General features: G+C 70.7%; 48 protein-coding genes and 1 pseudogene. 35 read left to right on the forward strand and 14 right to left on the reverse strand.

Annotation, left to right across the window (positions count from 1 at the left end; genetic code table 11):
• The first annotated feature begins 309 nt into the window (after positions 1–309).
• Positions 310–888 (forward strand): hypothetical protein, encoded by a 579-nt coding sequence (locus ADK57_RS38105; RefSeq protein WP_053754276.1) that lies wholly within the window; start codon positions 310–312, stop codon positions 886–888.
• 58 nt (positions 889–946) lie between these two features.
• Here the strand turns inward: ADK57_RS38105 and ADK57_RS38110 are convergent, their stop codons facing one another.
• On the reverse strand, positions 947–1,252 hold the full coding sequence (locus tag ADK57_RS38110; protein WP_053754277.1) for a ferredoxin: 306 nt from the start codon (positions 1,250–1,252) through the stop codon (positions 947–949).
• 244 nt (positions 1,253–1,496) lie between these two features.
• Between ADK57_RS38110 and arc the strand changes: the two genes are divergently transcribed.
• The 5 genes from arc to prcA all read left to right on the forward strand — a co-directional run bounded on the left by arc (position 1,497) and on the right by prcA (position 7,193).
• On the forward strand, positions 1,497–3,263 hold the full coding sequence (arc, locus tag ADK57_RS38115; protein ID WP_053754278.1) for a proteasome ATPase: 1,767 nt from the start codon (positions 1,497–1,499) through the stop codon (positions 3,261–3,263).
• Between the two features lie 232 nt (positions 3,264–3,495).
• Complete coding sequence (dop, locus tag ADK57_RS38120) at positions 3,496–5,007, forward strand: depupylase/deamidase Dop (RefSeq protein WP_420711957.1); 1,512 nt, start codon at positions 3,496–3,498, stop codon at positions 5,005–5,007.
• 155 nt (positions 5,008–5,162) lie between these two features.
• Positions 5,163–5,378 carry a ubiquitin-like protein Pup gene (locus ADK57_RS38125; protein ID WP_030038375.1) on the forward strand — a complete coding sequence of 72 codons (216 nt, stop codon included), beginning with the start codon at positions 5,163–5,165 and terminating at the stop codon, positions 5,376–5,378.
• Positions 5,379–5,527: 149 nt separating this feature from the next.
• Entirely contained in the window at positions 5,528–6,373 is an 846-nt protein-coding gene (gene prcB, locus ADK57_RS38130; RefSeq protein ID WP_053754280.1) for a proteasome subunit beta, read from the forward strand.
• A gap of 73 nt (positions 6,374–6,446) precedes the next feature.
• Entirely contained in the window at positions 6,447–7,193 is a 747-nt protein-coding gene (prcA, locus tag ADK57_RS38135; protein WP_053754281.1) for a proteasome subunit alpha, read from the forward strand.
• Positions 7,194–7,247: 54 nt separating this feature from the next.
• Here the strand turns inward: prcA and ADK57_RS38140 are convergent, their stop codons facing one another.
• Positions 7,248–8,264, reverse strand: a complete 1,017-nt coding sequence (locus ADK57_RS38140; RefSeq protein ID WP_053754282.1) for a LacI family DNA-binding transcriptional regulator — start codon at positions 8,262–8,264, stop codon at positions 7,248–7,250.
• A 165-nt stretch (positions 8,265–8,429) separates the two neighbouring features.
• Between ADK57_RS38140 and ADK57_RS38145 the strand changes: the two genes are divergently transcribed.
• The 13 genes from ADK57_RS38145 to ADK57_RS49460 all read left to right on the forward strand — a co-directional run bounded on the left by ADK57_RS38145 (position 8,430) and on the right by ADK57_RS49460 (position 21,420).
• Complete coding sequence (locus ADK57_RS38145; protein WP_053754283.1) at positions 8,430–9,689, forward strand: MFS transporter; 1,260 nt, start codon at positions 8,430–8,432, stop codon at positions 9,687–9,689.
• A gap of 9 nt (positions 9,690–9,698) precedes the next feature.
• Positions 9,699–11,060, forward strand: a complete 1,362-nt coding sequence (gene pafA / locus ADK57_RS38150) for a Pup--protein ligase (RefSeq protein ID WP_028801611.1) — start codon at positions 9,699–9,701, stop codon at positions 11,058–11,060.
• Between the two features lie 128 nt (positions 11,061–11,188).
• A complete protein-coding gene (locus tag ADK57_RS38155) occupies positions 11,189–12,193 on the forward strand; it encodes an FKBP-type peptidyl-prolyl cis-trans isomerase (RefSeq protein WP_053754284.1) in 1,005 nt (334 codons plus the stop codon).
• A gap of 60 nt (positions 12,194–12,253) precedes the next feature.
• The gene (locus ADK57_RS38160) at positions 12,254–12,625 is read left to right on the forward strand and encodes an FKBP-type peptidyl-prolyl cis-trans isomerase (protein ID WP_053754285.1); all 372 of its coding nucleotides are present in this window, start codon (positions 12,254–12,256) and stop codon (positions 12,623–12,625) included.
• A 129-nt stretch (positions 12,626–12,754) separates the two neighbouring features.
• Positions 12,755–13,708 (forward strand): helix-turn-helix transcriptional regulator, encoded by a 954-nt coding sequence (locus tag ADK57_RS38165; protein ID WP_053754286.1) that lies wholly within the window; start codon positions 12,755–12,757, stop codon positions 13,706–13,708.
• A 15-nt stretch (positions 13,709–13,723) separates the two neighbouring features.
• Entirely contained in the window at positions 13,724–14,755 is a 1,032-nt protein-coding gene (locus tag ADK57_RS38170) for a helix-turn-helix transcriptional regulator (RefSeq protein ID WP_053754287.1), read from the forward strand.
• The gene (locus ADK57_RS38175) at positions 14,752–15,060 is read left to right on the forward strand and encodes a hypothetical protein (RefSeq protein ID WP_420711958.1); all 309 of its coding nucleotides are present in this window, start codon (positions 14,752–14,754) and stop codon (positions 15,058–15,060) included. The genes ADK57_RS38170 and ADK57_RS38175 overlap by 4 nt, the downstream gene beginning before the upstream one ends.
• 10 nt (positions 15,061–15,070) lie before the next feature.
• Positions 15,071–15,265, forward strand: coding sequence for a hypothetical protein (locus tag ADK57_RS38180; protein WP_030038388.1), 195 nt, complete (start codon positions 15,071–15,073; stop codon positions 15,263–15,265).
• A 261-nt stretch (positions 15,266–15,526) separates the two neighbouring features.
• The gene (gene tatA, locus ADK57_RS38185) at positions 15,527–15,817 is read left to right on the forward strand and encodes a Sec-independent protein translocase subunit TatA (protein WP_053754289.1); all 291 of its coding nucleotides are present in this window, start codon (positions 15,527–15,529) and stop codon (positions 15,815–15,817) included.
• A 47-nt stretch (positions 15,818–15,864) separates the two neighbouring features.
• Entirely contained in the window at positions 15,865–16,812 is a 948-nt protein-coding gene (gene tatC / locus ADK57_RS38190; protein ID WP_199830772.1) for a twin-arginine translocase subunit TatC, read from the forward strand.
• A gap of 32 nt (positions 16,813–16,844) precedes the next feature.
• Entirely contained in the window at positions 16,845–17,735 is an 891-nt protein-coding gene (locus tag ADK57_RS38195; protein ID WP_053754291.1) for a diacylglycerol kinase, read from the forward strand.
• 40 nt (positions 17,736–17,775) lie between these two features.
• Entirely contained in the window at positions 17,776–20,637 is a 2,862-nt protein-coding gene (locus ADK57_RS38200) for a DEAD/DEAH box helicase (protein ID WP_053754292.1), read from the forward strand.
• Positions 20,638–21,162: 525 nt separating this feature from the next.
• Positions 21,163–21,420 carry a hypothetical protein gene (locus ADK57_RS49460; protein WP_053754293.1) on the forward strand — a complete coding sequence of 86 codons (258 nt, stop codon included), beginning with the start codon at positions 21,163–21,165 and terminating at the stop codon, positions 21,418–21,420.
• Positions 21,421–21,612: 192 nt separating this feature from the next.
• Here the strand turns inward: ADK57_RS49460 and atzF are convergent, their stop codons facing one another.
• The 4 genes from atzF to ADK57_RS38225 are packed head-to-tail and all read right to left on the reverse strand — an operon-like array spanning position 21,613 to position 28,221.
• A complete protein-coding gene (atzF, locus tag ADK57_RS38210) occupies positions 21,613–23,268 on the reverse strand; it encodes an allophanate hydrolase (RefSeq protein WP_053754294.1) in 1,656 nt (551 codons plus the stop codon).
• Between the two features lie 14 nt (positions 23,269–23,282).
• Positions 23,283–26,795 (reverse strand): 5-oxoprolinase/urea amidolyase family protein, encoded by a 3,513-nt coding sequence (locus tag ADK57_RS38215; RefSeq protein WP_053754295.1) that lies wholly within the window; start codon positions 26,793–26,795, stop codon positions 23,283–23,285.
• Positions 26,792–27,400 carry an urea amidolyase associated protein UAAP2 gene (locus tag ADK57_RS38220; RefSeq protein WP_053754296.1) on the reverse strand — a complete coding sequence of 203 codons (609 nt, stop codon included), beginning with the start codon at positions 27,398–27,400 and terminating at the stop codon, positions 26,792–26,794. The genes ADK57_RS38215 and ADK57_RS38220 overlap by 4 nt, the downstream gene beginning before the upstream one ends.
• A complete protein-coding gene (locus ADK57_RS38225; protein ID WP_053754297.1) occupies positions 27,397–28,221 on the reverse strand; it encodes an urea amidolyase associated protein UAAP1 in 825 nt (274 codons plus the stop codon). The genes ADK57_RS38220 and ADK57_RS38225 overlap by 4 nt, the downstream gene beginning before the upstream one ends.
• A 166-nt stretch (positions 28,222–28,387) precedes the next feature.
• On the opposite strand from ADK57_RS38225, the gene ADK57_RS38230 reads away from it, so the two are divergent.
• From ADK57_RS38230 to ADK57_RS38255, 6 genes are all read left to right on the forward strand, one after another.
• The gene (locus ADK57_RS38230) at positions 28,388–29,023 is read left to right on the forward strand and encodes a TetR/AcrR family transcriptional regulator (RefSeq protein WP_053754298.1); all 636 of its coding nucleotides are present in this window, start codon (positions 28,388–28,390) and stop codon (positions 29,021–29,023) included.
• 322 nt (positions 29,024–29,345) lie between these two features.
• Entirely contained in the window at positions 29,346–30,938 is a 1,593-nt protein-coding gene (locus ADK57_RS38235; protein ID WP_199830773.1) for a sensor histidine kinase, read from the forward strand.
• A complete protein-coding gene (locus ADK57_RS38240; RefSeq protein ID WP_053754300.1) occupies positions 30,935–31,342 on the forward strand; it encodes a roadblock/LC7 domain-containing protein in 408 nt (135 codons plus the stop codon). The genes ADK57_RS38235 and ADK57_RS38240 overlap by 4 nt, the downstream gene beginning before the upstream one ends.
• Positions 31,339–31,755, forward strand: a complete 417-nt coding sequence (locus tag ADK57_RS38245) for a DUF742 domain-containing protein (protein WP_053754301.1) — start codon at positions 31,339–31,341, stop codon at positions 31,753–31,755. The genes ADK57_RS38240 and ADK57_RS38245 overlap by 4 nt, the downstream gene beginning before the upstream one ends.
• Complete coding sequence (locus ADK57_RS38250; RefSeq protein ID WP_053754302.1) at positions 31,736–32,359, forward strand: GTP-binding protein; 624 nt, start codon at positions 31,736–31,738, stop codon at positions 32,357–32,359. Before ADK57_RS38245 ends, ADK57_RS38250 begins: the two co-directional genes overlap by 20 nt.
• A gap of 102 nt (positions 32,360–32,461) precedes the next feature.
• Positions 32,462–33,952, forward strand: coding sequence for a cytochrome P450 (locus ADK57_RS38255; RefSeq protein WP_053754303.1), 1,491 nt, complete (start codon positions 32,462–32,464; stop codon positions 33,950–33,952).
• Here the strand turns inward: ADK57_RS38255 and ADK57_RS38260 are convergent.
• The 4 genes from ADK57_RS38260 to ADK57_RS38275 all read right to left on the reverse strand — a co-directional run bounded on the left by ADK57_RS38260 (position 33,946) and on the right by ADK57_RS38275 (position 38,600).
• Positions 33,946–34,896, reverse strand: coding sequence for an RluA family pseudouridine synthase (locus ADK57_RS38260; RefSeq protein ID WP_053754304.1), 951 nt, complete (start codon positions 34,894–34,896; stop codon positions 33,946–33,948). The two genes, ADK57_RS38255 and ADK57_RS38260, sit on opposite strands and share 7 nt — an antisense overlap.
• Positions 34,897–34,935: 39 nt before the next feature.
• On the reverse strand, positions 34,936–36,480 hold the full coding sequence (locus ADK57_RS38265; RefSeq protein WP_053754305.1) for an amino acid permease: 1,545 nt from the start codon (positions 36,478–36,480) through the stop codon (positions 34,936–34,938).
• Between the two features lie 224 nt (positions 36,481–36,704).
• Positions 36,705–37,550, reverse strand: coding sequence for a siderophore-interacting protein (locus ADK57_RS38270; protein WP_053754306.1), 846 nt, complete (start codon positions 37,548–37,550; stop codon positions 36,705–36,707).
• A gap of 120 nt (positions 37,551–37,670) precedes the next feature.
• Complete coding sequence (locus ADK57_RS38275; RefSeq protein WP_234390533.1) at positions 37,671–38,600, reverse strand: 5'-3' exonuclease; 930 nt, start codon at positions 38,598–38,600, stop codon at positions 37,671–37,673.
• A gap of 195 nt (positions 38,601–38,795) precedes the next feature.
• Here ADK57_RS38275 and ADK57_RS38280 point away from each other — a divergent pair, with 195 nt between their 5' ends.
• The 4 genes from ADK57_RS38280 (at position 38,796) to ADK57_RS38295 (ending at position 44,175) form a co-directional block, all read left to right on the forward strand.
• On the forward strand, positions 38,796–39,884 hold the full coding sequence (locus ADK57_RS38280; protein ID WP_053754307.1) for a quaternary amine ABC transporter ATP-binding protein: 1,089 nt from the start codon (positions 38,796–38,798) through the stop codon (positions 39,882–39,884).
• The gene (locus tag ADK57_RS38285) at positions 39,877–42,492 is read left to right on the forward strand and encodes an ABC transporter permease/substrate binding protein (RefSeq protein ID WP_053754308.1); all 2,616 of its coding nucleotides are present in this window, start codon (positions 39,877–39,879) and stop codon (positions 42,490–42,492) included. Before ADK57_RS38280 ends, ADK57_RS38285 begins: the two co-directional genes overlap by 8 nt.
• A gap of 403 nt (positions 42,493–42,895) precedes the next feature.
• Entirely contained in the window at positions 42,896–43,465 is a 570-nt protein-coding gene (locus tag ADK57_RS38290) for a helix-turn-helix domain-containing protein (RefSeq protein WP_053754309.1), read from the forward strand.
• Positions 43,462–44,175: a helical backbone metal receptor gene (locus tag ADK57_RS38295; protein WP_053754310.1), complete on the forward strand. Its 714-nt coding sequence runs from the start codon at positions 43,462–43,464 to the stop codon at positions 44,173–44,175. Before ADK57_RS38290 ends, ADK57_RS38295 begins: the two co-directional genes overlap by 4 nt.
• On the opposite strand, the gene ADK57_RS38300 is transcribed toward ADK57_RS38295, so the two are convergent.
• Positions 44,087–45,259 (reverse strand): TDT family transporter, encoded by a 1,173-nt coding sequence (locus ADK57_RS38300; RefSeq protein ID WP_053754311.1) that lies wholly within the window; start codon positions 45,257–45,259, stop codon positions 44,087–44,089. The two genes, ADK57_RS38295 and ADK57_RS38300, sit on opposite strands and share 89 nt — an antisense overlap.
• A 70-nt stretch (positions 45,260–45,329) precedes the next feature.
• Between ADK57_RS38300 and ADK57_RS38305 the strand changes: the two genes are divergently transcribed.
• Positions 45,330–46,265: a LysR family transcriptional regulator gene (locus tag ADK57_RS38305; protein WP_053754312.1), complete on the forward strand. Its 936-nt coding sequence runs from the start codon at positions 45,330–45,332 to the stop codon at positions 46,263–46,265.
• 247 nt (positions 46,266–46,512) lie between these two features.
• Here the strand turns inward: ADK57_RS38305 and ADK57_RS38310 are convergent, their stop codons facing one another.
• Complete coding sequence (locus tag ADK57_RS38310) at positions 46,513–47,277, reverse strand: gamma-glutamyl-gamma-aminobutyrate hydrolase family protein (protein ID WP_078973561.1); 765 nt, start codon at positions 47,275–47,277, stop codon at positions 46,513–46,515.
• A gap of 61 nt (positions 47,278–47,338) precedes the next feature.
• Complete coding sequence (locus tag ADK57_RS52115; RefSeq protein ID WP_053754313.1) at positions 47,339–48,073, reverse strand: FadR/GntR family transcriptional regulator; 735 nt, start codon at positions 48,071–48,073, stop codon at positions 47,339–47,341.
• An 85-nt stretch (positions 48,074–48,158) separates the two neighbouring features.
• Here ADK57_RS52115 and ADK57_RS38320 point away from each other — a divergent pair, with 85 nt between their 5' ends.
• From ADK57_RS38320 to ADK57_RS38335, 4 genes are read left to right on the forward strand one after another with little or no spacing between them, the layout of a single operon-like run.
• Positions 48,159–49,529 (forward strand): glutamine synthetase family protein, encoded by a 1,371-nt coding sequence (locus ADK57_RS38320; RefSeq protein ID WP_053754314.1) that lies wholly within the window; start codon positions 48,159–48,161, stop codon positions 49,527–49,529.
• 8 nt (positions 49,530–49,537) lie between these two features.
• The gene (locus ADK57_RS38325) at positions 49,538–50,908 is read left to right on the forward strand and encodes an aldehyde dehydrogenase family protein (RefSeq protein ID WP_053754315.1); all 1,371 of its coding nucleotides are present in this window, start codon (positions 49,538–49,540) and stop codon (positions 50,906–50,908) included.
• Positions 50,909–50,915: 7 nt separating this feature from the next.
• Positions 50,916–51,716, forward strand: a complete 801-nt coding sequence (locus tag ADK57_RS38330; protein ID WP_053754316.1) for a 3-oxoacyl-ACP reductase — start codon at positions 50,916–50,918, stop codon at positions 51,714–51,716.
• Between the two features lie 27 nt (positions 51,717–51,743).
• The gene (locus tag ADK57_RS38335; protein WP_053754317.1) at positions 51,744–52,643 is read left to right on the forward strand and encodes a DUF2510 domain-containing protein; all 900 of its coding nucleotides are present in this window, start codon (positions 51,744–51,746) and stop codon (positions 52,641–52,643) included.
• Between the two features lie 60 nt (positions 52,644–52,703).
• Here ADK57_RS38335 and ADK57_RS38340 read toward each other — a convergent pair whose 3' ends face one another.
• Entirely contained in the window at positions 52,704–53,906 is a 1,203-nt protein-coding gene (locus tag ADK57_RS38340) for an amino acid deaminase/aldolase (RefSeq protein ID WP_053754318.1), read from the reverse strand.
• 281 nt (positions 53,907–54,187) lie between these two features.
• Here ADK57_RS38340 and ADK57_RS50240 point away from each other — a divergent pair.
• Positions 54,188–54,529, forward strand: a pseudogene (locus ADK57_RS50240) (hypothetical protein); the annotation flags it as partial.

The following is a 54,529-nucleotide window of genomic DNA, read 5'->3' on the forward strand; positions in this document are numbered from 1 at the left end:
GCACCTGGCACCTCGCACCCGCCGGTGCATGACCGGAGGGGCTGTCCGGCCTGACGGCCGGACAGCCCCTCACCAAGATCTTCATCGACCTTCTAGGGCCTGTCCCGCAGTCAACGTGCAGGCGCCGTGGCCGAGTTCCCGCAGATCCCGGGAACTCGGCCACGGCGCCTCTCTGTTGACGCGGCACGGCACCAGAATCCGCTGTACCGAAACCCGAACGAGTACGCACCCCGCCGTTCCGTCGCCCTGTGACGTGTGGCACCATGCAGGCCACCCCCACCGGCACAGCCCTCACGGGAGACACTCCTAGTGCAGCAATCCGCCGTCCCGGAACTGGCACACACCCACACCCGTCCGATCCACTGGGTCGCCACCGCGACGGCGGTCGCCGGAGTCGTGGCCCTCTCCTCGATCCTGCAGCCCAACCCGGCCACGGCGGCCCAGGCGGCCGGCCCGGAGACCAAGGGTGCCCCGGCCGTCACCGCGCCCCCCGATCCCGCGGGCGTCGACTTCCCGATCGAGTGCGGTCCGGTCAAGGAGCTCGTGCAGAAGCAGGCTTCCGGGGACCTCGACGGCGACGGCAGGCCGGAGACGGTGGTCGTGGTGCACTGCGACGCGGCGATGGGAACCCCGCCCGACGGCGTGTACGTGCTCACCCGGACCGCGGAGACCGGCAAGCCGCGGGTGGTGGCCACCCTGGTCGCCCCCAAGGACCGCCTCACCGTGACCGACTTCGCCCTCCGGGGCCAAGCCGTGCTCGCGACACTCCTCGGCTACTCGTCCGCCGACGTGCCCAGTTGCTGCCCCGACGTGAAGGACAGCGCGAAGTGGCAGTGGAAAAATGGCGCGTTCATCCGCTCGACACCCGGCGGAACGCGGACCGTGTGAACCGCGCAACCGGCGCGTGTGAGAAATCAGACAGTAGTAACGGCGGGTAGCGGCAAGATCACTCGGCGTCCGGGCCGTAGATCTCGACCTTGTCCGAAACGCGACGGACGTGGATGCAGTCGCCCGGACACTCCTTCGCCGAGTCGACCACATCCGTGAGAAGCGGCAGCGGTACGGGCGTTGTGGCGCCCTTGTCCTGAAGCAACTCGTCGCCGGGGCTCTTGACATAGGCCAGACCGTCGATGTCCAGCTCGAACACCTCGGGCGCGTACTGGGCGCAGATGCCGTCGCCGGTACAGAGATCCTGGTCGATCCAGACCTCCAGATCCTCGCTGCCGGCCCCTGCCTCCTGCTGCACGCTCATGTCTCCTGCCGTTTCTGCGTCGAGCCGAACGGGAATCCGGCCAGCTCTGACGGGTGTTGAACGCTTCGACCCTACCTCCGGCAGCTTTCCAATCATGTTCGGTGGGTATTCCCCTGGCGTGAGGGAGAGCGCAAGGGTGAAGATCGGACACACCCCGACAGTCTTTGTGATCTAGGGGTTTCAATCGACACCCACCCAGGTAGGGTCTGGAAGCGTCCAGCTCCCCTTGGAGGAGGTGAGGACCGTGGCAGCCCACGACGACGACATGAACCGCGGCATCCGCCCGGGACGAGGGTCCGAGGACCCTGCCGGGCAGGTTGCCTACCTTGAGCAGGAGATCGCCGTCCTGCGACGTAAGCTCGCCGACTCTCCGCGACACACGAGGATTCTCGAAGAGCGGATCGTCGAGCTGCAGACCAACCTGGCCGGCGTGTCCGCCCAGAACGAGAGACTCGCCAACACGCTCCGTGAGGCCCGCGACCAGATCGTGGCCCTCAAGGAGGAAGTCGACCGGCTCGCGCAGCCGCCGGCTGGCTTCGGTGTCTTCCTCACGGCGAATGAGGACGGCACGGCGGACATCTTCACCGGCGGCCGCAAGCTGCGGGTGAACGTCAGCCCGAGCGTGGAACTCGAAGAGCTCCGGCGCGGCCAGGAAGTGATGCTCAACGAGGCTCTCAACGTGGTCGAGGCCATGGAGTACGAGAGCGTCGGCGACATCGTCACCCTCAAGGAGATCCTGGAGGACGGCGAGCGTGCCCTCGTGGTGGGGCACACCGACGAGGAGCGGGTGGTACGGCTCGCCGAGCCGCTGCTGGACATCACCATCCGCCCCGGCGACGCCCTGCTGCTCGAGCCCCGCTCCGGCTACGTCTACGAGGTCGTACCGAAGAGCGAGGTCGAGGAGCTCGTCCTCGAAGAGGTCCCGGACATCGGCTACGAGCAGATCGGCGGTCTGGGCGGCCAGATCGAGATGATCCGCGACGCGGTCGAGCTCCCGTACCTCTACCCCGACCTGTTCAAGGAGCACGAACTGCGGCCGCCCAAGGGCGTCCTGCTGTACGGGCCCCCCGGATGCGGCAAGACGCTCATCGCCAAGGCCGTCGCCAACTCGCTGGCCAAGAAGGTCGCCGAGGTCACCGGCCAGGCCCAGGGCAAGAGCTTCTTCCTCAACATCAAGGGTCCCGAGCTCCTGAACAAGTACGTCGGTGAGACCGAGCGGCAGATCCGCCTCGTCTTCCAGCGCGCTCGTGAGAAGGCCAGCGAGGGCACCCCCGTCATCGTCTTCTTCGACGAGATGGAATCGCTCTTCCGCACTCGTGGATCGGGCGTCAGCTCGGACGTGGAGAACACCATCGTCCCGCAGCTGCTCGCCGAGATCGACGGCGTGGAGGGCCTGCAGAACGTGGTCGTGATCGGCGCCTCCAACCGCGAGGACATGATCGACCCCGCCATCCTGCGGCCCGGCCGGCTGGACGTGAAGATCAAGATCGAGCGTCCGGACGCCGAGGCGGCCAAGGACATCTTCGGCAAGTACCTCACCGAGCGCCTCCCGCTGCACTCCGACGACGTCGGCGAGCACGGCGGCAGCAAGGCCACCACCGTCGGAAGCATGATCCAGACGGCCGTGGAACACATGTACGCGGAATCCGAGGAAAACCGCTTCCTGGAAGTCACCTATGCCAATGGCGACAAGGAAGTCCTCTATTTCAAGGACTTCAATTCCGGCGCCATGATCGAGAACATCGTGGGCCGCGCCAAGAAGATGGCGATCAAGGACTTCCTGGAGCACAACCAGAAGGGCCTCAGGGTCTCCCACCTCCTCCAGGCATGCGTGGACGAGTTCAAGGAGAACGAGGACCTGCCCAACACCACCAACCCGGACGACTGGGCCCGCATCTCCGGCAAGAAGGGCGAGCGGATCGTTTACATCCGCACCCTCATCACCGGAAAGCAGGGTGCGGACACCGGGCGCTCTATCGACACGGTGGCGAACACCGGTCAGTACCTGTAAAACACAGGGCGGCTGCGGGTGCCCTCACCGGGTACCCGCAGCCGACTGTTTTTCGGGACGGCTGGAGCAAGGCAATGACGCAAATGATCTCCCCACCAGCGCAGAGGCGTTCTAGGCTCTTCGGTACCGCCGAGTCGCGCAGTGCGGGGACGGGCACCGCACACGCATCGGAGCGCCAGCGGTACTTGAGCGGCGTCCCCGACCGAGGACGCCGCCGGGCAAGGAGGGCCGCATGACCGTACGGCGAGTAATGGGCATCGAGACGGAGTACGGGATCTCCGTCCCCGGTCACCCCAACGCCAATGCCATGCTCACCTCGTCCCAGATCGTCAACGCCTACGCGGCGGCGATGCACCGGGCCAGGCGAGCCCGCTGGGACTTCGAGGAGGAGAACCCGCTGCGGGACGCGCGAGGCTTCGACCTCGCCCGCGAGGCCGCCGACTCCAGCCAGCTCACCGACGAGGACATCGGCCTGGCCAACGTGATCCTCACCAACGGCGCGCGGCTCTACGTCGACCACGCACACCCCGAGTACAGCGCCCCCGAGGTCACCAACCCGCGCGACGCCGTCCTCTGGGACAAGGCCGGCGAGCGCATCATGGCGGAGGCGGCGGAGCGGGCGGCCCAGCTCCCCGGCGCCCAGCCGATCCACCTCTACAAGAACAACACCGACAACAAGGGCGCGTCCTACGGCACGCACGAGAACTACCTGATGAAGCGGGAAACCGCCTTCTCGGACATCGTGCGCCACCTGACGCCGTTCTTCGTCTCCCGCCAGGTCGTCACCGGTGCGGGCCGCGTCGGCATCGGCCAGGACGGCCACGAGCACGGCTTCCAGCTCAGCCAGCGGGCCGACTACTTCGAGGTCGAGGTGGGCCTGGAGACCACCCTCAAGCGCCCCATCATCAACACCCGCGACGAGCCGCACGCCGACGCCGAGAAGTACCGCCGCCTGCACGTGATCATCGGCGACGCGAATCTCTCGGAGATCTCGACCTATCTGAAGCTGGGCACGACGGCGCTCGTCCTGTCCATGATCGAGGACGGCTTCATCGCCGTCGACCTGGCGGTGGACCAGCCCGTCCGCACCCTCCACCAGGTCTCCCACGACCCGACACTCAAGCGACTGGTCACACTCCGCAGCGGCCGGACACTCACCGCGGTGCAGTTGCAGATGGAGTACTTCGAGCTGTCGCGCAAGTACGTGGAAGAGCGGTACGGCGCGGACGCCGACGAGCAGACCAAGGACGTCCTGGCCCGCTGGGAGGACACCCTCAACCGGCTGGAGAACGACCCGATGAGCCTGGCCGGCGAGCTGGACTGGGTCGCCAAGCGGGAGCTCATGGAGGGCTACCGGCGCCGCGACGACCTCGACTGGGACGCCGCCCGGCTGCACCTGGTCGACCTCCAGTACGCCGACGTGCGCCCCGAGAAGGGCCTCTACAACCGTCTGGCGGCCCGCGGCCGGATGAAGCGCCTGCTGGACGAGAACGAGGTCGAGCGGGCCCGTACGAAGCCGCCGGAGGACACACGCGCGTACTTCCGCGGACGGTGCCTGGAGCAGTACGCCGACGACGTCGCCGCGGCTTCCTGGGACTCCGTGATCTTCGATCTGCCGGGCAGGGACTCGCTCCAGCGCGTTCCAACCCTCGAACCGCTTCGCGGAACGCGAAATCACGTCAAGGAGCTCCTGGACCGTTGCCGGACGGCCGAAGACCTGGTCAGGGTGCTGTCGGGCAGCTGAGGGGTACTCGGGGCCGACTCGGTCCCACAGGGTGGAATCCCCGGCGTTCGGGAATCATCGAGGTGGTCCCCGGACGTTGAGGGAACTGCGGGGCCGATGTCGGACCCTGCTTGTAGGGTCTGATCAAGAACGTCGAACCGAGCGGGGTGAGGGTTATGGCGACCAAGGACACCGGCGGCGGACAGCAGAAGGCGACGCGCAACACCGAGGAGGTCGAGGAGGCGCCCGAGGCGCAGGCATCCGAAGACCTCAAGGAGCGCCAGGAGAAGCTGAGCGACGACGTCGACTCGGTACTGGACGAGATCGACGACGTGCTCGAGGAGAACGCAGAGGACTTCGTGCGTTCCTTCGTGCAAAAGGGCGGTCAGTAAAGCCAGTTGTCCGTCCCGGAGTCGGCCCGCGCACAGCAGGTCGTCGCCGGGACGGATGACCGGCGTCGGCACGGGTATGGTCCGTGCACAGATTTGATGATCGGCTCGGCCGTCCCGGGCGGGCCGCCGCCTTACGTGGAAGGAATCGCGTGGAAGCCAACCCTCGTAGCACCGGGCGTCTGCCGGCTGCCTTCCTGACGCCCGGCTCGTCCTCCTTCATGGACTTCCTGTCCGAACACCAGCCGGAGATCCTCCCGGGCAACCGGCAGCTCCCGCCCACCCAGGGCGTGATCGAGGCGCCGCACGGCACCACGATCGTGGCCGTGACGTTCCCCGGCGGTGTCGTGCTCGCCGGTGACCGACGCGCCACCATGGGCAACGTCATCGCACAGCGCGACATCGAGAAGGTCTTCCCGGCCGACGAGTACTCGGCCGTCGGCATCGCCGGCACCGCCGGTCTCGCGGTCGAGATGGTCAAGCTCTTCCAGCTGGAGCTGGAGCACTTCGAGAAGGTCGAGGGCGCGCAGCTCTCCCTGGAGGGCAAGGCGAACCGCCTGTCGACCATGATCCGTTCCAACCTCGGCATGGCCATGCAGGGCCTGGCCGTGGTCCCGCTCTTCGCCGGGTACGACGTGGACCGTGGCAGGGGCCGCATCTTCTCCTACGACGTCACCGGCGGCCGCTCCGAGGAGCACAACTTCGCGGCGACGGGCTCCGGCTCGATCTTCGCCCGCGGCGCCATGAAGAAGTTCTTCCATGACGGCCTGACCGAGGCCGAGGCCACGATGCTCGTGGTGCAGGCCCTCTACGACGCGGCAGACGACGACTCGGCGACCGGCGGTCCCGATGTCGCCCGCCGGATCTACCCGATCGTCACCGTGATCACCGAGGACGGCTTCCGCCGTCTCGGCGAGGACGAGTCCTCCGAGATCGCCCGCTCGATCCTGGAGCGGCGCCTGGAGCAGCCCGACGGCCCGCGCGCCGCGCTGCTCTAGCCGGCGGGCCCGGTTTCTTACCAAGGTGATCCAGGGAATTCGACGGAACCCAGAAGAGAGGGACGGATAACCGGTGTCGACGCCGTTCTATGTCTCACCCCAGCAGGCCATGGCCGACCGGGCGGAGTACGCCCGCAAGGGCATCGCCCGTGGCCGCAGCCTGGTCGTGCTGCAGTACGCCGACGGCATCGTCTTCGTCGGCGAGAACCCGTCCCGCGCGCTGCACAAGTTCAGCGAGATCTACGACCGGATCGGCTTCGCGGCCGCCGGCAAGTACAACGAGTACGAGAACCTCCGCATCGGCGGCGTCCGCTACGCCGACCTGCGGGGCTACACCTACGACCGTGACGACGTGACCGCCCGCGGCCTGGCCAACGTCTACGCACAGACCCTGGGCACGATCTTCTCGTCCGCGGCCGAGAAGCCGTACGAGGTGGAGCTGGTCGTCGCCGAGGTCGGGGAGACGCCCGAGGGCGACCAGATCTACCGCCTGCCGCACGACGGATCGATCGTGGACGAGCACGGCTCGGTCGCGGTCGGCGGCAACGCCGAGACGATCAGCAGCTATCTGGACCAGCGTCACCAGGACGGCATGAGCCTCGCCGAGGCTCTCAAGCTGGCCGTCCAGGCCCTGTCCCGCGACACCAACGGCAGCGAGCGGGAGATCCCCGCCGAGCGCCTGGAGGTCGCGGTGCTGGACCGTACGCGGCCGCAGAAGCGCAAGTTCAAGCGCATCGTCGGCCGCCAGCTCGCCCGGCTGCTGGAGGCCGGCGGAGCGACCACCGAGGCGGAGAGCGCCGAGGAACCCGACGAGAAGTAGCCAACCTCGCTCCTGAAGTGCCCCGGCCGACCCATCGGCCGGGGCACAGGCGCTTCAGGAGGCGCTCGGAGGTGCCGTGGAGCCCCGCACGATCAGCTCGACGGGAATGTCCCCCGCCTCGGGCGTACGGCCCTCCAGGACCGCCAGCAGGGCCAGCATGCCGCGCTCCCCGAACAGCTCGGCGTCCAGCCGTACGGTCGTCAGCTCGGGATCGATGGCCGTGGCCAGGGCGAGGTCGTCCAGCCCGGTGACGGACACGTCGTCGGGAACGCGCAGGCCGAGGCGGCGCAGCGCCTTGTAGGCGCCGGCGGCGAGCTTGTCGTCGTCGCAGACCAGCGCGGTCGGTCGCGGGCCGGGGGCCGACAGCGCGGCCTCGGCGGCGGCCACGGCACCCTCGATGGAGATCGGCGCATGGGCCGTGCGGACCGAGGTGCCGGGCACTGCGCCGACCCGTGCGGCCAGCTCGCGGGCGCGTACCTCGAAGGTCCAGGACGGCACGTTGGCCGCCAGGTGCAGGAAGCGGCGGTGCCCCAGGCCGAGCAGGTGTTCGGCGACCTGCCGTACGCCGTCGGTGATGTCCAGGTTGACCGTGGCCACGCCGAGGCTTCCCGAAGGGTCGCTGTCCAGCATCACCAGCGGCAGCTGGTCGCCGCGGATCGCGGAGAGGGCGTCGGCGGCCATGGAGGAGGCGATGACGCCGTCCAGGGCGGCCTGCGCCGAGGCGAAGGGGTCCCGGGCGGGCCCGATGCCCTCGGGGGAGGGGTACAGGACCACGCCGAAGCCGTGGTCGGCGGCGACCCGGGCCGCGCCCGTGTAGACGCCCGCGAAGAACTCGGTCGTCAGCGCGGGGACCACCAGGAGCACGGTGCGGGTGTGGCCCAGGCGCAGGTTGCGGGCGGCCAGATTGGGCCGGTAGCCCAGCTCGCGCGCGGCCTCCCGGACGCGCTCGGCCGTCGTCTCCGACACCCGCCCGCGCCACTTGTCGCCGAGGACCAGGGAGACCGCGGCCTGGGAGACGCCGGCGGCCTGGGCGACGTCACGGCTGGTGGGGCGGGTGCTGCCTCGTGCCACCGGCTGCCTGCTCCTTTCGTCTGGTCGTGCGCCTCCGGGCGCGCGCCCGGAGGCGCACTCCCTGTCGTCTGGACGCGTGAACAGCGCACATGGTACGTATGACAGAGGACGTTATACGTAAAACCTCACGCGTCACCGACGCACCGGGCGAGCAAAGGGTGGGACATGGCCGCGGGATACCTGGAGATCCTCAGGGCGAGGCACGCCGTCCGGCTGCTCGCCGGCACGCTGGTGGGACGGTTGCCGAACGCCACCGCCGCGATCGCGATCGTGCTGTTCGTGCGCGCCGAGGGCGGCACCTACACCCTGGCCGGCGGACTCGCGGCCGCGTACGGCGTGGCCAACGCCGTGGGCCAGCCGGTGCTCGGCCGCCTCGTCGACCTCCACGGCCAGCCGCGCGTCCAGCTGCCCGCCGCGCTGCTGTCGGCCCTCGCGATGGCAGCCTTCGCCTTCGCGGGCACCGATCCGCTCCCGCTCGCCTACGCCACCGTGGCGGCCGCCGGGCTCTTCACGCCGCCCCTGGAGGGCGGCCTGCGGGCACTGTGGCCGAGTGTCCTCCGCAAGGAGGACCAGGTGCACACGGCGTACGCCATGGACGCGGTCGCGCAGGAAATCATGTTCGCCGTCGGACCGTTGCTGGTGACCCTGTGCGTGTCGCTGTGGTCGGAGCAGGCCGCGCTGCTCGTCCTGAACGTCGTCGGTGTGCTGGGTGCCCTCTCCGTGGTCGCGTCGCCGCCCTCGCGCGCGTGGCGCTCGGCGCCGCGCGAGGCGCACTGGCTCGGCGCGCTCAGGTCGCCCGGACTCCGCGCGCTCCTCGGCGCGTTCCTCTTCGTCGGCATCGCGCTCGGCTCCATCACCGTCGCCTCCGTGCCGTACGCGGACGACAACGGCGGTGACGCGGTGTACGGCTGGCTGATGGCGGGCGTGGGGCTGGGTGCGCTCATCGGCGGCCTCTTCTACGGGGCGCGGCGGTGGACCGGCGAACCGGCCCGGCGACTGCAGGCCCTGGTGGCGCTTCTGGCGGTCTGTTACCTGCCGCTGACGCTGATGCCGGGCCCGGTCGCCATGACGTTGCTGACGGTCCTCGCCGGCGTCTTCCTGGCGCCCGCCATCGCCTGTGCGTTCGTGCTCGTCGACCGGCACGCCCCGCGTGGGACGGTCACCGAGGCGTTCTCCTGGCTCGTGACGACGTTCACCGTGGGCGCGTCCGTCGGAACGGGCCTCGCGGGCCCGGTGGTCGAGGCGGGCGGGGCCCTGTGGGGCTTCGCCGTACCGGGCGCCGCGGGGGGCGTGTCGCTGCTCGTTCTGCTGGCCACCGGGCGGGTCCTCGCAGCTTCCGCCGGGAGTGCGGTGGTTGCGTCTTCATCGGAAAATGATCCAAACCGTGCTGTCGAACCCCGTTTCAGCTCGGGGGATCGGGCGTAATGTTCACTCATGGACCGCCGCATTTTCGGGCTGGAGAACGAGTACGGCGTCACGTGTACGTTCAGGGGACAGCGCCGCCTGTCTCCCGACGAGGTGGCGCGGTACCTCTTCCGCCGTGTCGTGTCATGGGGCCGCAGCAGCAATGTCTTTCTGCGGAACGGTGCCCGCCTCTATCTCGACGTCGGGTCACATCCGGAATACGCGACACCCGAATGTGACAACGTGACCGAACTGGTCACCCACGACAAAGCAGGCGAGCGCATTCTCGAAGGACTCCTGGTGGACGCCGAACGACGCCTGCACGAGGAAGGAATCGCGGGCGACGTCTACCTCTTCAAGAACAACACCGACTCGGCCGGTAACTCCTACGGCTGCCACGAGAACTATCTGGTGGCCCGGCACGGCGAGTTCTCCCGGCTCGCGGACATTCTCATTCCGTTCCTCGTCACGAGGCAGCTTCTCTGCGGCGCCGGCAAGGTGCTGCAGACCCCGCGTGGCGCGGTGTACTGCGTCAGCCAGCGGGCCGAGCACATCTGGGAGGGCGTCTCCTCGGCGACGACCCGCTCCCGGCCGATCATCAACACCCGCGACGAACCGCACGCCGACGCCGAGCGCTACCGTCGCCTGCACGTCATCGTGGGTGACTCCAACATGTCCGAGACGACCATGCTGCTCAAGGTCGGTGCCACCGACCTGGTGCTGCGCATGATCGAGGCGGGCACCGTGATGCGCGACCTCACCCTGGAGAACCCGATCCGGGCGATCCGCGAGGTCAGCCACGACATCACCGGCCGCCGCAAGGTCCGCCTGGCCAGCGGCCGCGAGGCCTCCGCCCTGGAGGTGCAGCGCGAGTACTACGAGAAGGCCGTGGACTTCTGCGAGCGCCGCGGCATCCGCACCGGCACCGTGGAGCAGGTCCTGGAGCTGTGGGGCCGTACGCTCGACGCGATCGAGGCCGAGGACCTCGACCGGATCGGCACCGAGATCGACTGGGTCATGAAGTACAAGCTCATCGAGCGGTACCGGGCCAAGCACAACATGACCATGTCCCACCCGCGGGTCGCGCAGATAGACCTCGCCTACCACGACATCCACCGCCGTCGTGGCCTGTACTACCTGCTGGAGAAGAAGGGCCAAGCCGCCCGGATCTGCAACGACTTGAAGATCTTCGAGGGCAAGTCGGTTCCGCCGCAGACCACTCGCGCGCGACTGCGCGGCGACTTCATCCGGCGGGCGCAGGAACAGCGCCGTGACTTCACGGTCGACTGGGTCCACCTCAAGCTCAACGACCAGGCGCAGCGCACGGTGTTGTGCAAGGACCCGTTCCGTTCCGTGGACGACCGGGTGGAGAAGCTGATCGCGGGAATGTGAGCAACCCGTTCCGGAGGAACTTCCGGAACGCAACACGGGCGCCGTACGTTTCACGTACGGCGCCCTTCTCACGCCGTAGAGTTGCGCGCACGCCATCAACAAGATCGACCGATTACGAGGCCCCCACCGTGCGCCGACGCTCACTCCTCATCGCCGTCCCGACAGGACTGGTCACGCTCGCCGGATGCGGCGACGACGACTCAGGCTCCAGCGACGAGGCGAGCGGCAGCGCGTCGCCCTCGGCGTCGGCCTCGGCGTCCGTCCCGGCGCCGAAGATCGTCGACGGGCCCCTTCCGGCGATCACCGCGGGCACGAAGTTCGGTGAGAAGCCGACGGTCGCCAAGGGCAGCGGCGACCCCTCCAAGAACCTCGCGGTGAAGACCATCACCGCGGGCAACGGCACCACGGTCGCCGAGAACGACTACATCCAGGCGAACTACCTCGGTCAGATCTGGGACACGGCGAAGGTCTTCGACAACTCGTACGACCGCAAGACACCGCTGCTCATCCAGCTCGCCACGAGCAGCATCATCGACGGCTGGCGGTATGCCCTGACCGGCAAGAAGACCGGCAGCCGCGTGCAGTTCTCGGTGCCGCCCACCTGGGGGTACGGCAAGGAGGGCTACGCGGAGGGCGGCATCAAGGGCACCGACACGCTGGTCTTCGTCGTCGACCTGCTCGAGACGTTCAACGCGAAGAGCTCCGCCAAGGGCACCCAGGTCGCCCAGGACAACGTGGACCTGCCCAAGGTCGGCACCAACACCGACGGCAAGGCCCCCTCCATCGAGGTCCCCAAGTCCGACGCGCCGAAGAAGCTGGTCGCGAACTACGTCATCGAGGGCGACGGCGACGAGGTCGCCGCCGAGAACACCGTGCTCGTGCAGTACAAGGGTGTCCTGTGGGATTCCGGCAAGGAGTTCGACTCGACGTACAGCCGAAAGGCCCTGACGTCGTTCTCGCTCCAGCAGGTCGTCAAGGGCTGGTCGCAGGGGCTCACCGGCAAGAAGGTGGGCAGCCGGGTCCTCATCGTCGTCCCGCCGGACCTGGGCTACGGCGACAGCCCGCCGGCCGGCAGCGACATCAAGAAGGACTCCACGCTGGTGTTCTCGGTCGACATCCTCGCGAAGATGTGACCCCCTTGAGATGCAAGACTGTGTCCGTTGCCTTTCCGTACACAAGCAGGAGCTAGAGACGTGAGCATCGACAAGCCCGAGATCGACTTCCCGGGCGGCGAGCCCCCGGCGGACCTGGAGATCAAGGACATCTGGGAGGGCGACGGCGAGGTGGCGCAGGCGGGCCACACCGTCACCGTCCACTACGTCGGCGTTGCCTTCAGCACCGGCGAGGAGTTCGACGCCAGCTGGAACCGCGGTACTCCGTTCCGCTTCCCGCTGGGCGGCGGCCGGGTCATCAAGGGCTGGGACCAGGGCGTGCAGGGCATGAAGGTCGGCGGCCGCCGCCAGCTGACCATCCCCGCCCACCTCGCCTACGGCAACCAGAGCCCGACCCCGGCGATCAAGCCCGGCGAGACCCTGATCTTCGTGGTCGACCTCCTCGGGGTCTGATCGTCGTACGACCGGTCTCGATCACCTGGGGCCCATGCCTGTCCGGGCATGGGCCCTCGGCTTTTGCCGCGCCACTGCGGGGCGGTACGGTCATCGTCCGTAAGCACCATAGGGAGGCGAAGGGCGTCGATGGCCATTGCCAAGGCCGAGCGACTGATGAACCTGGCGCTGTGTCTGCTCGGGACGCGGCGGCCGCTCAGCAAGCGCGAACTGCGTGAGTCCATCGAGGCCTACCTGGAAGCCGGGTCGGACGACTCCTTCAACCGCATGTTCGAGCGGGACAAGGACGATCTGCGCGAACTCGGCCTGGTCATCGAGACCGTCGAGAACCTGGACGGTGAGATCGGCTACCTGGCCCGCCGCGACAGCAACCGCCTCCCGCCCGTCACCCTGGACGCCGAGGAGGCCGCCGCCCTGGGGCTGGCCGCCAAGGTGTGGCAGCAGGCCCGGCTCGCCGGCGCGGCCAGCGGTGCCCTGCAGAAACTGCGCGCCGCGGGACTCCCCGAGGACTTCGACCCGTACGAGGCCCATGGCGCCCTCGAGCCGCGCATCCCGGTGCACGAGGCCGCGTTCGAGCCGCTGATGCTGGCCTGCCGCGACCGCCGCCCCGTCGTCTTCGACTACCGCAAGGCCACCGCCGCCCACCCCGAGCCCCGGCACGTCGAGCCATGGGCGCTGGAGTGCTGGCGCGGCCACTGGTACCTGGCGGGCTGGGACCGCGACCGGAGTGCCGAGCGGGTGTTCCGGCTGTCCCGGATCACCGGCAAGGTGCGCACCCGCGGCGCCCGGTTCACCGCCCCGGTGCCCGACGTCGTGACCGTTCGGGAGACCGTCGCGAGCTGGGCCGGCGAGACCGCCGACCGGTCCGCGCTGATCCGGCTGCGCTCCGGGGCGGGCTACCCCCTGCGGGCGAAGGCCGTGTCGGTGCGGGAACTGGGAGACGGCTGGGACGAGTTGGAGATTCCGTACGGCCACGGGCTGGACGCCTGGCTGGTGGAGTTCGGGCCGGACGTGGTGGTCCTGGAGCCCGCAGAGCTGCGGGCCGACGTGGTGGACCGGCTGCGTGCCGTGGCCAAGGGCTGAGGGGGACGTAAGAAAGTGGTGGGAAAACCGGCCAGGCCCACGAACGCCATCGACCAGACCCGGCGGATGCTCTCCCTGGTGACCTATCTGAGGGAGCGCCCCGGCGCCCGGGTCGAGGACGTCGCCCGGGCCTTCGGGATCACCGAGGACGAGCTGGTCTCCGACCTCGACGTGCTGCCCATGTGCGGCACCAGCTTCCGCGGCGGCGATCTGCTCGACATCGACACCGACGGCGAGCGCATCTGGTGGCACAACCCCGATGACGTCGCCGAGCCGCTGAGGCTCGCCGCCGACGAGGCCACCGCGCTGCTGGTCGCCGCCCGCGCCGTGTCCACGCTGCCCGGCCTGCGCGAGAGTGACCGGCAGGCGCTGCTGCGGGCCACCGCCAAGGTGGAGACCGCGGCCGGCGAGCAGGCGGGGGCCAGCTCCCGGCTGTCCGTGACCTTCGAGTCGGAGGGCGGCGTCTTCGCGGACGTCGACCGGGCCATCTCCGAGCGGCGCCGACTGTGGATCCGCTACTACTCGCCCGCCCGCGACGAGGTCACCGAGCGTGAGATCGACCCGATCCGCCTGGTCAGCGTCGGCCACACCTACGTCGAGGCCTGGTGCCGCCGCTCCGAGGCGCGCCGCACCTTCCGGCTCGACCGGGTCGCCGAGATCAAGATCCTCGACGAACCGTCCGCGCCGCCCGAGGTCGAGCTGCGCGACCTGTCCGAGGGGCTGGTGCAGCCCGCCGCCGAGGACCCGGAGGTCGTCGTCGAGGTCGGTCCCGGTGGGCGCTGGGTCGCCGAGTACTACCCGCACGACAGTGCGGATGAGCTTCCGGACGGCGGGCTGCGTATCACTCTGCGCACCCCGGAGCCCGCGTCCCTGAGGCGGCTGGCGCTGCGGCTCGGACGCGACGGCCGGATCGTCTCGCCGCGCGACCTCGCCGACAGCGCCCGCGAGGCGGCCCGCGAGGCGCTGGCGGCGTACGACGGGGTCGAGGCACCCGGCGCGCACGCGGTTCACGACGATCAGTACGACAGGCGGGAGCAGGAGCTTTGAGCGAGTCGTCGACGTCTGGCGCGGAAATGACGGTTGGCTCGGGCGTGACGGTGGCCGCCGCGTTCGCCGGAATGAGGAGTGTGACCCCGGTGACGTTCAGGGCCGGCTGCCCGGACTGCCGGGGGCGCTTCGAGCTCGCCGCGAGCGCTCTGCGCCTGGCCATCGGCGCCAGCAGCCGCACCACCTTCTACTCCTTCACCTGCCCCGACTGCGGATCGGCCGTCCGCAAGCCGGCGGGCGAGCGGATCGTCGAGCTGCTGACCGGCGGTGGGGTCAGGACCTTGCGACTCCACTCCACCCTCTAGGCTCGGCCGCATGTTCTGGCCGATGTTCGCGGTAGCTGTGGGTTTCCTGGGTCTCGCCGTTCTCGGTGTGCTCGCCGTACGCGTCTTCCTGGAGGCGCAGCGTCTGGGCAGGCAGGTCACGGACTCGGCGCGGCGCATCAACCGCGCCGCGGAGGAACTGGAGCGTGCCTCCATGAGCGCGGCCCGCTCTGTCGACTCGCTGTGAGTCGTCCAGAGCGTCTCCTGTGAGTTCCGGGTGTGATGCGCTTTGGACCACTTCGCCCTGTCAACTTGGTGGTTCCGGCAGGTACGCTGCATGTCGCGGTCCGGAGAACGAGGCCCGAACCGCGGACCGGGAGTACGCACAGGGATTGCCAGGCGTTTACCCCTGAGCGTTACGATCGCTGTCAGCACGATCGGTCGGACACATGTCCGACCGGTCGAACAGCACCCCACTCCAGCCGCCTCGGTGAGAAGGTAAAGACTTATGTTCGGAAGGCTCGGCGCCCCCGAGATCATTCTCATCCTCGTCGTCATCATCCTGCTGTTCGGCGCCAAGAAGCTTCCGGACATGGCGCGCTCGCTCGGCAAGTCCGCGCGGATCCTCAAGAGCGAGGCCAAGGCGATGAAGTCCGAGGGTCAGGACAACGCGTCCGCTGCCGCGGCCCCGCCGCACGACGACCAGCAGCCCCCCGTCCAGCGCACCATCCAGGCCGCTCCCGGCGACGTGACGAGCTCGCGCCCGGTGACCGAGCCGACGGACACGACCAAGCGCTGACGCAGGGCCGGTGACCTCCGGCCCGCCGCACGAGATGGGAACGTGGGTTGCTGAAGTCTGCCCGCCAAGAGGAGAAGGATCCCGAGGGGCGGATGCCCCTCGCGGAGCACCTTCGTGAGCTTCGCAACCGGCTCGCGAAGGCGATGCTGGCCATCGTCGCGGTCACGGTCGTCGCCGCCTTCTTCTACAACGACATCATCAATCTGATCACCAGGCCGATCCTGGACTCGGTCGGCTGTGAGCAGAGCTTCGAACAACTGGCGAAGTCGAAGTCCAGTGAGCCGTGTGCGCAGATCACCATCAACGGTCTGCTCACCCCCTTCACCCTTGCGTTGAAGGTGTCGCTGATGGCCGGTGTGGTCCTGGCCTCGCCGGTGTGGCTCTACCAGCTGTGGGCGTTCGTCGCGCCCGGCCTGCACCGGCACGAGAAGAAGTACGCCTACGCGTTCGTCGGCACGGGTGTCCCGCTGTTCCTCGGCGGCGCCTACTTCGCCTACACGGTGCTGCCCACCACGGCGAAGGTGCTGCTCGAGTTCACGCCGGCCGACGCTTCCAACCTGCTGCCGCTGGACGACCTGCTCGATCTCGTCATCCGCATGGTGCTCGTCTTCGGTCTCTCCTTCGAGCTGCCCCTGCTGCTGGTCTTCCTCAACCTCACCGGGGCGATCACCGGCAAGCGGATGCTCGGCTGGTGGCGCGGCATGATCATGGGCATCACGGTGTTCGCGGCCGTCGCCACGCCCAGCACCGACCCGCTGACGATGCTGGCGCTCGCCGGACCGATCTGGGTGCTGTACTTCGGCGCGGTCGCCTTCTCCCTGGTCAACGACCGGCGCAGGCGCCGCCGCGACGAGCTGGGCCCCGCCGACGACGAGGCATCCGAGCTCGACCTCACGCCCGAGGACGTCGGCGAGGTGGAGACCGTCTCGGCCAGCCGGGCGCTGCCCGAGCAGGCGAGCACCGACCGGGTCAACGGTTATGACGACGTGACCTGATCGTGCGGGCCGCCCTTGTAACGTCCGGGGGCGTGACCAGCGAGATCACCCTCTTCGTCAACCCCACCGCGGGGCGCGGCCGGGGCGCCCACGCGGCGCAGCCGGCCGCTTCCGCTTTGCGGGCGGCCGGTTTCTCCGTGCGTACGGTCCTGGGTGCGAACGCCGAGGACGCCCTCACGCGCGCGCGTGCCGCCGTCGCCGAGGGCACCGCCGCCCTGATCGCCGTCGGCGGCGACGGCATGGCGAACCTGGCCCTCCAGGCTGTCGCCGGCACCCGCACCCCCTTGGGCCTGGTCGCCGTCGGTACCGGCAACGACTTCGCCCGCGCCCTCGGCCTGCCCGTGCGCGACCCCGCCGCCGCGGGCCGCCTGATCGCCGACGCCCTCAAGGGCGCCCGGATGCACGAGGTCGACCTCGGTCAGGTGGACGGCCGCTGGTTCGGCACGGTCCTCGCCTCCGGCTTCGACTCCCGGGTCAACGACCGCGGCAACCGCATGCGATGGCCCGCGGGGCGTCTCAAGTACGACCTGGCGATGCTCGCCGAACTCGCCGCGTTCAAGCCCTTCCGGTACCGGATCACACTCGACGACGGTGACGTACGGGAGGTCGAGGCGACCCTCGTGGCCGTCGGCAACGGGTCGTCGTACGGCGGCGGCATGCGGATCTGTCCGGGCGCCGACCTCACCGACGGGCTGTTCGACATCACGGTGGTCGGGGACTGCAGTCGTGCGACGCTGCTCAGGGTGTTTCCGACGGTGTACCGGGGCCGGCACGTCGAGCATTCCAAGGTCACGGTGTTGCGGGCGGCCAAGGTCGAGATCGCCGCCGAAGGGATCACGGGGTACGCGGACGGGGAGGCGCTCGGGCCGCTGCCGCTGACCGCGCGCTGTGTACCGGCTGCCGTACGGATCGTAGGGCCGTGAGCTGCGGGGATTCGATGTTTATCGTCATCGGATCCGGATAATGATCGTCCTGTTGTCAGTGGGGCCCGGTAGTCTCGAAAGCACGATGACAGAGGACCTCTCACCGGCCGAGCGGTATGCGGCAGCACGTAGGCGCGCTGTCGAGCAGGCCACCGCGCTCGCCGGCTTCCGCGAGATGTACGACTTCGGCCTCGACCCCTTCCAGATCGAGTCCTGTCAGGCGCTCGAAGCGGGAAAGGGCGTCCTGGTGGCCGCGCCCACCGGCTCGGGCAAGACGATCGTCGGCGAGTTCGCCGTCCACCTCGCCCTCCAGCAGGGCAAGAAGTGCTTCTACACGACACCCATCAAGGCGCTGTCGAACCAGAAGTACGCCGACCTGTGCCGCCGTTACGGCGCGGACAAGGTCGGTCTGCTCACCGGCGACAACAGCGTCAACTCGGACGCCCCGGTGGTCGTGATGACCACCGAGGTGCTGCGGAACATGCTGTACGCGGGCTCGCAGACCCTCCTCGGTCTCGGATACGTGGTCATGGACGAGGTGCACTACCTCTCCGACCGCTTCCGCGGGGCCGTATGGGAGGAAGTGATCATTCACCTCCCGGAGTCGGTCACCCTCGTCTCGCTGTCGGCCACCGTGTCGAACGCCGAGGAGTTCGGCGACTGGCTCGACACCGTCCGCGGCGACACCGAGGTGATCGTCTCCGAGCACCGTCCCGTCCCGCTGTTCCAGCACGTGCTCGCCGGGCGGCGGATGTACGACCTGTTCGAGGAGGGCGAAGGGCACAAGAAGGCCGTCAACCCCGACCTCACGCGGCTGGCCCGCATGGAGGCCAGCCGGCCCTCGTACCAGGACCGCAGGCGCGGCCGTGCGATGCGGGAGGCCGACCGTGAGCGGGAGCGCCGGCAGCGCTCCCGCGTCTGGACGCCGAGCCGGCCCGAGGTCATCGAACGCCTCGACGCCGAGGGCCTGCTGCCCGCCATCACCTTCATCTTCAGCCGCGCTGCCTGCGAGGCCGCCGTCCAGCAGTGCCTGCACGCGGGCCTTCGGCTGAACGACGACGAGGCGCGGGGGAGGGTGCGCGCCCTGGTCGAGGAGCGCACGGCCTCCATCCCGACCGAGGACCTGCACGTCCTCGGTTACTACGAGTGGCTGGAGGGCCTGGAGCGCGGCATCGCGGCCCATCACGCGGGCATGCTGCCGACGTTCAAGGAGGTCGTCGAGGAGCTCTTCGTACGCGGCCTGGTCAAGGCGGTGTTCGCGACCGAGACGCTCGCGCTGGGCATCAACATGCCCGCGCGGTCGGTGGTGTTGGAGAAGCTCGTCAAGTGGAACGGCGAGCAGCACGCCGACATCACCCCCGGCGAGTACACCCAGCTGACCGGTCGTGCCGGTCGGCGCGGCATCGACGTGGAGGGGCACGCGGTCGTGCTGTGGCAGCGCGGCACGAGCCCCGACCACCTGGCGGGGCTGGCCGGCACGCGCACGTATCCGCTGCGCTCCAGCTTCAAGCCGTCGTACAACATGGCGGTCAACCTGGTCGAGCAGTTCGGCCGGCACCGCTCGCGCGAGCTGCTGGAGACGTCCTTCGCGCAGTTCCAGGCCGACAAGTCGGTCGTCGGGATCTCGCGGCAGGTACAGCGCAACGAGGAGGGGCTGGACGGCTACAAGGAGTCCATGACCTGTCACCTCGGGGACTTCGAGGAGTACGCGCAGCTGCGCCGCGAACTCAAGGACCGTGAGACCGAGCTGGCCCGGCAGGGTGTCAACCAGCGGCGCGCCGAGGCGGCCGTCGCGCTGGAGAAGCTCAAGCCCGGGGATGTCATTCACGTCCCGACGGGCAAGTACGCGGGCCTGGCCCTGGTGCTGGACCCGGGGCTGCCGGCCGGGCGGTCGAACGGCCACCGAGGCTTCGAGCAGCACGACGGTCCGCGCCCACTGGTGCTGACCGCCGAGCGGCAGGTCAAGCGGCTCGCGTCGATGGACTTCCCGGTGCCCGTCGAGGCGTTGGAGCGGATGCGGATCCCGAAGTCCTTCAACCCGCGCTCCCCGCAGTCCCGTCGGGACCTCGCCTCCGCGCTGCGCACCAAGGCCGGGCACATTCCGCCGGAGCGGGCCCGCAAGAAGCGGTCCCAGGCCGCCGACGACCGGGAGATCGCCCGGCTGCGCACGGCCCTTCGCGCGCACCCCTGCCACGGCTGCAACGACCGTGAGGACCACGCCCGTTGGGCCGAGCGCTACCACCGGCTGCTGCGCGACACCTCGCAGCTGGAGCGCCGTATCGAGGGGCGTACGAACACGATCGCCCGTACCTTCGACCGGATCGTCGCGCTGTTGACCGAGCTGGACTACCTGCGCGGCGACGAGGTCACCGAGCACGGCAAGCGGCTGGCCCGGCTGTACGGCGAACTCGACCTGCTGGCCAGTGAATGTCTGCGGGCCGGCGTGTGGGAGGGCCTCGCCCCGGCCGAACTGGCCGCCTGCGTCTCGGCGTTGGTGTACGAGTCCCGGATGGCCGACGACGCCATGGCGCCCAAGGTGCCCTCGGGCAAGGCGAAGGCCGCGCTCGGCGAGATGGTGCGGATCTGGGGCCGCCTGGACGCCCTGGAGGAGGACTTCCGGATCACCCAGACCGAGGGCGTGGGCCAGCGCGAGCCGGACCTCGGCTTCGCCTGGGCCGCGTACATGTGGGCGTCCGGCAAGGGCCTCGACGAGGTGCTGCGCGAGGCGGAGATGCCGGCGGGCGACTTCGTTCGGTGGTGCAAGCAGGTCATCGACGTGCTCGGCCAGATCTCGGCGGCGGCGCCCGTCTCCGGCGGGCAGGGCTCGACGGTGGCGAAGAACGCGCGCAAGGCGGTCGACGAGCTGCTGCGCGGGGTGGTCGCCTACTCGTCGGTGGGCTGAGCTCCGGACAGCAGGGCCGTGGCCAGGTCCCGGACCGCCTCATGGAGACGGTCCGGGACCTGGCCACGGCCCTGCTGTCCGGGCAGAGGAGACGGACGAGGTCCGCGTCGAAGGCGCCCGGCAGGACGTGGGCACCGGCCTCGGCGTCCCGGACCCGGGCCGTGGCGAGCAGGCCCGAGTCGTGCCGGTGCCGGGGCAGGTACAGCGGATCGGTGAACCGATCGGCCGCGCAGGCCTGTTCATGGGGCGAGAAGAGCGCGACATTGCGCGTGGCCGGATCGGCCGGCGCATCGAGGAAGGCGCCCAGGCCCAGGCCCGGGAGCGGTTCTGTTCCCATGCCCGGTGGCGGGGCCCGGTCTCGATGCCCTCGCCGATCGCCTGCGCCCGCTCGTGCTGGTCACCGGGGCGTCCGGCGGGGTGGGCCGGCACGCGGCGCAACTCGCCGCACCTGCCGGGGCGTTGGTGTTCGCTTCGGTCGGCACGCCCGAGCGCGGCTAGGGGCTGCGCGAACCGGGTGCCGGCCAGGTGGTCGCCGGGCTCGACGGGGTGTCCGGGCCGGTCGACCTCGTACTCGACACCGTCGGCGGGCCCGGGCTCCTCGCCGCCTACGGGCCGCCGGCGCCGGGTGGGAACCTCCAGAGCGTCGGCTGGGCGTCCGGCGAGCCCGCGGTCTTGCCGCCCGGTTCGCTCTTCGCGCCGGGCCCGGCACGCACCATCGGCTCCTTCGGGGATGCGGAGCGGTCCGGCACCGAACATCGCCGTTCTGCTCCGACTGCTCGTTGAGGTGCGGCTTGTCGGCCGAGGTGGGGTGGCGCGGGCCGTGGCAGCGGGTCGGGGAGGCGTACGAGGCCCCTCCTCGGGCCGAGGGTGCCGAGGGTGCCGAGGGTGCCGAGGAAGGCCGTACTCGACGTCGACTGACTTCGGCCGCCGAGGGGCCGAAGGGGAGACTGCCCCCTCGCTCGGAGTCGACCGGCTTCAGCGGCTCAGATACGCCCGCCAGCCGCCGTACGAGGTGATGTCCTCGGCATCCGCGACGAGAGCGCCCGGCTCGCACAGGAAGCCCGGGACCCGGCTGCCGTCCGCGAGTTCCACGCTGCCCAGTGTCATCGGACGGGGGAGGGCCGCCAGGAGTCCGCCGAGGCCCTCCGCGGGGAGGCGCCACACCTCCGTCTCGATCGCGGCGCCGCCCTCGCCGACGTGGACGAGGCCGGGCTTCGGCGGTTCGGTCGCGAGCGCGTGCAGGCGGTACACGGGTGCGGTCGTGGTCGTACGGTCGAGACGGGCGCCCAGGGACAGGAGTTGCGGGTTGAGCGGCTGGCCCGAAAGGTGTGCGCCGGCCACCGCGAGGCGCGTCTGCGGCCGGAGCAGGCCGGCGATGCGGGCGAGGCGTTCGTCCGTGAAGGCCGGGCCGATCAGCATCACGCCGAAGGGCAGGCCGTTCACCTCACCGGCGGGGGCGGCGACCGCCGCCAGGTCGAAGAGGTTCGTGGAGTTGGTGAACCGGCCCAGGCGCGCGTTGGCGCCCAGCGGGTCGGCGGCCACCTCGGCGAGGGTGGGATGGCCGGGGGTGGTGGGCAGCAGCAGGGCGTCCGCGTCGGCGAGTTCGGCGAGGGCACGGGTGCGCAGGGCGGCCAGGCGGTCGGTGTCGGCGTAGAGCTGGTGGGCAGGGATGTCGCGGGCGCGGGTGATGATGCCGGCGACGGTGGGGTCGAGGGACGGGTCACCCTCGGACATCGCCTTGTCGACAAAGCCCCCTACGGCCGTGTATCGCTCGGCGACGAACGCGCCCTGGTAGAGCATCGCGGCGGCCTCGGTGAACGGGCCGAGGTCGATCTCCCGCGTCGACACGCCCGCCTCGACGAGCTGTGCCACCGAGGCCTCGTACGCCTCGGCCCAGCCTTCGTCCAGTTCGCCGAGCTGGTCCCGCGCCGGAACCGCGATCCGCCACGGGCCCGGCGTGCGCTGGGGGAGCGGGGGAAGGTCGCGGTCGGGCGGGGACGCCATGTGCGCCAGCGCCTGCTCGGCCTCCGGGAGCGTGCGGGCGAAGACCGTCACGCAGTCGAGCGACGCGCAGGCCGGGACGACGCCCGCCGTCGGGACCAGGCCCCGGGTGGGCTTGAGGCCGACGATGCCGTTGAAGGCGGCCGGGACCCGGCCCGAGCCCGCGGTGTCGGTGCCGAGCGCGAAGTCGACGATGCCCAGGGCCACGGCGACAGCGGAACCCGAGCTGGAGCCGCCGCTGATCCGGGCCGGATCGTGGGCGTTGCGGACGGCGCCGTGCGGGGAGCGGGTGCCGACCAGGCCCGTCGCGAACTGGTCCAGGTTCGTGGTGCCCAGCACGATCGCCCCCGCCGCGCGCAGGCGGGCGACGACCGGAGCGTCTGCGTGGGGGGCGTAGGCATACGACGGGCAGCCTGCCGTCGTGGGCAGTCCGGCCACGTCGATGTTGCCCTTGGCGGCGAACAGGCGCCCGGCGAGCGGGAGTCGCTCACCGCCGGACACCCGCTCGTCGACCGCGCGGGCCTCCCGCTCGACCTCCTCCCGCGGGCGCAGGTCGATCCAGATCTCGGGGCGGTCCACGGCCTCGATGCGGGCGTAGGCGGCGCGGACGCGGGAGAGGGTGGTGGACATTTCTCGTTCCTCTTTCACTGTGCGGCAGGGGCCAGGACGACCAGCGCCGTCCCCGCCTCCACCTGGTCACCGGGCCTGGCCAGGATCTGCGCGACCACGCCGTCCATCGGTGCCTGCACCCTGGACTCCATCTTCATCGCCTCCAGGGCGAGCAGCGGCTGTCCGGCCGTCACCTCGTCGCCGGGTTCGACGTTCAACTGCCATACCGACGCGGCGAATTCGGCCTCGATCAGACGGCCTCCCGCCGGGACGGTCACCTCCGCCGGGGGAGCGGCCGGCGCGGCTGCCGCCTCCGCCCGCGTGAACTCGCCCGCCGCCTCCCACGCGTCCCGCTCCGCAGAGAACGCCGTCTGCTGGCGGGACCTGAACTCGGCGATCGACTCGGCGTTCGCGGCCAGGAAGGCCTGATACTCGGCCAGCGAGAAGGTGCCCTCCTCGATGCGCGGCACGAAGCGGCCGGAGGCGATGTCGGCGCGCAGGTCGAGGAGTTCGCCGGCGTCCACCGGATACCACTTGATGCGGTCGAAGAAGCGCAGCAGCCAGGGCGAGCCCGGCTCGAACGCACCGCGCTGCTGCCAGCCCGACCACACCTGGGTCGTACGCCCCACGAACTGGTAGCCGCCGGGGCCCTCCATGCCGTAGATGCACAGGTACGCGCCGCCGATGCCGACCGAGTTCTCGGCCGTCCAGGTGCGTGCCGGGTTGTACTTGGTCGTCACCAGGCGGTGGCGGGGGTCGAGGGGCGTGGCCACGGGGGCGCCCAGGTACACGTCGCCGAGGCCGAGGACGAGGTACTCCGCGTCGAAGACGGTGTCGTACACGTCCGCCACCGAATCCAGGCCGTTGACCCGGCGGATGAACTCGATGTTCCACGGGCACCAGGGCGCGTCGTCGCGGACGCCCGCCATGTAGCGGGCGATCGCCTCGCGGGTCGCCGGGTCGTCCCAGGAGAGGGGGAGGTGGACCGTGCGGGAGGGGACCACCAGTTGGTCGCTCGGTGGGAGGGAGGTGGTGATCTCCCTTACGGTGGCGAGGAGTTCGTGGTGCGGCAGGCGGCGCGGGTCGGTCTGGATCTGGAGGGAGCGGATGCCCGGCGTGAGGTCGGTGATCCCCTCCGGGCCCTGCTCGGCCACCGCCTCCATCAGCGCGTGGACACGCATGCGCAGGGCGAGGTCCAGCTGCATCGGGCCGAACTCGACCAGCAGGTTGTCGTCACCGCTGCGGCGGTACGTCACATCGCCGTCCCGGGCGAGGATGCCGCCGTCCACGATGGCTTCGCGGGGCGAGCCGTCCACGTCCACCGGCATGAACCGCACCGTGTCGCCCGGGCGCAGCTGGCCCAGTTTCCAGCGCTCGGCGCTGATCACCGTCGCCGGGCACACGAACCCGCCCAGCGACGGGCCGTCCGGGCCGAGCAGCACCGGCATGTCGCCCGTGTAGTCGACGGCACCCACGGAGTACGGAGTGTCGTGGATGTTGGACGGGTGCAGACCCGCCTCACCGCCGTCCGTGCGCGCCCAGCGGGGCTTCGGGCCGACCAGGCGGACGCCCGTGCGGGCCGAGTTGAAGTGGACCTTCCAGTCGGCGGCGTAGAAGTCGTGGATGTCGTCCTCGGTGAAGAACTCCGGTGCGGCGTGCGGGCCTTCGACGGCCTGGACGTGCCACACGGCAGCGAAGTCGGGGCGGTCTTCGTGACACACCGGCATGCCTGTGACGACCGTCCCGCCGTGCAGGACGTCCCCCGTGCGCAGCGTCCGCCCGCCGTGCCCGCCGAACCGGCCCAGGGTGAAGGTGCTCGCGCTGCCGAGGAAGGCGGGGACATCGAGGCCCCCGGCGAACAGCACGTACGTCCGCAGGCCGTGCTCGGTGGGCGCGCCGATCTCCAGTACGGCCCCTGCGGGCACCGTCACCGGCTCCCACTGCGCGACCGGGGCGCCGTCCACGGTGACGGCGGCGGGCGCGCCCGTCACACACACGGTCGTGGGGTGCGTGAACCTCAGCGACGGTCCCTGGAGGGTGCATTCGAGCCCGGGAGCACTCTCTTCATTGCCCAGGGACCGGTTGCCGAGCCGGAAGGACAGATCGTCCATCGGCCCGCACGGGGGTACGCCGACCTGCCAGTAGCCGGTGCGGCCCGGCCAGTCCTGCACGGTGGTGAGGGTGCCGCCGGAGACGACCTCGATGCGCGGAGTCGGATCGCTCACGGAGGCGAGCGTCGCGGTGGAGTGCGCGGCCTTCGAGAAGTCCCGGTCGGCGAGCGCCGCCCGCACCAGGCCCAGGTTCGTCTCGATGCCGTCGACTCGGGTGCGGGACAGCGCCTCGTCCAGTCGCTGCAGCGCGTGCGCCCGGTCGGGGCCGTACGCGATGACCTTCGCGAGCATCGGGTCGTAGGACGTCGTGACCTCGGTGCCGGTCTCGACCCAGCCGTCGACGCGTACGCCCGGCGGGAACTCGACCCGCGTCAACAGGCCCGCGCTGGGCCGGTGTTCGCGCGAGGGGTCCTCGGCGTAGACGCGGGCCTCGACGGCGTGGCCGCGCGGTGTGCCCGGGTCGCGGACGACGTCCTGCTCGCCGCGCGCCAGACGGAGCATCCAGGCGATCAGGTCGACGCCGTAGATCTCCTCGGTGACCGGGTGCTCCACCTGGAGGCGCGTGTTGACCTCCAGGAAATACGCCTCCTCGCGGGCGGCGTCGTAGACGAACTCGACGGTTCCGGCGGAGCGGTAGCCGACGGAGGCGCACAAGTCGCGTGCGTTTGAGGCAAGTCGGTCCCGCACCTGGTCCGGCAGTCCCGGTGCCGGGGCCTCCTCCACCACCTTCTGGTTGCGGCGCTGCAACGAGCAGTCGCGGTCGCCGAAGGTGACGACCCTGCCGGCGCCGTCGCCGAAGACCTGCACCTCGACATGGCGGGCGCGCTCGACCAGGCGCTCCAGGAAGACGCCGGCCAAGGAGAAGGAGGCGGCGGCGACGCGCTGCACGCGCTCCCAGGCGTCGGTGAGTTCCTCGGCGCGGCGACATGCCGACATACCGATACCGCCGCCACCGCCGGTGGCCTTGAGCATGACGGGATAGCCGATCAGAGATGCCTGGGCGAGCGCTTCGTCGAGCGACGCCAGCAGCCCCGTGCCCGGCGCCAGCGGCACCCCGGCCGCCTCCGCCGCCGCCCGGGCGGTGTGCTTCGCGCCGAACAGCTCCAGTTGCTCGGGCGTCGGGCCCACGAACACGATCCCGGCGTCCTCGCAGCGGCGTGCGAAGGCCGCGTCCTCGGACAGGAAGCCGTAGCCGGGGTGGATCGCGCCCGCGCCGGTGTCCTTGGCAGCCTTCAGCACCAGGTCGGCGTCGAGGTACGACTGCTTCGCGGGCGCCGGGCCGAGCCGCACCGCCTCGTCGGCGAGCCGGACGTGCGGGGCGGAGCGGTCCGGGTCGGAGTACACCGCGACCGTGCGCAGGCCGAGTTCGCGGGCCGTACGGATGATCCGGACCGCTATCTCGCCCCGGTTGGCGACGAGGAGGGTGTCGAAGGTCATGCGGTGGCCGCCTCGGTGATGGTCATCTCCACCGCCGTCGGCTCGAAGCCGTTGCACGGGTTGTTGATCTGGGGGCAGTTGGAGACGAGGACGAGAACGTCACGCTCGGCGCGCAGGGTCAGCTTCAGGCCCGGAGAGGACAGGCCGTCGACGATGCCGAGGGTGCCGTCCTTCTCGACGGGCACGTTCATGTACCAGTTGATGTTGGAGACCAGGTCCCGCTTGCCGAGTCCGTGCCGCGCGCCCTCGGCGAGGAAGTTGTCCACGCAGGCGTGCTGCGACCAGGTGTGGTGGCCGTACCTCAGGGTGTTCGACTCCTTGGAGCAGGCGCCGCCGACCGTGTCGTGGCGGCCCACGTCGTCCGCGACCACCGTCATGAGGGGGGTGTACTCGTTCGACATCAGCACACTGCCCGTGGTGAGGAAGATGTTCCCCTGCGCGTGGATCGTGTCGGGCGCGCTGTAGCGGACCGACGTGTCCTGGGCGTCGTAGACGAGGAAGTCGACGGCCTGGTTGCCGTGCAGGTCGGTGATGGTGAGTGTCTCTCCGGCGCGGATCACGGACGACCAGGCCGCCCGGGCCGGAACCACGGTCTTCGTGCTCATGCGATCCCCCTCGCGGCAAGGAACTCGGCGGTGTTGAGGAAGGCGCGGCGGCCCTCGGGCGTGGCGTTCCACAGCGGGTCCGCGGGCCCGGTGGCCTCGGCGCGCCAGGCGAGCACCTCCAGCGGGGTGCTGACGTACTCGGCGCGCGGGTCGGCCGGGTGCGGGACGTTGGCGATCAGGACCGTCACGTCCTGCTCGGCGCGCAGCGTCACGCTGCTGCCGGGACCGGCCGCGCCGGTGAAGTCCAGGACGCCGTCCTCGCGGACCTCCACGCCCTGGAAGAAGGAGAGCGACGGCGGCAGGTCGCGGGGCTCCAGGCCGTTCTTGGCGGCGGCCAGCTTGAACAGCTCGCGCCCTGCCGGGGAGGGGCTCTGCGGGGCGCCGTCGCCGTACCGCCCGGTGTTGCGGGCGAGGGTGGAGGTGCCGCACAGGGCGTCGTGCCGGCCGGAGGTGTCGGCGACGACCGTGGCGAGCACCCGGCCCTGGTCGGACAGAAGCAGTTGGCCCTCGCCCAGGTAGGCGTTCCACTGGACCTTCACCGTGTCGGCCACGTTGAGCCGCTCCCAGGGCCGGTCGGCCACGAACAGCAGCAGGTGTGCGCAGGCGTCGCCGTGCGCATCGGTCAGGCGCAGTTCGGTGCCGCGGGCCAGTACCCGGTGCGTGTAGTTGCCGCCCGCCACCGTCTCGGCCCACACCAGGTGGCCCGCCTCGCAGGGCGGGTTCGGCCAGGTGCCGGCCGGTACGACGGGCATGGCCTCGGTGCGCGTGCCCTCCTGGGCGCGGGCATGGGCGCGGGCTCCGTACGTGGTCGCTGTCGCCATCGCGGGTCCTCCGGCTCCGGTGTGTCGTCGTCCTGCTGGTGGCTATTTCTGTCGCTCGACAGAAATTAGGCGTGGGGCGGGTCGCAGGCGTTGCCCCGGCGTTGCCGCTCGGTTACCGGGCCCTCACGAAGATCGCCGCGGGTGGGGGTGTGCGAGGATCGAACGCATGGGGACAGCAGGTGCAGACCGGAGTCGACGGGTCGGCAGGCCGCGGGCCGCACAGCGGCCGGACAGCGGTCTCGAACCGCGCGAGGAACTGCTCGCGGCCGCCGCGGAGCTGTTCACGACCCTCGGCTACGCGGCCACCTCCACCCGGGTCGTCGCCGAGCGCGCGGGTATGCGGCAGGCGTCCATGTACCACTACGTCTCCGGCAAGGAGGAGCTGCTCGCCGAGCTCCTGGAGTCCACGGTCACACCCTCGCTGGCGTATGCCCGGGAACTCCTTGCCGACGACGCCACCCCGGCCGGGGACCGGCTGTGGGAGCTGTGCCGTGCGGACGTGGAGGTGCTGTGCGGCGGACCGCACAACCTCGGTGTCCTCTACCTGCTGCCCGAGGTGCGCGCCGAGCGGTTCGCCGGCTTCCATGCCGTGCGTGCCGAACTCAAAGACGCCTATCGGCAGTTGCTCGCCGCCACCGAGGCGGGCGGAGCGCTCGTCAAGAGTGAGCTCGACCTGCGGACGGACCTCGTCTTCGGGCTGATCGAGGGTGTCATCCTCGTCCACCGCTCCGATCCCGAGCGGCCCGTGTCGGCGTTCGCGGAGGCGACGGCGGACGCCGTTCTGCGCATCGCGGGCGTCTGAAGCTTTTCGCGCCGCTCCCTGGAGGGGCACTTCACTCGTCACGGTGAGTGTTTTCGTATGCCCGAGCGCCGCTACGCACCGTGTGCGAGTGAAGCCGCTGCGTGCAAATGGGGCCGAGGGTACTCCCCTCCGCGACCCCGTTTCAGGTGCTTGCTGAATATGACATGGCGATGATCCGGTCGGACTAAGCTCGCCCGCAGCCCACCGAGTTGAGATGTATTCGTGCGCTTGTTCCCGAAAATGCCGAAGATCCCGACAGATCCATGACATACCCCCCTGCAAGCTCCCCCGAACCCCAGCCGATTTGTTTCAGAGGGCCCACATGGTGAGTGTTCAATCTCCTCCAGGTCGCCGTGAACTTCCCTACGCGCGCGTGCTGTTGCTGCCCGCCATACTGATGGCCGCGGTGACCGGGGCCGCCGTCGCCGTGGTGACGGAGCCGGCCCGGGCGGCCGTCGGCTGGTGCGGAGCCGTCGCCACGCTGCTGGTGATCGCGACGGCGGCCGAATCGGTGCGGCGCCGCCGCGAACTACGAGACCTGCGCACGGACCACGTCCGTCACACCGCGTATCTGGAACGGCGGATCGCCGCCCACGACCAGGAGATGACCCGCCTCGCCAAGGAGATCGCGCCGGCCGCGCTGGACCGACTCCGCCGCGGAAGTACGCCCGGAGAGGTGATTCGCCACCTCGGCGACATCGACCCCGCCTGGCGTGAACTCCCCGAAGCGCAGGTGTCGTTGATCATGACGGTGCTCAAGATCGTCGACCAGGAAGAAGTCCTGCGCGACTCCACGCAGCGCTCCTTCGTGAACATCGCCCGCCGCGTCCAGGCGATCGTCCACCAGCAGGCCAGTGAACTGCGCGAGATGGAGGAGGACCACGGCCGCAACCCCGAGGTCTTCGACGACCTGCTGCGCATCGACCACGGCACCGCGCTGATCGGGCGGCTCGCCGACTCCATCTCCGTCCTCGGCGGCGGCCGCCCCGGCCGTCAGTGGCCCGAGCCGGTCGCGCTGTACAGCGTGCTGCGCGGCGCCATGTCCCGGATCCTGGAGTACGGGCGCATCGACCTGTCCTCGATCGCCAAGGTCAACGTCAAGGGCACCGCCGTGGAGCCCGTCATCCACGCCGCGGCCGAACTCCTCGACAACGCCACCCGGTACTCCCCACCGCAGACCAAGGTCCACGTCACCGCCACCGAGGTGCAGACCGGCGTCGCCATCGAGATTGAGGACTCCGGCGTCAGCCTCAGCGAGGAGAGCCGCGCCCGGGCCGAGGGCATGCTGGAGCGTGCCAAGGCGGGCGTCGACTTCCAGGACCTCGGCGAGTCGCCGCGCCTGGGCCTCGCCGTCGTCGGCCGGCTCTGCAAGACGTACGACATGCAGGTCTCGCTGCGCGCCTCCGCCTACGGCGGGGTCCGCGCGATCCTCGTCGTGCCGAGCGACATGCTCACCTCCGAGCCCGGCGTCGGACTCGCCCACGGCATCGGCGCCACCGCCGTGCCCCAGCTGGACCTCGGCGCCCTCCCGGGACCCAAGCGCACGATCAAGAAGCGCCGCCCGACCAGCCCCAAGGTCACGGCCGCGCTCTCCCGCGAGGACGACGTCCCCGAGGTCACCGAGTGGACCGCCAACGGACTGCCGCAGCGCCGCAGCCGGGTCAAGACCTCGCTCACCCAGCGCTACGCCGAACAGGCTGCCATCGAACAGGCGGAACGGGAGGGCCGGCCGACCATCTGGTCCACGTCCCGGCCCGAACCCGAGCCCGAGCCCGAGAAGGCGCCCGAACCCCCACCGGGCCTGTGGGTCCAGGCGTTCTTCGACGGACTCAAGCGCCCGGACCCCACCGCATTCACCCAGCCGACCAACGAACCGGCCCGCGTCGAGGCCGACGACGAGGGGAACCTCAAGTGATCCAGCAGCGAGGCAACTTCGACTGGATGCTCCAGGACCTCGCCAAAGGCGTTCCGGGCATTCAGATGATCGTGGTGCTCTCCGCCGACGGCCTGCGCATCGCCCGGCACGGGGGAGACCCGGACACCGCCGACCGCGTCGCCGCGGCCTGCGCGGGCCTGCAGAGCCTGGCGACCGCCGTCGCCCAGGAGATCCCGGGCAGCGAGGGCGAGATGAAGATGGTCCTCATCGAGATCAAGGGCGGGTACTTCTACCTGATGGCCGCGGGCCCCAACGCCTATCTCGCGGTGCTCTCCGACGTGCGCGCCGAACCCGGCTTCATGAGCTCCCGCATGAGCGACCTTGTCATCCGCATCGGCGCGCACCTCACCAGTCCGCCCAGGCGCAACGGCCAGACCGTATGACGCCTCCGCAACGCCAGCGGCGATTCCTCGAGCCAGAACCGGATCCGCACCTCCCGCAGGAGGCGCAGGAACCGCCGGAGGGGCAGAAGAAGAACCCCGAGCGGCTGTACGTGATCACAGGACCGGACGGCGTCGAGCGCATCGAGCTCGACCTGGTCACGTTGATCGTGGCGCGCGCCGACCCACCGCGCTCCGCCACGCCCGAGCAGGCGGCGCTGCTCCGGCTGTGCACGGCACCCCTGTCCGTGGCCGAGCTGTCGGCCTACCTCAGTCTGCCGTTCAGCGTGGTGACCGTCCTGCTCACCGAGCTGCTGACGGCCGAACTGGTGACGGCACGCGCCCCGGTCATCCGTCAGGCGCTGGCCGACCGTTCCCTCCTCGAAGCGGTGATGCATGGACTTCAAAAACTCTGACACCATCACGGGTCCACGAACAGAGGACCAACTCCCGCACAGCGCCCAGGCCGCCGTGAAGATCGTCATCGTCGGCGGCTTCGGGGTCGGCAAGACCACCATGGTCGGATCGGTCAGCGAGATCAAACCGCTGACCACCGAGGAGACCATGACGCAGGCCGGCGTCGGCGTCGACGACAACTACGGCTCCGACACCAAGACGGCCACCACCGTGGCGATGGACTTCGGCCGCATCAGCATCACCGACCAGCTGGTGCTGTACCTCTTCGGCACCCCCGGCCAGGAACGCTTCTGGTTCCTCTGGAACGGCCTGTTCGAGGGCGCGCTCGGCGCGGTCGTGCTGATCGACACCCGTCGCCTCGAGGTCAGCTTCGACGTCATGGGACGCCTGGAGGAGCGCGGCGTGCCCTTCGTGGTGGCCGTCAACTCCTTTCCCGACGCGCCCCGTTACGCCGTCGAGGAGCTGCGCACGGCGCTCGACCTGAGCGAGGACATCCCCATCATCGAGTGCGACGCGCGCCGCCGCGCCTCCAGCCGGGACACGCTGATGACCCTCATGCGTTTCCTGCACTCCCTCGCGATGGCGGGCGCACTACGACGATGACCGCGCGCCCGCCGGGACTCCCCGGCCCCGGACGCAGACACCCCAGTCAGACGCAGTCCCGCAGACAGACACGGACACCGGATCCACTTCGGAGCGACCACTGTGACGCCTGAATCCCACTCCCTGACCGGTACGGACCCCTCCCCCGGCCCGCCGCCCGGCTGCCCCGCCCACGGCCGCGGACCCGGCGGACTGCACCGGCTCTACGGCCCCGAGGCGGAGGACCTCGGCTTCCTGTACGAGCAACTCCGGGACGAGCACGGCCCGGTGGCGCCCGTGCTGCTGCACGACGACGTTCCGATGTGGGCGGTGCTCGGTCACACCGAGAACCTGCACATGGTGCGCACGCCCTCGCAGTTCTGCCGGGACAGCCGCATCTGGACCCCGCTCCAGGAGGGCATGGTCAAGCCCGACCACCCGCTCATGCCGCACATCGCCTGGCAGCCCATCGCCTCGCACGCCGAGGGCGACGATCACCTCAGGCTGCGCGGCGCGGTCACCGGCGCCATGTCGACCATCGACCACCGGGGCGTTCGCCGCCACATCAACCGCCACACCCAGCGTCTCGTCAACCGCTTCTGCGAGGAGGGCACGGCCGACCTCGTCAGCGAGTTCGCCGAGCACCTCCCGATGGCCGTGATGTGCGAGATCCTCGGCATGCCCGACGAGTACAGCGACCGGCTCGTGCTGGCGGCCCGCGACGCGCTCAAGGGCACCGAGACCGCGATCGCCAGCCATGGGTACGTCATGGACGCGCTGAGCCGGCTCACCGCCCGGCGCCGCGTACAGCCCGAGGAGGACTTCACCAGCCACCTCATCACCCACCCGGCACGGCTGACCGACGTCGAGGTCAGGGAGCACCTGCGCCTGGTGCTCTTCGCCGCCTACGAGGCCACGGTCAACCTCCTGTCCAACGTGCTGCGCATGGTCATCACCGACCCGCGCTTCCGCGCCCAGCTCAGCGGCGGGCAGATGACGGTGCCGGAGGCGGTCGAGCAGTCCCTGTGGGACGAGCCGCCGTTCAGCTCGGTCTTCGCCTACTTCGCCAAGCAGGACACGGAGTTGGGCGGCCAGCGCATCCGCAAGGGCGACGGACTGCTCCTCGGTATCGCACCGGGCAACATCGACCCGCGGGTACGTCCCGACCTGGCCGCCAACATGCAGGGCAACCGCTCGCACCTCGCCTTCGGCGGCGGGCCGCACGAGTGCCCCGGCCAGGACATCGGCCGTGCCATCGCCGACACCGGCGTCGACGCCCTGCTGATGCGGCTGCCGGACGTCGAACTCGACTGCGACGAGGACGAGTTGAGCTGGGCGGAGTCGATCGCCTCACGCCACCTGGTGGAACTGCCGGTCCGGTTCGCCCCGAGGCCGCAGCAGGACGTGAGGGAGAAGCCCGGCCACGCCGCGGTTCCGTCGCAGCGGTCCGCCTGGCAGGTCGGCACCCACCCGCCGGAGCAGGCCCCCGCGGCCGTGTCGGCACCCCAGCCGCCCGCGGCCCCGCCGCAAGCCATGCCCACGACGGCGCCGCCCGAACCGGCCCGCCCGATGGGCGCCTGGCGGCGCTTGCTGCGCTGGTGGCGCGGTTACTGACCGGCCCACTCGTCGTAGGAGGCCCAGGCCTCGAGAGTTCTCGGACTCCGGAACCGGTGCGCCACCCCTGTGACCGGATCGGTGAACTCCAGGCTCCGCGCCAGCAGTTGCAGCGGACGCCGGAAGTCACCGGCCGGCACGGGGTCGGTCACCACCGGGTAGAGCGGGTCGCCGAGGACGGGCACGCCGAGGGAGTTCATGTGGACCCGAAGCTGGTGGGTCTGACCGGTGGCGGGAGTGAGCCGGTACCGGCCCAGGCCGGTACCGCGGTCCTCGGCCAGCTCGACCCGGCTGACCGCGTTCGGCTCGCCCTCGACCTCGTACGCGGCCAGCACCCCGCGTTCCTTCACGATCCGGCTGCGCACGGTCCGGGGCAGGGCGAGCGAGGGATCGTACGGCGCCACCGCCTCGTACTCCTTGCGCACCAGCCGGTCCCGGAACAGCGACTGGTACGCGCCGCGTTCCTCGGGCCGAACGGTGAACAGCACGAGCCCGGCGGTGAGGCGGTCGAGACGGTGCGCGGCGCCGAGTGCGGGGATGTCCAGTTCCCGGCGCAGCCGGGCCAGCGCGGTCTCGGTGACATGGCTGCCGCGCGGGGTCGTGGCGAGGAAGTGCGGCTTGTCGGCGACGACGATGTGCTCGTCCCGGTGCACGACCTCGATCGGGAAGGGCACCGGCACCTCGGCCGGCAGGTCCCGGTGGAACCACACGAACATCCCCGGCACGTACGCCGCGTCCGGTGCCACCGCCCGTCCGTCCGCCCCGACGACCCGCCCCGCGTCGAACATCCCGTCGACCACACCGGCGCCCGCTCCGGAGAGCCGTTCCGTCAGGTGATCGCGCACGGTGACCCACGGCCCCTCGACGGGCAGCCGCACCCGCACCGGATCCACCCCCTCGCGCTGCGGCAGGGGAGAGGGCGGGATCCGGTGGTTGCGTGTCATCACCGGCAAGCGTAGGCGTTGACGCCGGTCACCGAGCTCTTACACCGCGACCGCCTCGGGCGCCTCCGTCACCACCGTACGGGTCCGGTACGCCCGGTAGACCATGCCGATCACCACGGTCACGGCGAGGAACAGGACGGTGAACCACTGGAAGTACCAGTGACCGCCCGCCGGGTCGTACACCGCCGCCCGCGGCCAGGCGAGGTTCACGGTCATGAACAGGCCGTACAGGAGGGCGAGGGCGTTGACGGGGACGCCCCAGCGGCCGAGGGAGAAGAGGCGGGCGCCCGTCTCGTCGGTGCCCTCGACGGTGAACTCGCCGCGCAGACGGCGGACCAGGAGCGGGCCGGTGACCATCGCGTACGCCAGGTACAGCATCACGATGCAGGTGGTGCCGATGGCCAGGAACGCCTCCGGGGAGGCGAAGTTGAGCAGCAGCAGGGCTGCTGCGAGGATGCCGACCACCAGGGCCGGGGCGCTCGGCATGCCGGTACGCGGGTTCACGCGCGCGAGGCGGCCGGAGAAGGGGAGCCGGCCGTCGCGGGCCATGGAGAACAGCATCCGGCAGGCGGCCGTCTGGATCGCCAGGGTGGCCACGGCGATCGCCACCACCACGTCGGCCAGCAGGACGCGGCCGACGCCGTCGCCCAGACTGCTGGTGAGGACGTAGCTCAGGCCGTCGACCGCCAGGTGGCCGTCGGTGAGGCTGGGCGCAGCGAGCAGGCCGCCGAGGACGATCAGAGTGGCGAGCAGACCGGCCGCGCCGAGCGCGACGAGGATGGTGCGGGGCGCGGTGCGCCGCGGATGGTGCGTCTCCTCGCTCATCTCACCCGCGCTGTCGAAGCCGATCATCACGTACGCCGCCGCGAACGAGCCCACCAGCAGGGCCCCGAACAGGCCGGACTGGGCGGCGCCCTCGGTGTGGAAGGTGATGCCGGGGGAGCGCTCGGAGTGGGTCAGCAGCAGGACGACGATCAGGACCGCGCCGATGATCTCGGCGGTGACGCCGACGCGGTTGACGACGGACATCACGCGGTTGTCCAGGATGTTCACCAGCGTGGTCAGGGCCAGCAGGATCACACCGAGGACGGCCGCGTTGGCCGCGCCGTCCGCCGAGGTGATCGCCGGGTCGGTGCCGATCAGCTGGAAGCCGGACCAGATCGCGGGCAGGACCAGCTGGAGCGCCAGCGCTGCCGCAGCGACCACCACGATCTGCCCGATCACCATGATCCAGCCGGCGAACCAGCCGAAGGTGCGGTTCGAAAGACGCGACGACCACTGGTAGATGGCGCCGGAGATCGGATAACGGGCGGCCAGTTCCGCGAAGCAGGCGGCCACCAGCAGCTGCCCGAGCAGCACCGCCGGCCACGTCCAGAAGAAGACGGGGCCGCCGAACGCGTACCCGAAGGCGAAGAACTGGAAGACGGTCGTCAGGACGGAGATGAAGGAGAACCCGGCGGCGAAGGACGCGTACCGGCCCAGGCTGCGGTGCAGTTCCTGGCGGTAGCCGAACTCGGTGAGGGAGAGGTCGTCGGGGGAGTGCGGTGGGTCGGGGCGTACGTCGGAAGGGGTGGTTGTCGTCACGGCGGCACCTGCCTTCGGCGCGGAATTCCTGTCGAGCGACAGAAATTAGGCAGAAGCTGTTTCGTGCACGTCACGCCTCAGTGTCCGGTGCGGGCCCAAGTGCTCACGTTCTCGCCGAGCCCCATGGGTCGCGATACATCGCGTGCACGGACCGGCGTGTTCCCGACCCCGGACGCGCCGGAGCGGCGGCACCCATGAGGGTCCCGCCGCTCCGGTCGGCCGTGCTACGCGGCGGGCGCCGACCCCTCCTGCTCCGCCTCGATGCGCGCGTTCCACTCCCGCTTGGAGGCCTGCCAGCCGTCCTCGTTGTGGCCGAGCCGCCAGTAGCCGGAGATCGACAGGTCCTCACGGGCGACGCCGCGCTCGACCCGCAGCAGATGGCGCAGTTGCTTCACGAAGTGCGCCTCGCCGTGCACGAACGCGTGGACGCGGCCCTCCGGGAACTCCAGCGCCCGTACGGCCTCGGTCAGCGCGTCGCCGATGCGGCCCTCGCCCCGGTGCAGCCAGACGACCTCCACGTCGGAGTCGATCTTCTGCTCCTCCGCGGGGCCGGCGACCTCGATGAAGGCGTGGGCACGGGCGCCTTCGGGAAGTGCCTCCAGGGAGCGGGCGATCGCGGGCAGCGCGCTCTCGTCGCCGACGAGCAGGTGCCAATCGGCGGTCGGGTCCGGGGCGTAGGCGCCGCCGGGGCCCATGAACCGGACGATCTCACCCGGTTGGGCGCGCAGGGCCCACGGTCCGGCGAGTCCCTCGTCGCCGTGGATCACGAAGTCCAGCGTCAGCTCGCGGTGTTGGGGGTCCCAGGAGCGGACCGTGTACGTCCGGGTGACGGGCCACTGCTCGCGCGGGAACTCCTCACGGATCCGCTGCATGTCGAAGGGCTCGGGGTAGGTCACGCCCTCGGCCGGGAACAGGATCTTCACGTAGTGGTCGGTGGACGTGTCCGGCGAGAAGTCGGCCAGACCCTCGCCGCCCAGCACCACGCGCTGCATGTGCGGGGTCAGCCGCTCGGTGCGGACGACCTGCGCGAAGTGGGGCTTCCGCGGCTGTCGTCCCGGTCGTTCTGCCATGGCGGCCTCCCTGTTCCCTACGCTTAGGCTTACCTAAGTTAGCATCTCCCCCCAGTGAATACCCCTTGGGTGAGAGGCTCATGAGTCTCTCTGAGGAGACCGTGAACCCCGCAACGACGTCTACGCGGCGAGCGTCGCGAGCAGCCGCTGCAACGATCCGCCCAACCCCCAGTGGGCCGCCAGCTCGTTCAACGTCACGGGATCGCGCGGGACCCGGGGCAGCGCCGTCTCGACCTCCGGCAGCGGAACGTCGTCCGCGACCTTGACGACCTTCGGCGCCACCGCCAGATACGGCCGCGACTCGTCCAGGCGCTTGCGCTGCGTCGGCGTGAGCTTGGCCTTCGGGTCGTCGACCGCGGCGATGATCCCGGCCAGGTCGCCGAACTCGGCGAGCAGCTTCGCCGCCGTCTTCTCGCCGACACCGGGCACCCCCGGCAGGCCGTCGCTCGGGTCGCCGCGCAGCAGCGCGAGATCCGCGTACCCCTTGCCGTCGACCCCGTACTTCCCGCGCAGCCACGCCTCGTCGGTCAGCTGCAGCGTGCCGACGCCCTTGAGCGGGTACAGCACACGCACCCCGCGCTCGTCGTCCACCAGCTGGTACAGGTCCCGGTCGCCGGTGACGATGTCGACCGGACCCTTGGCGCGCGCGGTGAACGTGCCGATCACGTCGTCCGCCTCGTACTCGGCCACGCCCACTCGCGCGATGCCCAGCGCGTCCAGAACGGCCTCGATGACGGGCACCTGCGGTGAGAGCGTGTCCGGCACCTCCTCCTCGTCGGGGCCCGTCCCGTGCTCCTCGGCGACACGGTGCGCCTTGTAGGAGGGGATCAGCTCGACCCGCCAGTGGGGGCGCCAGTCGGCGTCCATACAGGCCACCAGGTGGTCGGGGCGGTGGTCCTTCACCAGGCGGTCGATGAATTCCAGGAGCCCGCGCACGGCGTTCACCGGCGTGCCGTCCGGGGCCTTCACGGACTCCGGCACGCCGAAATAGGCGCGGAAGTAGAGCGAGGCGGTGTCGAGGAGCATGAGTCGTCCGGTCACGCCACGCATCATGCCGTACGGCACGGACAGAGACCCCTCGGTGACGCAGCGCTTCACGCGCGTAAAGCTCCTGTGAACTGGACCACCAGCGCGTTTGGCCCGCATCGGCCCGGGCAGGTGCCGCTTCCGGAGCGATGCCGGTTGCGCATTCAACTGTCAGTGGCCCTTCGCCTCCCATTCCTGGCGTCGAGACAAGAGGTACGTGTGTCATCCAGACTTGAGGCCGAAGCGCTCTACAAGGTGTTCGGCAGACGACCGAACGAGGCAGTCGAACGGCTCCGGCAGGGGACGGACCGGGACCAACTGCGTGCCGACGGCGCCACCGCGGCGGTGATCGACGCCTCCTTCACCGTGGAACCGGGGCAGATCTTCGTGGTGATGGGCCTGTCCGGTTCCGGCAAGTCCACACTGCTGCGCATGCTCAACGGCCTCCTGGAGCCGACCGCGGGCCGCGTCCGCTTCGACGGCCAGGACCTCACCGCGCTCTCCGACCGCGAACTGCGAACGGTCCGCGCGAAGAAGATCAGCATGGTCTTCCAGCACTTCGCGCTCTTCCCGCACCGCAGCGTCCTGGAGAACGCCGCCTACGGCCTGTCCGTCCAGGGCGTGCCCCGCCGCGAGCGCGAGGCGCGTGCCGCCGAGGCGCTCGACCTGTGCGGCCTGGCCGGCTGGGAGAAGTCCTGGCCCGACGAACTGTCCGGCGGCATGCAGCAGCGCGTGGGCCTGGCCCGCGCCCTGGCCACCGACGCCGACCTGCTGCTCATGGACGAGTCGTTCAGCGCGCTCGACCCGCTGATCCGCCGTGACATGCAGGACCAGCTCCTCCAGCTCCAGCAGACCCTGAAGAAGACGATCGTCTTCATCACCCACGACCTCAACGAGGCCATGCGCCTGGGCGATCGCATCGCCGTCATGCGCGACGGCCGTATCGTCCAGATCGGCACGGCGGAGGACATCCTCATCCGCCCGGAGAACGAGTACGTGGCCTCCTTCACCGAGGACGTCGACCGCTCCCGCGTCCTGACCGCGTCCGCCGTGATGGACAAGGACGTGCGTGGCGACGAGGGCCGGTGCGGCTGCGAGACCGCGACGCCCGACACGCCGTTCACCGAACTCTGCGCGATCAGCGCCCGGTTGACGCACCCCGTGGCCGTCCTCGACGCGAAACGGAAACTCGTGGGCGTCGTACCGAGACAACGCCTTGTCGGCTTCCTCGGCGACGAGCAGGGCGCTCCCGAGGCCTGCGACTCCCCGCGGGACAAGGGCGGGGACAAGGTGGTGTCCCGTGCCTAGGATTCCGCTCGGCGACTGGGTCAACGACGCCGTCGACTGGCTGCTCGGCCACATGGCCTGGCTCTTCGACTTCCTCAAGACCGTCTTCACCGGCACCTACGACGGCATCGACGCCGTCCTCCAGGCGCCCGAACCCCTGATCCTCGCGGGCATCTTCGCCGTGCTCGCCTTCTGGCTGCGCGGCACGCTCGCCGGTGTCCTCACCTTCGCGGGATTCGCCTTCATCGACTCCCTCGAACTGTGGGAGGACGCGATGGTGACCCTGTCGCTGGTCCTCGTCGCCACGATCATCGCCCTCGTCATATCGGTGCCGGTGGGCATCTGGGCGGCGCGCTCCAGCCGGGTCAGCGGGCTCGTCCGGCCGGTGCTGGACTTCATGCAGACGCTGCCGGCGATGATCTACCTCATCCCGGCGATCCTGTTCTTCGGCACCGGTGCCTCCGCGGGCATCGTCGCGACCCTGATCTTCGCGCTCGCCCCCGGCGTGCGCATGACGGAGCTGGGCATCCGTCAGGTCGACAAGGAACTGGTCGAGGCCGCCGAGGCGTTCGGCACCACACCGCGCGACACACTGCTGCGCGTCCAGCTGCCGCTCGCGCTGCCCACCGTCATGGCCGGCGTGAACCAGGTCATCATGCTCGGCCTGTCCATGGCCGCCATCGCCGGCATGGTCGGCACCGGCGGGCTCGGCGGCGACGTCAACGAGGCCATCGGCCAGCTCAACGTCGGTCTCGGCTCCGAGGCCGGCGTCGCCATCGTGATCCTCGCGATCTACCTCGACCGCATGACCAGCGCCCTCGGTGTCCATGTCTCCCCGCTGGGCCGCCGTGCCGCCGCCAAGGCGCGGGCCGCACAGGGCCTGAAGATCTGGTCGTACCGGCCCCGTCCGCAGGTCGCCGTGATCGGTGTCGTGGTCCTCGCCCTCGTGGCGGGCGGCATGGGCATCTTCGGCGGCGACGGCGGGTCCTCCACCGTCGCCGACAGCAAGGACGTCGGCCAGGGCAAGAAGATCAGCATCGGCTACATCCCCTGGGACGAGGGCGTCGCCTCCACCTACCTGTGGAAGGAGATCCTGGAGGAACGCGGCTTCCAGGTGGACGCCAAGCAGTTCGACGCCGGCCCGCTCTACACCTCCCTCGCGCAGGGCACCGTCGACTTCCAGACCGACGCCTGGCTGCCGACCACCCACGAGCAGTACTGGAAGAAGTACGGCAGCAAGCTCGACGACCTCGGTGCCTGGTACGGCCAGACCTCCCTGGAGCTGAGCGTGCCCTCCTACATGAAGGGCATCGACTCCCTGGAGGACCTCAAGGGCAAGGCCGCCACCTTCGGCGGGAAGATCACCGGCATCGAGTCCAGCGCCGGCATGATGAGCCTGCTCAAGAGCAAGGTCCTCAAGGAGTACGGCCTCGACAAGGAGTACAAGGTCGTCGACAGCTCCACGCCGGCGATGCTGGCCGAGCTCAAGCGGGCCTACAGCAAGAAGGAACCGATCGTCGTCACGCTCTGGTCCCCGCACTGGGCGTACAGCGACTACGACCTGAAGAAGCTCAAGGACCCCAAGGGCGCCTGGGGCAAGGGCGACGGCGTCCACACGATCACCCGCAAGGGCTTCGCGGACGAGAACCCGGTCGTCGGTGAGTGGCTGAAGAACTTCAAGATGGACGAGAAGCAGCTCACCGGCCTGGAAGCCGAGATCAACAAGGCGGGCAAGGGCAAGCAGCAGGACGCCGTGCGCGCCTGGCTGAAGAAGAACCCCGGGGTCGTCGACAAGCTGGCCCCGGTCGCGAGCGGCTCCGGCTCGACCCCCGCCGAGGCCAAGCGGCCCATCGACGTGGCCTGGTTCCCCTGGGACGAGGACATCGCCGTCACCTACCTGTGGAAGAACGTCCTGGAGCGGCGCGGCTACAAGCTGAACCTCAAGCAGATGGACGTCGGCCCGGTCTACACCGGCCTCGCCTCCGGGGACCTCGATCTCAACTTCGACGCCTGGCTGCCGTACGCGCAGAAGAACTACTGGGACAAGAGCAAGGACAAACTCGCTGACCTGGGCACCTGGTACGAACCGACCTCACTGGAGGTCGCCGTGCCCTCGTACGTCAAGGACGTGAAGTCCTACGAGGACCTCAAGGGCAAGGCCGACCTCTTCGACGGGAAGATCATCGGCATCGAGCCGGGCACCGGTGAGATGAACCTGCTCAAGACGAAGGTCCTGCCCGGCTACGGCCTGGACAAGGAGTACGAGGTCGTCGACGGCTCCACGCCCGCGATGCTGGCCGAGCTCAAGCGCGCCTACGCCAAGAAGGAGCCCGTCGCGGTCGTCCTGTGGTCGCCGCACTGGGCGTACAGCCAGTACGACCTCACCAAGCTGAAGGACGACAAGAAGCTCTTCGGCGAGGGCAACACGATCCGCACCATCTCCAACGAGAAGTTCCCCGGGCAGTACCCCGAGCTCACGAAGTGGATCAAGAACTTCAAGATGAGCGAGGACGAGCTCGGCAGCCTGGAGGCCGAGATCAACAAGCACGGCCAGGGGCAGGAGCAGGAAGCGGTCGCCGCGTGGCTGAAGGAGCACCCGGACATGGTCGACCGGATGACCCCGCAGTAGTCGCCGCACCGAAGCCGCCCGAGGGGCGGACCTCCCCACGCGTCCTGACGGCGTGTGCCGAGGTCCGCCCCTCGGGCCATGATCGGAGGCCTCGTTCAGGGGTACTCGTCCACGAGAAGGATCCGGCCAATCACACAGAGCTGTACTCCTCTGGCCTTGGCTGCCGTCCGGCCTGCTGGTCGGCATCTTCGTCCCACACAACAAAACCCCGCCCGCCGACTCCGGGGAGCCGATCCAATGGCGCGATCTGTGAGGTCCGGTGACACCCCGCGTGTCGTCGATGTGACGGGTGCATGAAACGGTTTGCCGAACCTGCGTAGGGTGCAGAGAACTCATCACAAGCAATGCGCCCGAGCCGTGGCGCCGGTGATGCGGACCGCGAGCGAGGGAGGGAGCCGAAGCGATGGGCGACCACAAAGAACAGCCACTTCGGGTGGGCGCGGCCGTACGGCGCCGGCGCCGGGCGCTGGAGCTCACCCTCGCCGTCGTGGCCGAGCGCAGCGGCCTCTCGGTCCCCTTCCTGAGCCAGATCGAGAACGAACGCGCGCGGCCCAGCCAGACCTCCCTGGAGAAGGTCGCCGACGCCCTGCGCACCACCGCCGTCGAACTCCTCGCGGCCGCCGATCCGGCGTGCAGCGTCGATGTCGTGCGCTCCGAGGGGGTCGAGTCGGTGTACGAGCCGCGGGTGCGTTCCCTGGTGCGAGGTCACCACCAGATGCACGCCTCGGAGTTCACCGGCGATCATGACGCCGGCCGTGAATTCCAGTACCGCAACGACCAGTTGATGTACGTCGCCGACGGCGCCGTGGAGATCGAGGCCGAGGGCCGCGCCTACCGGCTGGGCCGCGGCGACACCCTCTACCTCACCGGCGGTGTGCGGCACCGCTGGCGGGCGACGGTGGCCGACACCCGTGTGGTCGTCGTCGCCGTGGCCGAACACATCGAGGCGGTCCAGGACCGACCGCGCCAGTGAGGGTCGTCTCGCTCGTCCCGTCCCTCACCGAGGCCGTGGCCCGGGCCGGCACCCTGGTCGGCGCCACCGACTGGTGCGCGCATCCGGCCGACCTCGACGTCACCCGCGTCGGCGGCACCAAGAACCCGAAGGTGGACCGGATCGTCGCGCTCGCCCCCGACCTGGTGATCGCCAACGAGGAGGAGAACCGCGCCCCCGACCTGGCCGCCCTGCGCGAGGCGGGCATCGAGGTGCTGGTGACCGAGGTGCGGGACGTGCCGCAGGCCTTCCGGGAACTCCAGCGCGTGCTGCAGGCGTGCGGGGCGAGGACCCGCCCCCGCTGGCTCGACGAGGCAGAGCAGGCCTGGTCGGCGCTACGGCCGCCCGAGCGCCGTACGACGGCGGTCGTTCCGATCTGGCGCCGGCCGTGGATGGTCCTGGGCCGGGACACCTTCGCGGGCGACGTCCTGGCCCGCCTGGGCGTCGAGAACCTGTACGCGGGACACGCGGAGCGCTATCCGCGCATTCCGGTCGAGGAACTGAGGGCCGCCGCGCCGGACGTCGTCGTACTCCCCGACGAGCCCTACCGCTTCACGGCCGACGACGGCCCGGAAGCCTTCCCCGGCCTGCCCTGCGCGCTGGTCAGCGGGCGGCACCTGACGTGGTACGGGCCGTCGCTGGCCGAGGCGCCACGGGTGCTCGGCGAGGCGCTGCGAGCAGCCCGCCGCTGAGCAGGCCGCGCGCGGTGTGCACGGCGGTGGTGGCCCAGGCGGCGACGAGGACGCCGTACAGGCCGACGGCGAGCCCGTCGTAGGCGAGGAGCCCGGTGTGCCGGGCCAGTGCCTCCGCGCCCGTGACGCAGGTGCCCACCGGGAAGGTGAACGCCCACCAGGTCATCGCGAAGCCCATGCCCTGCCGTCGCGCACGCACGACGTGCGCGGTGGCGAGCGCGAACCACAGCAGGGCGAAGCCCATGACGGGAACTCCGTAGAGCACGGCGAAGACACCGAAGCCCGCGCTGTAGGGAGCCGGTACGACACCGGGTGCCATGTCCGCGAAGTTGCCGACGGCGGTCGTGGACTGGCCGAGCGGGCCGAGCACCAGGAACAGGGTCGGGGTGAGGGCGAGCGGCAGGGGCCCGGCGGTGATCAGCCGGGTGAAGACCACCGGCAGCATGGCCAGGGTCGCGAGCAGGCTCAGTCCGAACATGGCGAAGCAGGCGAGGAGCAGGGTTTCCCGCGGCTGACCGGGCGGCAGATGCGGCACGAGCAGCGGCCCGAGGGCCGCGGACACCATGGGCGCGACGACCGGCAACAGCCACACGGGCGTGGCCTGTCCAGGCTCCACGCGATGGCGTACGGCCATCAGGTACGGCACGGCGACGGCGGCCGCCAGCCCCACGATCGTCCCGGCGGTGAACAGCACGGCGTCGAGGGCGACCGCCGCCTCGACGCCGATCCAGTTCCGGCCGACGGCGAGGGCGCCGCCGCCGACGGCGAGCAAAGCCATGGCGAGGCAGCCGTAGAAGGGGGCCGTGGCCGGGTCGAGGAGGTGGGCGCGGGCCTGGTCGCGATGGTGCCTCCAGTGCAGGGCACGGGCGCAGAGGAGGGCGACGAGCAGGGCCAGTGCGAGGGCCCAGATGACGGTGCAGGCGGTGTGCAGGCCGGGGACCTGCACGGGAAGGGCGGCTCCTGCGGTGGCGACGACGGCGGTGCCCATGACGCAGGCGTACCAGTTCGGTCCGAGGTGACGGACGGCGATGGCGCGCGGGGGGTGTGCGGTGGCACGGGGGAGAGGCCGGGCTGCGGTGACCATGTGTTCACCGTCTCGCCGGTGAAGGGCCGCTACCAGGGAGTATGTCTCTATGAGGGCATAAGCTGACTTTATGAGCGGCGATGGGGAACAGGACAAGTCCCGGTTCGCGGTGGGCGGCTCGCTGTCGCACCGGGTGCCGGATCTCGGGGCGCTGGAGTTGCTGCTGGCGGTGGCGCGGCTCGGGAGCCTGGGCCAGGCCGCGCGCGAGCTGGGCATCACCCAGCCCGCCGCCAGCAGCCGGGTCCGCTCGATGGAACGCCAGCTGGGGGTGGCGCTGGTGGACCGTTCGCCGCGCGGCTCCCGGCTCACCGACGCCGGGGCGCTGGTCACCGACTGGGCGCGGCGGATCGTGGAGGCGGCGGAGGTCTTCGACGCGGGGGCGCAGGCGCTGCGGGACCGCCGGGACTCCCGGCTCCGGGTGGCGGCGAGCATGACGATCGCCGAGTACCTGTTGCCGGGCTGGCTGCTCGCGCTGCGCGCCCAGCGGCCGGACACCGCGGTGTCGCTCCTCGCCGGCAACTCGGCGGCGGTGGCGGAGCGGTTGCTGTCGGACGAGGCGGACCTGGGGTTCGTGGAGGGGCTCAGCGTCCCGACCGGCCTGGACTCCGTGGTCATCGCCCACGACCGCCTGATCGTGGTGACGGCGCCGGGGCATCCGTGGGCGCGGCGTCGCCGTCCCCTGGAAGCGTCCGAGCTGGCTGCCACACCACTGATCCTGCGCGAGAAGGGCTCGGGCACGCGTCAGGTCCTGGATACGGCACTGGGCGGCCTCGCGCGGCCGCTGATCGAGCTGTCGTCGACCACGGCCGTGAAGGCGGCGGCGGTGAGCGGGGCGGGACCGGCGGTGCTCAGCGAACTGGCCGTGCGGGAGGAGTTGGCGATGCGGCGGTTGGTGAGCGTGCCGGTGGAGGGGGTTTCGCTGGCCCGGGACCTGAGGGCGGTGTGGCCCACGGGGCACCGGCCGGTGGGACCGGCGAGGGAACTGCTGTCGCTGACGCGCGGATAGGCGGGCGCTGCCGGGGGCTCCGGCCCAGACCTCCGCCCCCAGACCTCCGCCCCCAGACCTCCGCCCCCAGGCCTCCGGCCCCGAGCCTCCGGCCCCAGGCCTCCGTCCCCGAGCCTCCGTCCCCAGGCCTCCGTCCCCGAGCCTCCGTCCCCGAGCCTCCGTCCCCGAGCCTCCGTCCCCGAGCCTCCGTCCCCAGGCCTCCGTCCCCAGGCCTCCGTCCCCGAGCCTCCGGCCCCAGGCCTCCGGCCTACGCCCGCCCTCCCCCACGCTCGGCTGCGCTCGCGCGGGGGGACCCCCATCCCGGCTCGGTGGGTCGAGAGGCGGGCCACGAGGAAGCCGCCTCCACCAGCGCCCGCATCACCCGCACGTCCTCACCCATCTCCGGATGCCACTGCACCCCCACCACCCAGTGCGGGCCGGGAAGCTCGACCGCTTCCACCGTCCCGTCCGCCGCGTACGCCGAGGCGATCAGGCCCGAGCCGAGGCGGTCCACCGCCTGGTGGTGGAAGGTGGGCACCGAGGTCTCCTCCGGGACGACATCGGCGTACGCCGTGCCGGGGACCGGCTTCACCGGGTGCCGGCCGAAGACGCCGGGGACCTCCGCGTGGCCGTCGATGTGCTGGACGAGGGTGCCGCCCAGCGCGACGTTCAGCAGTTGCATGCCCCGGCAGATGCCCAGCAGCGGCATCCGTGCGGCCAGGGCCGCCTCGATCAGAGCGAGCTCCCAGGTGTCCCGGGCGCGTGCGGGCGGTCCGGTGCGGGGCTCGGCCTGCGCGCCGTAGCGGACCGGCTCGACGTCCGGGCCGCCCGCGATCACCAGACCGTCGAGGCGGGCCACGGTCGCCGCGGCGTGCTCCGGCGCGTCCGGCGGAAGCATCGCGGCCAGCCCGCCCGCGCGCTGCACGAGCCGCGGATACCCGGCGGGCAGCAGCGCCGCCTCCAGCTCCCACACGCCCCAGCGCGCCCCGGCCTCCAGGTACGTACTGACACCGATCAGCGGCCTGCCCGACATGTACCCCTCCGACCCGTCAATGGACTGCCGTCATACCTTTTCGCCCGGGCGGTTCCCGTCCTCATGCCAGGAACCCCCGCAGCAGCGCCGCCGTCCCCGCGCAGTGCTCCCGCATCATCTCCCGCGCCCCGTCCGCGTCCCCGTCGAGGACCGCCTCGACCAGCGCGGTGTGCTGGCGCTGGGAGTGCTCGAGGTTGCGCACCAGGAGCGGGATGCAGTCGAGGAGGTCGTTCACCGAGGCCCGTACCGCCGCGTACTGCGCGGTCAGCGTCGGCGAGCCGCACAGCTCGGCGAGGGTGAGGTGGAGCAGGGTGTCCAGTCGACGGTACTCGGACAGCGGGGCGTCCTGCGTGGCGGCCAGTGCCTCCCGCAGCCGCCCCGCCTGCTCCGCCGACAGGCCGTGCGTCGCGCACAGCCCGGCCGCACCCACCTCAAGGACCTCCCGGAAGCGAAGTACATCCTCGATGTCGACCTCGGTGACACGCCGCCGCAGCTCGTCCTCGCCGCCCGCGTCCGCACGCGGCAGGACGAAGGTTCCGCCGTACCGCCCGCGCCGCGACTCCACCAGCCCCTGGTCCTGGAGCACCTTCAGCACCTCGCGCAGCGTCACCCGGCTGATCCCGAGCCGCTCCGCCAGCTCCCGCTCCGCGGGCAGCCGCTCGCCGCCCGGCACCAGACCGAGCCGTACGACCTGGAGGATCTGCTCCAGCGCCTCCTCGAAGCCGTTGCCCGCCCGCACCGGCCGCAGTACCGGCGTCAGCCGGTCGTCCGGGCCGCCGTCAGCCTCCAGTGACATGTGACCGTGCCCCCTTCCCAAGCAATGGTTCTCCGCAATACCTTATGGCTTCCGGCTGACCGAAGAAGCCGAAGGAGGCTTTCCCGTGGCAGACCGCACACCCCCGCTGAGCGTCGAGGACCTGCACGCCCTCGTCGCCGGCGGTGAGATCGACACTGTCGTCCTGGCCTTCCCCGACATGCAAGGGCGGCTCCAGGGCAAGCGGTTCGCCGCCCGTTTCTTCCTCGACGAGGTCCTCCACCACGGCACCGAGGGCTGCAACTACCTCCTCGCCGTCGACACCGAGATGAACACCGTCGACGGCTATGCGATGTCCTCCTGGGACCGGGGCTACGGCGACTTCGCCATGCACCCCGACCTGTCCACGCTCCGCCGCGTCCCGTGGAACGCCGGTACGGCGATGCTGATCGCCGACCTCGCCTGGAACGACGGATCCCCGGTCGTCGCCGCCCCCCGCCAGATCCTCCGCCGCCAGCTGGAACGCCTCGCCGAGCACGGTTTCACCGCCCAGGTCGGCACCGAGCTGGAGTTCATCGTCTTCAAGGACACCTACGAACAGGCGTGGGACGCGAACTACCGGGGGCTGACGCCGGCCAACCAGTACAACATCGACTACTCGGTCCTCGGCACCGGCCGCATCGAGCCGCTGCTGCGCCGCATCCGCAACGAGATGGCGGCCGCCGGCCTCACCGTCGAGTCCGCCAAGGGCGAGTGCAACCCCGGCCAGCACGAGATCGCCTTCCGCTATGACGACGCCCTGGTCACCTGCGACCAGCACGCCGTCTACAAGACCGGCGCCAAGGAGATCGCCGCCCAGGAGGGTGTGTCGCTCACCTTCATGGCCAAGTACAACGAGCGCGAGGGCAACTCCTGCCACATCCACCTCTCGCTCGCGGACGCGGCCGGGAACAACGCCATGGAGGGCTCGGGGGACGACCCGGGCGGCATGTCCGAGGTGATGCGCCACTTCCTCGCCGGACAGCTGGCCGCACTCCGCGACTTCTCGCTGCTCTACGCCCCCAACATCAACTCCTACAAGCGCTTCCAGCCGGGCTCCTTCGCCCCGACCGCGGTCGCCTGGGGCTACGACAACCGCACCTGCTCGCTGCGCGTCGTCGGCCACGGCCGCTCCCTGCGCTTCGAGAACCGGCTGCCCGGCGGCGACGTCAACCCGTACCTCGCGGTGGCCGGGCTGGTCGCGGCCGGGCTGTACGGCATCGAGCAGAAGCTGGAGCTGCCCGAGGAGTGCCCGGGCAACGCCTACACCGCCGGATTCGAGCATGTGCCGACCACCCTGCGCGAGGCCGCCGACCTCTGGGAGAACAGCCCGATCGCCCAGGCCGCCTTCGGTGACGAGGTCGTCGCGCACTACCGCAACATGGCGCGCGTCGAACTGGACGCCTTCGACGCCGCGGTGACCGACTGGGAGCTGCGCCGCTCCTTCGAACGCCTGTGAGGCCCCTCTTGTCCGCCGAGCACACCCTGGAAGTACTGAACCCCGCGACCGAGGAGGTCGTCGCCACCGTCCCGGCCGCCACGGCCGCCGACGTGGACACGGCCGTCGTGCGCGCCACGCGGGCACAGGCCCGGTGGGCCGCCCTCGCGCCCGGCGACCGGGCCCGGCTGCTGCGCCGGTTCGCCGTCGCAGTCGACGAACACCTCGAGGAACTGGCGCGGTCGGAGGTCCGGGAGGCGGGCCACACCGTCGGCAACGCCCGCTGGGAGGCGGGCAACGTACGCGATCTGCTCGACTACGCGGCCGGGGGAGTGGAGCGGCTGACGGGACGCCAGATCCCGGTGCCCGGCGGCCTCGACGTCACGATCCTCGAACCGCTGGGTGTCGTCGGCGTCATCGCCCCCTGGAACTTCCCGATGCCGATCGCGGCCTGGGGCACCGCCCCCGCGCTCGCCGCGGGCAACGCGGTGATCCTCAAGCCCGCCGAGACGACCCCGCTGACCGCGCTGCGCCTGGCCGAACTCGCCCTGGAGGCGGGTCTGCCGGAGGGGCTGTTCCAGGTACTGCCCGGTCACGGCCCCGTCGCGGGCAACGCGCTCGTCGAGCACCCGGGCGTGGCGAAGATCGTCTTCACCGGGTCAACGGCGGTGGGCAAACAGGTGTTGGCAAAGGGGTCCGCCCTCCTCAAGCGCGTCACCCTCGAACTCGGCGGCAAGAGCCCGAACATCGTCTTCGCCGACGCCGACCTCGAAGCCGCCGCGGCCGCCGCCCCCATGGCCTTCCTCGACAACTCCGGTCAGGACTGCTGCGCCCGCACCCGCATCCTCGTCCAGCGCAGCGCCTACGACCGCTTCCTGGACCTCCTCGCCCCGGGGATCGAGTCGGTCCGCGTCGGCGACCCGGCCGACGAGCAGACCCAGATGGGCCCACTGATCTCCAAGGTCCAGCTGAACAGGGTCCGTTCGTACGTGACGGACGATCTGAACGGCATTCGCGGCAAGGCCCCCGAGGGCCCCGGCTTCTGGTTCCCGCCCACTGTCCTGACCGGCGTCGACCCGCACGCGCGCGTGGCCGTCGAGGAGGTCTTCGGCCCCGTCGCCGTCGTCCTCCCCTTCGAGGAGGAGGCGGAGGCCGTGGCTCTTGCCAACGCCACCGACTACGGCCTCTCCGGCTCCATCTGGACCCGGGACGTCGGCCGCGCCCTGCGCGTCTCCCAGGCGGTCCGCGCGGGCAACCTGTCCGTCAACTCGCACTCCAGCGTCCGCTACTGGACGCCCTTCGGCGGCTTCAAGCAGTCCGGCATCGGCCGCGAGCTCGGCCCGGACGCCCTCACCGCCTTCACCGAAACCAAGAACGTCTTCATCAGTACGGAGGCCTGAGCCACCCATGACCGAGCAGGCTGAACAGTCTCAGCACACCATCTGCCGCCGCCTCGTCGGACGTACCGCCGTCATCACCGGAGCCGGCAGCGGCATCGGCCTCGCCACCGCGCGCCGGCTCGCCTCCGAGGGCGCGCACGTCGTCTGCGGCGACGTCGACGAGCAGCGCGGCAAGGCGGCAGCCGAGGTGGTCGGCGGGATCTTCGTGAAGGTCGACGTCACCGACCCCGAGCAGGTCGAGGCGCTGTTCCAGGCGGCGTACGACACCTACGGCAGCGTCGACGTCGCCTTCAACAACGCGGGCATCTCCCCGCCCGACGACGACTCCATCCTGGAGACCGGCCTGGAGGCCTGGAAGCGCGTCCAGGAGGTCAACCTGACCTCCGTCTACCTGTGCTGCAAGGCGGCCATCCCCTACATGCGGCGCCAGGGCAAGGGCTCCATCATCAACACGGCGTCCTTCGTGGCCCGGATGGGCGCGGCGACCTCGCAGATCTCGTACACGGCGTCCAAGGGCGGCGTCCTGGCCATGTCCCGTGAACTGGGTGTGCAGTTCGCGCGGGAGGGCATCCGGGTCAACGCCCTGTGCCCGGGGCCGGTCAACACCCCCCTGCTCCAGGAACTGTTCGCCAAGGACCCGGAGCGGGCCGCCCGGCGTCTGGTGCACATCCCGGTCGGCCGGTTCGCCGAGGCCGAGGAGATCGCCGCCGCCGTCGCGTTCCTGGCCAGCGACGACTCCTCCTTCGTGAACGCCACCGACTTCCTGGTGGACGGCGGAATCTCGGGGGCATACGTCACGCCGCTCTAGCCAGCGCCCTACAGTGCCGGAATGAGCATGACGTCCCCGCCCGGCTGGTACCCCGACCCCCAGGCTCCCCACCTGGAGCGCTGGTGGGACGGGGCCACCTGGACCGAACACCTGCGCGCACCGGAGGCCCCCGGGCCGCCGCAGCCGTCCGGCGGGACGTCCGGGCGCGCCAAGGCCGTCGCCCTCACGACCGCCGCCGTCGTCCTGGTCGCCGCGATCGTCACGGGAGTGGCCGTACTCGGCGAGGACGACGACGGCGGCGGCCCGGCGGCAGACGCCCTGCCGACGGCCGTCACGTCCACGTCCGTCACTGACACACCCACCCCGACCACCTCCGAGCCGGCCACCGGCGACCCCGGCCCGGTGGTGGACGAACTCAACGGCATCACACTGCCGTTGCCCGACGGCTGGACCACGCCGAAGAACGTCGCCGAGGACGACGTCGTCATGACCACCGACGACGGGACGTACGACTGTCCGGCCGGCATCGGCATCTGCCGGCACGGCCTCGTCCTCACCCGCACGGTCACCGAGAACGACGAGAGGTCCCCCGAGGCCCTCGCCCGGCAGGACATCCCGGACGCGGCCGACGCGGCGTACGACCGCGACAGCCTCGACCGGCGCCTCTACGGCGGCATCGAGTCGCACCGGACCGTCAGGTCCGGGCCGGTCGCGGTGGCCGGACGGGCCGGGTACTTCGTGCGCTGGCGGGTGACGACGGCCGACGGACCCGGCGGCTACGTGCAGTCCCTGGCCTTCCCGTCCAGCGTCGGCAGCGAGTCGCCGGTCATCGTGCGGTTCGTCTTCGACGCGGGCCCGGACGGGCCGCCGCTCGCCGACATGGACCGGATCACCAAGGGGATCCGGTCGATCGGCGACACGGACACCGGCGGGGGCGTGGGCAGCAGCATCGGTCCGTCGAGCTAGCGGAGAGGTCAGAGGAAGGGGTCAGAGGAAGGGGTCAGAGGAAGGGGTCAGAGGAAGGGGTCAGAGGAAGGTGTGGCCTTCCCCGCGGTACGTCGGGACGGTCGCCGTCACCGCGTCCCCCTCGATCAGGTGCAGCACGTCGAACCGCTCGCACAGCTCACCGGCCTTTGCGTGCCGGAACCACACCTTGTCGCCGAGCAGGAGGTCGTCGGCCGGGGAACCGAGCAGGGGGGTCTGGACCTCGCCGGGCCCCTCCTGCGGGTCGTACTTCAGCCCTTCCGGCAGGTACGGCACCGGCAGCCGGTCGGGACCGGCCGCACCGGACGCGGGATAGCCGCCGCCGAGGACGGTCACGACCCCGACCCCCGGCCGCCGTACGACGGGCTGGGCGTACAGCGCCGCCGGACGACCGCTGAAAGACGTGTAGTTGTCGAACAGCCGCGGTACGTACAGCCCCGACCCGGCGCCGATCTCGGTCACCGCGTCCTCCGCGGCGGTGTGCTGCACACTGCCCGTGCCGCCGCCGTTGACGAACTCCAGGTCCGGCACCACGGCCCGCACCGCGCGCACCACTTCACCGCGCCGCTCGACGAGTTCCCTGCGGGCGGTGGCCTGCATCAGCCGGACGGCACGCGAACGCAGCGGCCGCCCGGCGACCGCGTCACCGACACCGGCGATGTGCCCCTCGTACGCCATGATCCCGACGACCTTGAACCCCGGCCGCCGGGCCACGGCACGGGCCATGTCGGCGACTTGGGCGGGGGAGTGCAGCGGGGAGCGCCGGGCACCGACACGCACCCGACCCCCGAGGAGCTTCAGCGAGGTGTCCAACTCCAGGCAGACGCGCACGACTTCGCGCCCGCCGCCGCGCGCCTCGTCGATGAACCTGAGCTGCGCCGGGTCGTCGACCATCACCGTCACGGCGGCGGCGAGCTTGGGATCGGCCGCCAGCTCGGCGAACGCGGCGCGGTCGGCGGACGGGTAGGCGAGCAGGATGTCGTCGAACCCGGACCGCGCGAGCCACAGGGACTCTTCGAGGGTGAAGGACATGATGCCCGCGAAGCCGTCCTTCCCCAGGACGCGTTCCAGCAGGGCCCGGCAGCGTACGGACTTGCTGGCGACCCGGACCGGCTTGCCGCCGGCGCGGCGGACGAGATCGTCCGCGTTGGCGTCGAAGGCGTCGAGGTCCACGATCGCGAGGGGGGCGTCGAGATGGGCGGTGGCCCGGTCGTAACGGGCCCGGTCGGCGGCGCGCGCAGTCATGCACGCAGCCTGCCAGACTGGATTACCGCAGGGTAGGGGGACGTTCCGGGCAGATGCCCCGGGCTCGTGGACTGGTTCCCGTTCGCGTAGGAACAACCCGTAGAGTGACGCGCACGCACGGAGGACGTCCCGCCCCCGGTCGCAGGCCCGCGCCGGGATGCCGGTCCCCCCGTGCGGGTATGCGTTGCCCGGACGGCAGAGTCCGCACCGGGCCGGGCCACCACGACAACGGCCCGCGCACGAGGAGACGGCCCGGGCACGAGGAAACGGGGGTGGCCCGCATGAGCACGGAAGCACGCCGCCCCGCCGTACCCCCACGTCCCACCGAACCGCCGGTGGCCGGGGCCCCCGAGGGCGAGGGTGAGGGGCCGACGACGTCTTCGACCGAGGATGCGCGCACGGACCCCCCTTCCGCGGCCGAGCGTGACACGTGGGACGGCTTCCTCGCCGCACGCGGCTCGGCCGCCTCGACGGGCGGTGACGGCTCCGGTGCGGTGACATCGCCCCGCCGGGGAGGCGAGGCCAACGGGGCCCGCGGCACCTCCGGGTCCCAGGACATCCGGCCCCCCTTCCCGAACCTGCGCACCCCGTCCCCCCGTGCCGCCGCCCCCACAGCCCCGCCC

This window comes from Streptomyces sp. MMG1533, from assembly GCF_001279775.1.
Classification (GTDB): Bacteria; Actinomycetota; Actinomycetes; order Streptomycetales; family Streptomycetaceae; genus Streptomyces.

Excerpts from the sequence above, each read along its gene's own strand:
- pafA (WP_028801611.1), top strand. The coding sequence starts at position 9,699 with ATGGACCGCCGCATTTTCGGGCTGGAGAACGAGTACGGCGTCACGTGT.
- ADK57_RS38230 (WP_053754298.1), top strand. The coding sequence starts at position 28,388 with ATGGGGACAGCAGGTGCAGACCGGAGTCGACGGGTCGGCAGGCCGCGG.
- ADK57_RS38225 (WP_053754297.1), bottom strand. The coding sequence starts at position 28,221 with ATGGCGACAGCGACCACGTACGGAGCCCGCGCCCATGCCCGCGCCCAG.
- ADK57_RS38110 (WP_053754277.1), bottom strand. The coding sequence starts at position 1,252 with ATGAGCGTGCAGCAGGAGGCAGGGGCCGGCAGCGAGGATCTGGAGGTC.
- ADK57_RS38305 (WP_053754312.1), top strand. The coding sequence starts at position 45,330 with ATGAGCGGCGATGGGGAACAGGACAAGTCCCGGTTCGCGGTGGGCGGC.
- ADK57_RS38220 (WP_053754296.1), bottom strand. The coding sequence starts at position 27,400 with ATGAGCACGAAGACCGTGGTTCCGGCCCGGGCGGCCTGGTCGTCCGTG.
- ADK57_RS38310 (WP_078973561.1), bottom strand. The coding sequence starts at position 47,277 with ATGTCGGGCAGGCCGCTGATCGGTGTCAGTACGTACCTGGAGGCCGGG.
- ADK57_RS38250 (WP_053754302.1), top strand. The coding sequence starts at position 31,736 with ATGGACTTCAAAAACTCTGACACCATCACGGGTCCACGAACAGAGGAC.
- ADK57_RS38165 (WP_053754286.1), top strand. The coding sequence starts at position 12,755 with ATGGCCATTGCCAAGGCCGAGCGACTGATGAACCTGGCGCTGTGTCTG.
- dop (WP_420711957.1), top strand. The coding sequence starts at position 3,496 with ATGACCGTACGGCGAGTAATGGGCATCGAGACGGAGTACGGGATCTCC.
- ADK57_RS38340 (WP_053754318.1), bottom strand. The coding sequence starts at position 53,906 with ATGACTGCGCGCGCCGCCGACCGGGCCCGTTACGACCGGGCCACCGCC.
- ADK57_RS52115 (WP_053754313.1), bottom strand. The coding sequence starts at position 48,073 with ATGTCACTGGAGGCTGACGGCGGCCCGGACGACCGGCTGACGCCGGTA.
- ADK57_RS38335 (WP_053754317.1), top strand. The coding sequence starts at position 51,744 with ATGACGTCCCCGCCCGGCTGGTACCCCGACCCCCAGGCTCCCCACCTG.
- ADK57_RS38275 (WP_234390533.1), bottom strand. The coding sequence starts at position 38,600 with ATGCGTGGCGTGACCGGACGACTCATGCTCCTCGACACCGCCTCGCTC.
- atzF (WP_053754294.1), bottom strand. The coding sequence starts at position 23,268 with ATGTCCACCACCCTCTCCCGCGTCCGCGCCGCCTACGCCCGCATCGAG.
- ADK57_RS38330 (WP_053754316.1), top strand. The coding sequence starts at position 50,916 with ATGACCGAGCAGGCTGAACAGTCTCAGCACACCATCTGCCGCCGCCTC.
- ADK57_RS38290 (WP_053754309.1), top strand. The coding sequence starts at position 42,896 with ATGGGCGACCACAAAGAACAGCCACTTCGGGTGGGCGCGGCCGTACGG.
- ADK57_RS38245 (WP_053754301.1), top strand. The coding sequence starts at position 31,339 with ATGACGCCTCCGCAACGCCAGCGGCGATTCCTCGAGCCAGAACCGGAT.
- tatA (WP_053754289.1), top strand. The coding sequence starts at position 15,527 with ATGTTCGGAAGGCTCGGCGCCCCCGAGATCATTCTCATCCTCGTCGTC.
- ADK57_RS38300 (WP_053754311.1), bottom strand. The coding sequence starts at position 45,259 with ATGGTCACCGCAGCCCGGCCTCTCCCCCGTGCCACCGCACACCCCCCG.
- ADK57_RS38125 (WP_030038375.1), top strand. The coding sequence starts at position 5,163 with ATGGCGACCAAGGACACCGGCGGCGGACAGCAGAAGGCGACGCGCAAC.
- ADK57_RS38235 (WP_199830773.1), top strand. The coding sequence starts at position 29,346 with ATGGTGAGTGTTCAATCTCCTCCAGGTCGCCGTGAACTTCCCTACGCG.
- ADK57_RS38270 (WP_053754306.1), bottom strand. The coding sequence starts at position 37,550 with ATGGCAGAACGACCGGGACGACAGCCGCGGAAGCCCCACTTCGCGCAG.
- ADK57_RS38145 (WP_053754283.1), top strand. The coding sequence starts at position 8,430 with ATGGCCGCGGGATACCTGGAGATCCTCAGGGCGAGGCACGCCGTCCGG.
- ADK57_RS38200 (WP_053754292.1), top strand. The coding sequence starts at position 17,776 with ATGATCGTCCTGTTGTCAGTGGGGCCCGGTAGTCTCGAAAGCACGATG.
- ADK57_RS38260 (WP_053754304.1), bottom strand. The coding sequence starts at position 34,896 with ATGACACGCAACCACCGGATCCCGCCCTCTCCCCTGCCGCAGCGCGAG.
- ADK57_RS38180 (WP_030038388.1), top strand. The coding sequence starts at position 15,071 with ATGTTCTGGCCGATGTTCGCGGTAGCTGTGGGTTTCCTGGGTCTCGCC.
- ADK57_RS38215 (WP_053754295.1), bottom strand. The coding sequence starts at position 26,795 with ATGACCTTCGACACCCTCCTCGTCGCCAACCGGGGCGAGATAGCGGTC.